Origin of the sequence: Streptomyces sp. 4F14 (assembly GCF_048159485.1) — a bacterium.
Classification (GTDB): Bacteria; Actinomycetota; Actinomycetes; order Streptomycetales; family Streptomycetaceae; genus Streptomyces.
In genome coordinates this window covers 115,162-171,360 of record NZ_JBLRVY010000003.1, presented here as the reverse complement: position 1 = coordinate 171,360, position 56,199 = coordinate 115,162, and the positions used below count along the sequence as shown (strand labels likewise).

49 protein-coding genes, 1 pseudogene and 1 riboswitch (2 of these 51 cut by a window edge) are annotated in these 56,199 nt (G+C 71.9%); of the genes and pseudogenes, 19 read left to right on the top strand and 31 right to left on the bottom strand.

What is annotated here, in order from left to right; genetic code table 11:
* Positions 1–694 carry the 5' portion of a cytochrome P450 gene (locus tag ACLZOT_RS05480; RefSeq protein ID WP_416967563.1) on the bottom strand. Its footprint begins 512 nt before the window's first position, so the window shows 694 of its 1,206 coding nt (coding positions 1–694); the start codon lies at positions 692–694; its stop codon lies off the left edge, out of view.
* A gap of 146 nt (positions 695–840) precedes the next feature.
* On the opposite strand from ACLZOT_RS05480, the gene ACLZOT_RS05475 reads away from it, so the two are divergent.
* Both ACLZOT_RS05475 and ACLZOT_RS05470 read left to right on the top strand, forming a co-directional pair.
* The gene (locus ACLZOT_RS05475; protein ID WP_416967562.1) at positions 841–1,626 is read left to right on the top strand and encodes an SDR family oxidoreductase; all 786 of its coding nucleotides are present in this window, start codon (positions 841–843) and stop codon (positions 1,624–1,626) included.
* Positions 1,627–1,665: 39 nt separating this feature from the next.
* Positions 1,666–3,594: an asparagine synthase-related protein gene (locus tag ACLZOT_RS05470; protein ID WP_416967561.1), complete on the top strand. Its 1,929-nt coding sequence runs from the start codon at positions 1,666–1,668 to the stop codon at positions 3,592–3,594.
* Positions 3,595–3,614: 20 nt separating this feature from the next.
* On the opposite strand, the gene ACLZOT_RS05465 is transcribed toward ACLZOT_RS05470, so the two are convergent.
* Positions 3,615–3,929 (bottom strand): antibiotic biosynthesis monooxygenase family protein, encoded by a 315-nt coding sequence (locus tag ACLZOT_RS05465; RefSeq protein WP_416967560.1) that lies wholly within the window; start codon positions 3,927–3,929, stop codon positions 3,615–3,617.
* 156 nt (positions 3,930–4,085) lie between these two features.
* Here ACLZOT_RS05465 and ACLZOT_RS05460 point away from each other — a divergent pair, with 156 nt between their 5' ends.
* Positions 4,086–5,576 (top strand): peptide MFS transporter, encoded by a 1,491-nt coding sequence (locus tag ACLZOT_RS05460; protein ID WP_416967559.1) that lies wholly within the window; start codon positions 4,086–4,088, stop codon positions 5,574–5,576.
* A gap of 144 nt (positions 5,577–5,720) precedes the next feature.
* On the opposite strand, the gene ACLZOT_RS05455 is transcribed toward ACLZOT_RS05460, so the two are convergent.
* Positions 5,721–7,082 carry a class I SAM-dependent RNA methyltransferase gene (locus ACLZOT_RS05455; RefSeq protein ID WP_416967558.1) on the bottom strand — a complete coding sequence of 454 codons (1,362 nt, stop codon included), beginning with the start codon at positions 7,080–7,082 and terminating at the stop codon, positions 5,721–5,723.
* A gap of 100 nt (positions 7,083–7,182) precedes the next feature.
* Positions 7,183–9,240, bottom strand: a complete 2,058-nt coding sequence (locus tag ACLZOT_RS05450) for an APC family permease (RefSeq protein ID WP_416967557.1) — start codon at positions 9,238–9,240, stop codon at positions 7,183–7,185.
* Positions 9,241–9,529: 289 nt separating this feature from the next.
* Between ACLZOT_RS05450 and ACLZOT_RS05445 the strand changes: the two genes are divergently transcribed.
* On the top strand, positions 9,530–10,201 hold the full coding sequence (locus tag ACLZOT_RS05445; RefSeq protein WP_416967556.1) for a potassium channel family protein: 672 nt from the start codon (positions 9,530–9,532) through the stop codon (positions 10,199–10,201).
* Complete coding sequence (locus ACLZOT_RS05440) at positions 10,198–10,875, top strand: potassium channel family protein (protein ID WP_416967555.1); 678 nt, start codon at positions 10,198–10,200, stop codon at positions 10,873–10,875. Before ACLZOT_RS05445 ends, ACLZOT_RS05440 begins: the two co-directional genes overlap by 4 nt.
* 174 nt (positions 10,876–11,049) lie before the next feature.
* Here the strand turns inward: ACLZOT_RS05440 and ACLZOT_RS05435 are convergent, their stop codons facing one another.
* The 7 genes and pseudogenes from ACLZOT_RS05435 to ACLZOT_RS05405 all read right to left on the bottom strand — a co-directional run.
* Complete coding sequence (locus tag ACLZOT_RS05435) at positions 11,050–11,775, bottom strand: DUF3159 domain-containing protein (protein WP_416967554.1); 726 nt, start codon at positions 11,773–11,775, stop codon at positions 11,050–11,052.
* A 3-nt stretch (positions 11,776–11,778) separates the two neighbouring features.
* Positions 11,779–12,177: an OB-fold nucleic acid binding domain-containing protein gene (locus ACLZOT_RS05430; RefSeq protein ID WP_029183759.1), complete on the bottom strand. Its 399-nt coding sequence runs from the start codon at positions 12,175–12,177 to the stop codon at positions 11,779–11,781.
* A 142-nt stretch (positions 12,178–12,319) separates the two neighbouring features.
* Positions 12,320–13,033: a response regulator gene (locus ACLZOT_RS05425; protein ID WP_416967553.1), complete on the bottom strand. Its 714-nt coding sequence runs from the start codon at positions 13,031–13,033 to the stop codon at positions 12,320–12,322.
* On the bottom strand, positions 13,033–15,624 hold the full coding sequence (locus tag ACLZOT_RS05420; RefSeq protein WP_416967552.1) for an ATP-binding protein: 2,592 nt from the start codon (positions 15,622–15,624) through the stop codon (positions 13,033–13,035). Before ACLZOT_RS05420 ends, ACLZOT_RS05425 begins: the two co-directional genes overlap by 1 nt.
* Before the next feature lie 325 nt (positions 15,625–15,949).
* Positions 15,950–16,714, bottom strand: a complete 765-nt coding sequence (locus ACLZOT_RS05415) for a DUF3710 domain-containing protein (RefSeq protein WP_416967551.1) — start codon at positions 16,712–16,714, stop codon at positions 15,950–15,952.
* A gap of 1 nt (position 16,715) precedes the next feature.
* Positions 16,716–17,273: a dUTP diphosphatase gene (gene dut, locus ACLZOT_RS05410; RefSeq protein WP_416967550.1), complete on the bottom strand. Its 558-nt coding sequence runs from the start codon at positions 17,271–17,273 to the stop codon at positions 16,716–16,718.
* A 26-nt stretch (positions 17,274–17,299) separates the two neighbouring features.
* A pseudogene (locus ACLZOT_RS05405) lies at positions 17,300–17,416 on the bottom strand (PaaI family thioesterase); the annotation flags it as partial.
* A gap of 128 nt (positions 17,417–17,544) precedes the next feature.
* On the opposite strand from ACLZOT_RS05405, the gene ACLZOT_RS05400 reads away from it, so the two are divergent.
* Entirely contained in the window at positions 17,545–18,009 is a 465-nt protein-coding gene (locus ACLZOT_RS05400) for a DUF3093 domain-containing protein (RefSeq protein ID WP_416967549.1), read from the top strand.
* Between the two features lie 4 nt (positions 18,010–18,013).
* Here the strand turns inward: ACLZOT_RS05400 and ACLZOT_RS05395 are convergent, their stop codons facing one another.
* The 4 genes from ACLZOT_RS05395 to ACLZOT_RS05380 all read right to left on the bottom strand — a co-directional run bounded on the left by ACLZOT_RS05395 (position 18,014) and on the right by ACLZOT_RS05380 (position 21,564).
* Complete coding sequence (locus ACLZOT_RS05395; protein WP_416967548.1) at positions 18,014–18,940, bottom strand: hypothetical protein; 927 nt, start codon at positions 18,938–18,940, stop codon at positions 18,014–18,016.
* Between the two features lie 13 nt (positions 18,941–18,953).
* Positions 18,954–19,250 carry a DUF4193 domain-containing protein gene (locus ACLZOT_RS05390; RefSeq protein ID WP_003993510.1) on the bottom strand — a complete coding sequence of 99 codons (297 nt, stop codon included), beginning with the start codon at positions 19,248–19,250 and terminating at the stop codon, positions 18,954–18,956.
* A gap of 397 nt (positions 19,251–19,647) precedes the next feature.
* Positions 19,648–20,904 carry a sensor histidine kinase gene (locus tag ACLZOT_RS05385; RefSeq protein ID WP_416967547.1) on the bottom strand — a complete coding sequence of 419 codons (1,257 nt, stop codon included), beginning with the start codon at positions 20,902–20,904 and terminating at the stop codon, positions 19,648–19,650.
* 6 nt (positions 20,905–20,910) lie between these two features.
* A complete protein-coding gene (locus ACLZOT_RS05380) occupies positions 20,911–21,564 on the bottom strand; it encodes a response regulator transcription factor (RefSeq protein ID WP_010353034.1) in 654 nt (217 codons plus the stop codon).
* Between the two features lie 459 nt (positions 21,565–22,023).
* Between ACLZOT_RS05380 and ACLZOT_RS05375 the strand changes: the two genes are divergently transcribed.
* Positions 22,024–22,188, top strand: a complete 165-nt coding sequence (locus ACLZOT_RS05375) for a hypothetical protein (protein ID WP_416967546.1) — start codon at positions 22,024–22,026, stop codon at positions 22,186–22,188.
* A gap of 96 nt (positions 22,189–22,284) precedes the next feature.
* On the opposite strand, the gene ACLZOT_RS05370 is transcribed toward ACLZOT_RS05375, so the two are convergent.
* Together ACLZOT_RS05370 and ACLZOT_RS05365 are read right to left on the bottom strand one after the other, a co-directional pair.
* Positions 22,285–23,115 (bottom strand): inositol monophosphatase family protein, encoded by an 831-nt coding sequence (locus tag ACLZOT_RS05370; RefSeq protein ID WP_416967545.1) that lies wholly within the window; start codon positions 23,113–23,115, stop codon positions 22,285–22,287.
* Positions 23,116–23,123: 8 nt separating this feature from the next.
* Positions 23,124–24,251: a ferrochelatase gene (locus tag ACLZOT_RS05365; protein ID WP_416967544.1), complete on the bottom strand. Its 1,128-nt coding sequence runs from the start codon at positions 24,249–24,251 to the stop codon at positions 23,124–23,126.
* A 215-nt stretch (positions 24,252–24,466) separates the two neighbouring features.
* On the opposite strand from ACLZOT_RS05365, the gene ACLZOT_RS05360 reads away from it, so the two are divergent.
* From ACLZOT_RS05360 to sepH, 3 genes are all read left to right on the top strand, one after another.
* On the top strand, positions 24,467–25,705 hold the full coding sequence (locus ACLZOT_RS05360) for an MFS transporter (RefSeq protein ID WP_416967543.1): 1,239 nt from the start codon (positions 24,467–24,469) through the stop codon (positions 25,703–25,705).
* Complete coding sequence (locus ACLZOT_RS05355; protein ID WP_416967542.1) at positions 25,665–26,984, top strand: D-arabinono-1,4-lactone oxidase; 1,320 nt, start codon at positions 25,665–25,667, stop codon at positions 26,982–26,984. Before ACLZOT_RS05360 ends, ACLZOT_RS05355 begins: the two co-directional genes overlap by 41 nt.
* Positions 26,985–27,630: 646 nt before the next feature.
* Positions 27,631–28,650: a septation protein SepH gene (gene sepH, locus ACLZOT_RS05350; RefSeq protein ID WP_416967541.1), complete on the top strand. Its 1,020-nt coding sequence runs from the start codon at positions 27,631–27,633 to the stop codon at positions 28,648–28,650.
* Between the two features lie 285 nt (positions 28,651–28,935).
* Here sepH and ACLZOT_RS05345 read toward each other — a convergent pair whose 3' ends face one another.
* Positions 28,936–29,784 (bottom strand): sulfurtransferase, encoded by an 849-nt coding sequence (locus ACLZOT_RS05345; protein ID WP_416967540.1) that lies wholly within the window; start codon positions 29,782–29,784, stop codon positions 28,936–28,938.
* Between the two features lie 270 nt (positions 29,785–30,054).
* Here ACLZOT_RS05345 and ACLZOT_RS05340 point away from each other — a divergent pair, with 270 nt between their 5' ends.
* Both ACLZOT_RS05340 and ACLZOT_RS05335 read left to right on the top strand, forming a co-directional pair.
* On the top strand, positions 30,055–30,843 hold the full coding sequence (locus ACLZOT_RS05340; RefSeq protein ID WP_416967539.1) for a VOC family protein: 789 nt from the start codon (positions 30,055–30,057) through the stop codon (positions 30,841–30,843).
* A gap of 73 nt (positions 30,844–30,916) precedes the next feature.
* Positions 30,917–31,456 (top strand): DUF4352 domain-containing protein, encoded by a 540-nt coding sequence (locus ACLZOT_RS05335; protein ID WP_416967538.1) that lies wholly within the window; start codon positions 30,917–30,919, stop codon positions 31,454–31,456.
* On the opposite strand, the gene ACLZOT_RS05330 is transcribed toward ACLZOT_RS05335, so the two are convergent.
* The 4 genes from ACLZOT_RS05330 to ACLZOT_RS05315 form a co-directional block, all read right to left on the bottom strand.
* Positions 31,407–32,054 (bottom strand): thymidine kinase, encoded by a 648-nt coding sequence (locus tag ACLZOT_RS05330; protein WP_416967537.1) that lies wholly within the window; start codon positions 32,052–32,054, stop codon positions 31,407–31,409. The two genes, ACLZOT_RS05335 and ACLZOT_RS05330, sit on opposite strands and share 50 nt — an antisense overlap.
* Before the next feature lie 65 nt (positions 32,055–32,119).
* Positions 32,120–33,298, bottom strand: coding sequence for an alkaline phosphatase family protein (locus ACLZOT_RS05325; RefSeq protein ID WP_416967536.1), 1,179 nt, complete (start codon positions 33,296–33,298; stop codon positions 32,120–32,122).
* On the bottom strand, positions 33,298–33,888 hold the full coding sequence (locus ACLZOT_RS05320) for a DUF5998 family protein (RefSeq protein WP_416967535.1): 591 nt from the start codon (positions 33,886–33,888) through the stop codon (positions 33,298–33,300). The genes ACLZOT_RS05325 and ACLZOT_RS05320 overlap by 1 nt, the downstream gene beginning before the upstream one ends.
* A gap of 53 nt (positions 33,889–33,941) precedes the next feature.
* Positions 33,942–36,926 (bottom strand): GNAT family N-acetyltransferase, encoded by a 2,985-nt coding sequence (locus ACLZOT_RS05315; protein ID WP_416967534.1) that lies wholly within the window; start codon positions 36,924–36,926, stop codon positions 33,942–33,944.
* Between the two features lie 187 nt (positions 36,927–37,113).
* On the opposite strand from ACLZOT_RS05315, the gene ACLZOT_RS05310 reads away from it, so the two are divergent.
* Positions 37,114–37,395, top strand: coding sequence for an HPr family phosphocarrier protein (locus ACLZOT_RS05310; protein ID WP_416967533.1), 282 nt, complete (start codon positions 37,114–37,116; stop codon positions 37,393–37,395).
* A gap of 215 nt (positions 37,396–37,610) precedes the next feature.
* Here the strand turns inward: ACLZOT_RS05310 and ACLZOT_RS05305 are convergent, their stop codons facing one another.
* From ACLZOT_RS05305 to ACLZOT_RS05290, 4 genes are all read right to left on the bottom strand, one after another.
* The gene (locus ACLZOT_RS05305; RefSeq protein WP_416967532.1) at positions 37,611–38,294 is read right to left on the bottom strand and encodes a GntR family transcriptional regulator; all 684 of its coding nucleotides are present in this window, start codon (positions 38,292–38,294) and stop codon (positions 37,611–37,613) included.
* Positions 38,295–38,476: 182 nt separating this feature from the next.
* Complete coding sequence (locus ACLZOT_RS05300) at positions 38,477–39,232, bottom strand: M23 family metallopeptidase (RefSeq protein WP_416967531.1); 756 nt, start codon at positions 39,230–39,232, stop codon at positions 38,477–38,479.
* A gap of 14 nt (positions 39,233–39,246) precedes the next feature.
* A riboswitch (cyclic di-AMP (ydaO/yuaA leader) is annotated at positions 39,247–39,393 on the bottom strand.
* Between the two features lie 269 nt (positions 39,394–39,662).
* Positions 39,663–41,051 carry a M16 family metallopeptidase gene (locus ACLZOT_RS05295; RefSeq protein ID WP_416967530.1) on the bottom strand — a complete coding sequence of 463 codons (1,389 nt, stop codon included), beginning with the start codon at positions 41,049–41,051 and terminating at the stop codon, positions 39,663–39,665.
* A complete protein-coding gene (locus ACLZOT_RS05290) occupies positions 41,048–42,442 on the bottom strand; it encodes a M16 family metallopeptidase (protein ID WP_416967529.1) in 1,395 nt (464 codons plus the stop codon). Before ACLZOT_RS05290 ends, ACLZOT_RS05295 begins: the two co-directional genes overlap by 4 nt.
* Positions 42,443–42,738: 296 nt before the next feature.
* On the opposite strand from ACLZOT_RS05290, the gene ACLZOT_RS05285 reads away from it, so the two are divergent.
* Complete coding sequence (locus ACLZOT_RS05285) at positions 42,739–45,195, top strand: DNA gyrase/topoisomerase IV subunit A (RefSeq protein ID WP_416967528.1); 2,457 nt, start codon at positions 42,739–42,741, stop codon at positions 45,193–45,195.
* On the opposite strand, the gene ACLZOT_RS05280 is transcribed toward ACLZOT_RS05285, so the two are convergent.
* Complete coding sequence (locus tag ACLZOT_RS05280) at positions 45,192–46,319, bottom strand: CobW family GTP-binding protein (RefSeq protein WP_416967527.1); 1,128 nt, start codon at positions 46,317–46,319, stop codon at positions 45,192–45,194. The two genes, ACLZOT_RS05285 and ACLZOT_RS05280, sit on opposite strands and share 4 nt — an antisense overlap.
* A 319-nt stretch (positions 46,320–46,638) precedes the next feature.
* On the opposite strand from ACLZOT_RS05280, the gene ACLZOT_RS05275 reads away from it, so the two are divergent.
* On the top strand, positions 46,639–47,148 hold the full coding sequence (locus ACLZOT_RS05275) for a DUF6082 family protein (protein WP_416967526.1): 510 nt from the start codon (positions 46,639–46,641) through the stop codon (positions 47,146–47,148).
* A 74-nt stretch (positions 47,149–47,222) separates the two neighbouring features.
* Here the strand turns inward: ACLZOT_RS05275 and ACLZOT_RS05270 are convergent, their stop codons facing one another.
* Together ACLZOT_RS05270 and ACLZOT_RS05265 are read right to left on the bottom strand one after the other, a co-directional pair.
* Positions 47,223–47,459, bottom strand: a complete 237-nt coding sequence (locus ACLZOT_RS05270; protein ID WP_416967525.1) for a hypothetical protein — start codon at positions 47,457–47,459, stop codon at positions 47,223–47,225.
* A gap of 257 nt (positions 47,460–47,716) precedes the next feature.
* Positions 47,717–48,886, bottom strand: a complete 1,170-nt coding sequence (locus tag ACLZOT_RS05265) for a citrate synthase/methylcitrate synthase (protein WP_416967524.1) — start codon at positions 48,884–48,886, stop codon at positions 47,717–47,719.
* Positions 48,887–48,985: 99 nt separating this feature from the next.
* Between ACLZOT_RS05265 and ACLZOT_RS05260 the strand changes: the two genes are divergently transcribed.
* The 4 genes from ACLZOT_RS05260 to ACLZOT_RS05245 all read left to right on the top strand — a co-directional run bounded on the left by ACLZOT_RS05260 (position 48,986) and on the right by ACLZOT_RS05245 (position 53,834).
* Positions 48,986–50,275 carry a citrate/2-methylcitrate synthase gene (locus ACLZOT_RS05260; protein WP_416967523.1) on the top strand — a complete coding sequence of 430 codons (1,290 nt, stop codon included), beginning with the start codon at positions 48,986–48,988 and terminating at the stop codon, positions 50,273–50,275.
* Positions 50,276–50,370: 95 nt separating this feature from the next.
* On the top strand, positions 50,371–51,318 hold the full coding sequence (locus ACLZOT_RS05255) for a sucrase ferredoxin (protein WP_416967522.1): 948 nt from the start codon (positions 50,371–50,373) through the stop codon (positions 51,316–51,318).
* A gap of 129 nt (positions 51,319–51,447) precedes the next feature.
* Positions 51,448–53,157, top strand: a complete 1,710-nt coding sequence (locus ACLZOT_RS05250) for an ATP-binding protein (protein ID WP_416967521.1) — start codon at positions 51,448–51,450, stop codon at positions 53,155–53,157.
* Complete coding sequence (locus tag ACLZOT_RS05245; RefSeq protein ID WP_416967520.1) at positions 53,154–53,834, top strand: response regulator; 681 nt, start codon at positions 53,154–53,156, stop codon at positions 53,832–53,834. Before ACLZOT_RS05250 ends, ACLZOT_RS05245 begins: the two co-directional genes overlap by 4 nt.
* A gap of 227 nt (positions 53,835–54,061) precedes the next feature.
* On the opposite strand, the gene ACLZOT_RS05240 is transcribed toward ACLZOT_RS05245, so the two are convergent.
* Together ACLZOT_RS05240 and ACLZOT_RS05235 are read right to left on the bottom strand one after the other, a co-directional pair.
* Positions 54,062–55,654, bottom strand: coding sequence for a cation acetate symporter (locus ACLZOT_RS05240; protein WP_416967519.1), 1,593 nt, complete (start codon positions 55,652–55,654; stop codon positions 54,062–54,064).
* A protein-coding gene (locus ACLZOT_RS05235) for a DUF485 domain-containing protein (protein WP_416967518.1) crosses the window boundary here: on the bottom strand, positions 55,651–56,199 show its 3' portion. The gene runs 3 nt beyond the window's last position; 549 of the gene's 552 nt are visible here — the last part of the coding sequence; its start codon lies beyond the right edge, outside the window; it ends in the stop codon at positions 55,651–55,653. Before ACLZOT_RS05235 ends, ACLZOT_RS05240 begins: the two co-directional genes overlap by 4 nt.

The following is a 56,199-nucleotide window of genomic DNA, read 5'->3' as shown; positions in this document are numbered from 1 at the left end:
CGAACCCGACGAGCTCCTTCTCGGTGAGCCGCCCGCCCTCGTCGCGCTCGGCGACCAGCGCGCCCAGCAGATCGTCGCCGGGCCGCTCGCGGCGCAGCGCGATCATGCCGGAGACGTACTCCTCCAGGTGGCCTCTCGCCGCCACGATCTCGGCGTGGGAGTGGCGGGTCATGCTGAACGCCGTGTCCGTCCAGGCGCACAGGCGCGGGCTGTCCTCGCGGGGCACGCCGAGCAGTTCGAGGACCAGCATCAGCGGCACGGGCAGCGCGAGCCCCGGCACCAGGTCGCCGGGCGGGCCCGTCTCGACGAGCGTGTCGAGGAGCGAGTCGGCCAGGCGCTGCGTCCAGGGGCGCAGCCGCTCCACCCGGCGGTTCGTGAAGTGCTTGACCGCGAGGCGCCGCAGCCGGGCGTGGTCGGGGCCGTCCATGCCGAGCAGGACGTCGGGTCCCGGGTTGGAGGCGCCCATCCGCGGGGCTCCGGGCGCCTCGGCGGCGGCCCGGCTGAACCGGGCGTCGTTCAGGACGAGTTGCACATCGGCGTACCGGGTGACCAGCCAGGCTTCGTCGCCGGTCGCCAGCGTCACCCGGGCGACCGGCGCCTCTCCGCGCAGCAGCGCGAGCTGACCGGGCTGGGCCGTACCGGCGGGGAAGGCGAAGGGGAAGTCCAAAGGTCGCTCGTGTTGTTCAGGCACCACGGCCTGCTCTCCTTCGTCGTGGGGGACTTCGGTCGCGCAGTGCACCACGGGTCGCTTCACATCCGCTCAAGAAGGCACCCCCACCGGCCCCCCGCGTTCGAGCGTGCTTCGACCGGCCGTGAGGCGCCGCTCACCACCATGCCCGTATGACAGTCATCGTGATCACCGGCGGCAGCCGGGGCATCGGCCTGGGCCTGGCGCGCGCGTTCCTCCCGCACGGCTGCCGTGTCGTGATCTGCGGCCGGGACGAGAAGACGGTGCGTACGGCGGCGCGGGCCGCCGGTCCCGACGTGCTCGGGGTGCGGGCGGACGTCACCTCGCGGGCGGAGGTGAGACGGCTGTGGGACGAGGCCACGGACCGCTTCGGCCGCGTCGACCACTGGATCAACAACGCCGGGATCGCCCTCGAACCCCGGCTCCTGCACGAGATCCCGGAGGACGACGTACGCCGTCTCGTGGACGTCAACCTGATCGGCTCCATCAACGGCAGCGCCGTCGCCGTGGACCGGATGCTCGCGCAGGGCGGCGGCTTCGTGTGGAACATGGTCGGCTTCGGCAGCAACGGCCGTATCTCCCGGGGCATGGCGCCGTACGGGTCGACGAAGCGGGCCCTGTCCTACCTGCACGACACGCTGACCCTGGAGGCGAGAGGGACGCCCGTCCGCGTCGGCCTCCTCTCCCCCGGCCTGGTCGTCACGGAACTGGTCGCCGGCAACGACCTCCGCTCCGACCTGCGGGGCCGGCGCCAGCAGCTCTACTACCGCGTCCTGTCCGACCCCCTGGACGTCGTCGCCCCCTGGCTCGCCACCCGCATCCTCACGGCCACCCGCAACGGCACCCGGGCGGAACGCCTCACGGGCCCCAAGGCGTGCGGGCGCCTCGCGGCGGCCCTGGTCCGCGGCCGGCTGCACCCGGCGCCACGGGCCTCGTGAACCCCGGCCAACCCCACCCCCCTCTCAAGGAGTTCCCCCATGTCAGAGCTGGCAGGCTGGGTCGATCTCGTCGGCACGCAGCCTTCCCCCGCCGCCCGGAACACGGTCCTCGCGATGGCCCGCGCCCTGCGCGCCGGCACCCCTGAGGACATCCGCCTCTGGGAGGGCCCCGGCGCGGTCATCGCGGTACGCCCGTCACCGGCCGCGACGGGAGCGGGCACGGCCCGGACCGTGACCCTCGCGGCAGCCCGCCCGGCGGAGAACGGCGGTCCCGGCACCGCACCGGCCCTCGCCGGAGCCCCCGCCGACAGTCCCAGGGCCCGCGCCGACACCCCGGCGCTGAAGGGCAACCGCTTCAGCGCCGCCCCAGCGCACAAGCGCGGCCGAGCCGACGCCTCCGGCCCCGCCGTCGAGGCTGACAGCCTCGGCCCCGTAGCCGTCGCCGCCTTCGCCGGGCTCTGTGACAACCGCGCCGGCCTGCCCCCCGCGAGCAGCGCCGGCGAGGCGGTCGCGCGGGCCTGGCTCACCTCCGGGCCCGCGACCCCGGCCCGGCTGCGCGGCTCGTACGCGCTCGCCGTCTGGCAGCCCCGGACCCGTGAACTCACCCTGGCCCGCGACCACTTGGGCACCCGCCCGCTGTACTGGGCGCGCACCCCGACCGGCGTCGCCTTCGCCTCCCGCCCCGACGCCCTCTTCGCCCACCCGGCGCTCCGCGCCCGCCTCGACGGGGACGCCCTGCGCCTGGTCCTGTCCGGCATCAGCGTGCCCGGCCGGACCGTGTTCGCCGACGTGTACGAGGTCCCGGCGGCCCACACCGTCACGTTCACCCCAGCCGGCCGTACCGCGCGCCGCTACTGGCACCCGGAGGCGGCCGGGCACCCCCACGACGCGGACGCCACCGCCGTACACGTCCGGGAACTCCTCGCGGACGCCGTCGCCGAGCAGAGCGGGCATGCGGGGGTGCGGGTGGGCAGTCTGCTGTCCGGGGGGCTCGACTCCAGTGCGCTGGCCGCGCTGCTCGCCGCCCGGGTCGACGGGCCGCTGCCGACCTTCGCCGTCGACTACCAGGGGTACGAGGAGAACTTCCGCCCGCACATCGTGCGGCCGCGCCCGGACAGCCCGTTCGTCCGTGACATGGCCGCGCACCTCGGCTCCGCGCACACCGACGTCGTCCTCACGACCCGTGACCTGACCCGGCCCGCCGTGTGGACGCGGCTGGTCGAGGAGCTGGACCAGCCGCGCCTGTTCGCGGACACCGAGCCGTCGATGTCGCTGCTGTACGGGGCGGTCGCCGGGCGGGCGGACCTGCTGCTCGGCGGCGAGGGCGCGGACGAGCTCTTCGGCGGCTTCCCCTGGTTCCACCATCCGCGCTGGGCGCAGGCCCCCGACTTCCCGTGGACGCCGACGACCGACGAACTCGTCGGCACCCTGTTCGGGCCCGCGCTGAAGGAGCTGGACGTGCGGGCGTTCCGCGCCGACCACTACCGCACGGCCCTCGCCGAACTCCCCGGCCTGCCCGGCGAGGACCCGCAGGAGCGCCGGATGCGGGAGCTGGCGTACCTCTTCACGACCCGTTTCCTGCCCGAACAGCTCGACCGCGCCCACCGCTTCGGCGCCGCCACCGGCATCGACGTACGCCTCCCCTTCTGCGACCCGCGCCTCGTCGAGTACGCCCTCAACATCCCCTGGTCCGTCAAGACCGCCGACGGCCACGAGAAGAGCCCCCTGCGCGCCGCCGTCGCGGACCTCCTCCCCCGGTCGGTCCTCGAACGCCGCAAGTCCGGCTACCCGATGACCCACGACGACGGCTACGACGACACCCTCCGCTCCCGCCTCACGGCCCTGCCCCCCGACGCCCCGGTACGGCCACTGCTGGCGACCGAGGCGCCCCGCTTCAGCCGTACGGAACTGGAGCTGGCGCTGAAGCTGAACGCGTGGCTGGAGCGGTACGGGCTGACGCTGCCCTGAGGCAGGGCCTCGGGGGGGGCTCACTCCCCCGGCAGCAGGCACACCACCCGGCTGAGCCGCATCTCCCCGCCCCGCCGGTACGGCTGGAGCCTGCGCCGGTTCCCGACGTGCTCCGCGCTGTGCTCGAACCGGTGGAAACTCGGCGCGTCCGCCCAGTCGGTGACGACGTAGTACACGTCCTCCTCGTCGGCGGACCGCGCCAGCGCCTGCCCCAGACACCCCGGCCACGCGGCGATCCCGGCCCCCACCTCCGCCCACACCTTCTCGAACTCGGCGCCCTGTCCGGGCACGGTCTCCATCCGCAGCATCACGCGAAAGGGCAGGGAATCCGACATACGACCAACCTCCTGGGCCGGGGTCTCCTCAAGGCGGCGCCCAGTGTCCGTGGCCCGCCTCGACCGCCGCTCGAAGTCCGCCCCTTCGAGCCGTCCTCCACCGCCCTTGGACGGCCCGGCGTCAGCCTCTGCTCCCCCGCGTCCCCTGGAGGAGCCATGACCGCCCCGGCCAAGCCGCCCGCCCTCCGCCCATCCGCGCGCGCCGGCAGACGGGGGCCGCTCGGCTGGCCCCGCTGGTTCACCACCCTGTTCGGCACGGACGTCTGGGAGCGGTTCAGCTTCTACGGCATGACGGCGATCCTCGTCCTGTACGCGACGGAGCCCACCGCCGACGGCGGCCTCGGCCTCTCCGACAGCGACGCGACCCTGCTGTTCGGCCTGTACATGGCGTCCGTGTTCCTGTGCTCGGTCCCGGGCGGCTGGCTCGGCGACCGCCTGTTCGGCTCGTCGAGGGCGGTCCTGTACGGCGGTGTCCTGATCGCCTGCGGCCACGTCTCGATGGCGGTCCCGGGCCATGTCCTGTTCTACCCGGGCCTCCTCCTGATCGCCGCGGGCACGGGCCTGTTGAAGCCGAACATGGCGAACCTGCTGAGCGCCTTCTACGCCCCCGGCGACCGCGCGGCCCGCGACGCCGGGTTCGCGATCTTCTACATGAGCGTCCAGGTCAGCGCGCTGGCCGCCCCGGTGATCGTCGGCGCGGTCGGCGAGACCGTCGACTGGCACCTGGGCTTCGGTCTGGCCGCCGCAGGAATGGCCCTCGGCCTGTTCCAGTACGTACGCGGCACCCGGCACTTCGGCGACACGGGCGCCGCCCCGTCCCGCGCGGCGACCCCGGCCCAGCGCGCCCGCGTCCTGCGGCGCACGCTGGCCGGTGTCGCCGCGGTGACCGTCCTCTACGGCACGGACGCCGCGCTCGGCACCTTCCGGATCGTCCATGTCATGGGCCTGATCGGGCTGTTGACGGTCGTCGTCCCGGCCGTCTTCTTCTGGCGCCTGCTGCGCAACCCCCTCCTCACGCCCGCCGAACGCGTCCGGGTGAAGACGTACATCTGGCTCTTCCTGGCCTCCGCCCTGTTCTGGGCGATGTTCCTCCAGGGCGGCTCGGTCTTCTCCCTGTTCGCGAAGGAGTCCACGGACCGCACGGTCGGCGGTTTCACGATCCCCACGAGCTGGTTCCAGTCGGCGACGCCCTTGTTCGTCCTCCTGACGGCCCCCCTGTTCGCCGCCCTCTGGAGACGCGCCGGCGACCGCTTCAACACGGCCGTCAAATTCGGCATCGGCATGATCTGCACGGCCCTCGCCTACGCGGTGATGTCCCTGGCGGCCTGGCAGTCGGCGTCGGGCCCGGTCTCCCCGTGGTGGCTGGTGGCGGCCTTCCTCCTCCTCGCATCCGGCGAGGTGGCCTTCGCCCCGGTGGGCATGAGCGCCACCACAGCCATAGCCCCCGCGACCTTCGTCAGCCAGATGGTCGGCCTCTTCTGGCTGGCCGGCGCCCTGGGCGGCGGCCTCGGCGGCAACGCCCTCAAAGCCTCCGGCGACGAGACCCCGTCCCCCGCCTACTTCCTCACCCTCGGCCTGATCACCCTGGCCGCCGGCCTGACCCTGATCCTCACCCGCACCCCCTTGGGCCGCCGCCTCACCGTCTGACCCCGGAGCCCCACCATGACCACACCCGCCCCTCCCCCGCCCCAGCCCCTCCTGGCGGGCGAGGACGAGGACACCCGCGAGGACGAACCCCACATCTGGCGGGGGACGGACTGAGGACCCCCCGGCCCCCGCCGGAACCGGAGATCAGGCGCCCTTGCCCGCCGGCTCCAGGATCGCGACGCACTCCAGGTGATGCGTCATCGGGAAGAGGTCGAACGCCCGAAGCGTCCGCACCTTGTACCCCCCGTCCCGGAAGTACCCCAGATCCCGGGCCAGCGCCGCCGGATCGCAGGCGACGTACGCGATCCGCCGGGCCCCCAGCGACGCGAGATGCTGGACGGTCGTGCGGCCCGCGCCCGCGCGGGGCGGGTCGAGGACGATGAGGTCGACCTCGGTGATGCCGGTGCGCGGGAGGACCGACTCGACCTTGCCCTGTTCGATCCGGACGCGGGGGAACTCGGCGAGGTTGTGCCGCGCGTCCTCGACGGCCCGCTTGCCGGACTCGATGCCGAGGACCGCGCCCTTCTCGCCGAGCCGGTCCGCGAGGGCGCCGGCGAAGAGGCCGACACCGCAGTAGAGGTCGAGGGCCATCTCGCCCTTGCGGGGCAGCAGCCCCTGCATGACCGCGAGGACGAGCGTGTCGGCCGCCTTGGGGTGGACCTGCCAGAACCCGCCGCTGCCGACCCGGTGCGTACGCCCGTCGGCGCGCTCGCGGACGAAGGGCCGGCCGTGGACGCGGTGGATGCCGCCGTCCTTCTCCTCGACGCGCATGACGGAGACGGGTTTGTCGAGTTCGACGAGGGGAAGGCGGGCGCCCGGCCGGGGCGTCAGGATGACCTGCCGGTCCTGGGAACCGGTCGCGGCGATCGCCTCGACGGACTCCATCCCGGCCCAGTCCCGCTTCTCGACCCCGAGTTCGGAGACACCCGGCGCCGCGATCATGCAGTGGTCGACGACCTCGACCTCGTGCGAGCGGTGCCGGCGCAGACCGGCGTTGCCGTCCGCGTCGACGGCGTACTGCACCCTCGTACGCCACTGCGGCACCTCGCCGGCGGGCAGCTTGTCACCCTCGGCGGGCATGACCGTGCCGTCCCAGCCGGCCTCCTCGGGGGTGAGCCCGGCGAGGCGCAGGAGCTGCTCGGCGAGGACCTCGCCCTTCATGCGGCGCTGGGCGCCGGGCTTGGCGTGCTGCCAGTCGCAGCCGCCGCACTTCCCGGGCCCGGCGAAGGGGCACGGCGCCTCGACCCGGTCCTTGGACGCGGTGCGCACCTCGACGGCGTCGGCGCGCAGGAACCGCGCGCCCTCCTCGCCCTCGGTGACCCGCGCGAGGACCCGCTCCCCGGGCAGGGCGTGCCGCACGAACAGCACCTGTCCCTCGTCGGTCCGCGCGATGCAGTGCCCGCCGTGCGCGACGGGCCCGACCTCGACCTCGTACTCCCGCCCGACCAGCGACTCCCGTACCTCGCGAGCCTCCCCCGCCTGCTGTTTCCTCGGTTCTGCCTGCATGGCGGGGTGACTCCAGATCGAAAAGGCGACGGGGGTTCCAGGAGCGTCGTACGACGACAGCCGTCCAGTCTAGGCCCTGCGCACCGGGCCGACGACCGGTCTACTCCTCGCGCCCGCTCGGCTCCTTGGCCCGCTCGGGAGACCCCGCCGGCCCCCGCCGTACGGACCCCGGCGCGTTCCACTCCTGCCGGCGCCGGGCGCGCTGCTTGGCGGCCTCGGAGGACTGGAGCTGGTAGGGCACGGAGGTGACCATGATCCCCGGCGTGAACAGCAGGCGTCCCTTGAGCCGCAGGGCGCTCTGGTTGTGCAGCAGATGCTCGTACCAGTGCCCCACCACGTACTCGGGGATGATCACCGACACCGCGTCGCGCGGCGACTCCCGCCGCAGGCTCTTGACGTACTCGATGACGGGCCGCGTGACCTCCCGGTAGGGCGAGTCGAGGACCTTGAGGGGTACGTCGATCCCGCGCCGTTCCCACTCCTCGCGCAGCGCCTTCGTCTCGACGGGGTCGACGTTGACGGTGAGCGCCTCCAGCGTGTCGGACCGCATCAGCTTGGCGAAGGCCAGCGCGCGCAGGGTCGGCCGGTGGATCTTGGAGATCAGCAGCACGGAGTGGACGCGGGAGGGCCGGACGCTGTCGTCGCTGGGGCCCTCGGTGGCGGCGAGTTCCGCCGCGACCCCGTCGTAGTGGCGCCGGATCGCGGTCATCGTCGCGAAGAAGATGACCATCCCGAGCAGCGCGACCCACGCGCCGTGCGTGAACTTGGTGACGAGGACGACGACGAGGACGAGCCCGGTGAAGAAGGCGCCGAACGCGTTGATGGCCCGCGAGCGGACCATGTGCCGCCGCTTCGCCGGGTCGGTCTCGGTGGCGAGGTGGCGGTTCCAGTGCCGGACCATGCCGGTCTGGCTGAGCGTGAAGGAGACGAACACGCCGACGATGTAGAGCTGGATGAGCCGCGTCGAGTCGGCGCCGTAGATCCACACGAGCAGGATCGCCGCGCCCGCGAGGAGCACGATGCCGTTGGAGAAGGCGAGCCGGTCGCCGCGGGTGTGCAGCTGGCGCGGCAGGTAGCGGTCCTGCGCGAGGATCGAGCCGAGCACGGGGAAGCCGTTGTAGGCGGTGTTCGCGGCGAGGAACAGCACGAGCGCGGTGGCCGCGGCGAGCACCACGAACAGGAAGCTGCCCTTGCCGAACACGGCCTCGGCGACCTGCGTGATCACCGGGTTCTGCACATACCCGGACCCGACCTCGACCCCGTTCTTCAGCAGGTCCGTCGCCGGGTTCTCCGCCATCCGTACGTCCGTGACGAGTGCGAGGACGATGATCCCGCAGAACATCGTCACCGCCAGCAGCCCCATCGCGGCGAGGGTGGTGGCCGCGTTCCTCGACTTGGGCTTGCGGAAGGCGGGGACCCCGTTGGAGATCGCCTCGACGCCGGTCAGCGCGGCGCAGCCGGAGGAGAAGGCCCGCAGCAGCAGGAAGACCAGCGCGAACCCGGCGAGCCCCTGGTGCTCGGCCTTGATCTCGTACTGGGCGGTCGGCGCCCGCATCGAGTCGTCCAGGACGAGGCCCCGGTAGGCGCCCCACGCGATCATGATGAAGACGCCCGCGACGAACACGTACGTCGGGATCGCGAAGAGCTTCCCGGACTCCTTCACGCCGCGCAGGTTCATCAGCGTCAGCAGGACGATCACGGCGACCGCGCACGCCGTCTTGTGCTCGACGACGAAGGGGATCGCGGAGCCCAGGTTCTCGATGCCGGAGGCGATGGAGACGGCGACGGTCAGGACGTAGTCGACGAGCAGGGCGCTCGCGACGGTCAGGCCCGCCTTGGGGCCGAGGTTGGTGGTCGCCACCTCGTAGTCGCCGCCGCCGCTCGGGTACGCGTGGACGTTCTGCCGGTAGGAGGCCACCACCGTGAACATCAGGACGACCACCGCGAGGGCGATCCAGGGCGAGAAGTGGTACGCCGACACGCCCGCGATGGACAGGACCAGCAGCACCTCCCCGGGCGCGTAGGCCACGGAGGACAGCGGGTCGGAGGCGAAGACAGGGAGGGCGATGCGCTTCGGCAGGAGCGTTTCCCCAAGCCGATCACTGCGCAGAGCGCGCCCGATCAGGATCCGTTTGGGCACGTCGGTCAGTTTGGACACAACAGAGAATCGTAAGCCTTCGAACAGCCGGTCGCCCCCACCCGGAAACGACCTTCACCGCCCGGTCACACGGAATGAGCCCCTCCGACATCCGCCCGCGAGATCGCCGGGGAGAACCGATACGTTGGAGGTGGGCTGCCCCGGGGCCCTGGACCGGTGGTTCCCCGGGCATGATGTTTGCCTGGCGGTCGCCATCCGGCCGCGATGCTTTGCCCGAAGAGCCGAGAGAGGGACATGAGAACGACAGCGAAGCAGGTCAGCGGACCTGTGGGGAGCGTGGTGTAGGGCCATGCACATCGTCATCATGGGCTGCGGCAGAGTGGGCTCAGCCCTCGCGCAGACCCTGGAGCGACAGGGTCACACGGTCGCGGTGATCGACCAGGACCCGACCGCCTTCCGGCGCCTGGGCTCCTCCTTCGGCGGCCGCCGGGTCACCGGCATCGGCTTCGACCAGGACACCCTGCGCGAGGCCGGCATCGAGGAGGCGGGCGCCTTCGCGGCCGTCTCCAGCGGCGACAACTCGAACATCATCGCGGCCCGGGTGGCCCGCGAGATGTTCGGCGTGGAGAACGTCGCGGCCAGGATCTACGACCCGCGCCGCGCCGAGGTCTACCAGCGCCTGGGCATCCCCACCGTGGCGACGGTCCGCTGGACGGCCGACCAGATGCTGCGCCGGCTCCTGCCGTCCGGCGCCGAGCCGCTGTGGCGCGACCCCACCGGGGGCGTCCAGCTCGCCGAGGTGCACGCGTCGCCGTCGTGGATCGGCCACAAGATCAGCACGCTCCAGGAGGAGACGGGGGTCCGTGTGGCCTTCCTCACCCGGCTGGGCGAGGCGATCCTCCCGACCTCGCAGACGGTCCTCCAGGAAGGCGACCTCGTGCACGTGATGATGCGTACCGACGAGGTCGAGAAGGTCGAGGCGGTCTTCGCGGAAGGCCCCCAGGAAGGCGGTCACCGATGAGGGTCGCCATCGCCGGAGCCGGCGCCGTCGGCCGCTCGATCGCGGGCGAGCTCCTGGAGAACGGCCACGAGGTCCTCCTCGTCGACAAGGCCCCCACGGCCATCTCGGTCGAGCGGGTCCCCCAGGCGGAGTGGCTCCTCGCCGACGCCTGCGAGATCACGTCCCTCGACGAGGCCGCGCTCCAGCGCTGCAACGTCGTCATCGCCGCGACCGGCGACGACAAGGTCAACCTCGTCGTCTCCCTCCTGGCGAAGACGGAGTACGGCGTCCCCAGGGTCGTGGCCCGCGTCAACAACCCCAAGAACGAGTGGCTCTTCAACGAGTCCTGGGGCGTCGACGTGGCGGTCTCCACCCCCCGCCTCATGTCGGCCCTGGTCGAGGAAGCCGTCTCGGTGGGCGACCTCGTCCGCCTCCTCCGCTTCAGCCACGGCGACGCGAACCTCGTCGAGTTGACCCTCCCCGAGGAGTCAGCCCTGGCCGGCACCCAGGTCGGCGACGTCGAATGGCCGGAGGACACGTCCCTGGTCACCATCATCCGCGGCACCCGAGTCCTCACCCCCACCCCGGAAGACTCCCTGGAAGCGGGCGACGAACTCCTGTTCGTGGCAGCCCAGGCGAGGGAGGAACAGCTGGAGGACCTGCTGTCGGTGCGGAGGGAAGAGACGGAAGCGTAAGGGGACAAAAATGGGGGGGTATCGCCGCTCTTGCGGCGATACCCCCCATTTTTTAGGGGCGCGGGGAACTGCGCGATCAACCACAACGAACCCGCACCCGACAACGAACCCCGGGGTCGAAGGGGCGGAGCCCCTTCAAAGGATGGGACGGGTAGGGGCGGCGGGGGCGAAACCCTACTCGGCACCCCGAGCGGCCGCAGCCTTCCGCTCCTCCTCAGCCTTCTCCTCCGCCTCCATCTCGGCGAACACATCGATAGGCGCCGGAGCCTTCGCCAGGAACACCCACGTCAGCCACACGGCCAACAGGAACGGCGGAATCTTCAACGCGATGAGCACCCACCCGAGCTGAGTGGTATCGGCCCACCAGTACAACGGAAACAGAATCGCGCACTTGGCGAGCAGAATGAGCCCCCAGGCCCAACTGGCCTTGGAGTACGCCTTCTTCCGCCCAGGATTCCGGGTCCGCCAGGACAGGTTCTCCTTGAACACGGGCCCGAGCATGAGCCCGATCAGAGGAACCCCGCACAGAGTGGTGACGATGTACGCCAGGGCCAGCCCCAGCGTGTACAGCATCCCCGGCAGATAGAAGTCCTTCGCATTGCCGGTCATCATCGCGAAGACGACCCCGAAGGCGACCCCGAACACCCCACTGAACGCGTGCTTGACGGTCCCCTTCATCACGAGCCGCACCACGACCAGCACGATCGACACGGCAAGCGCGGCGATGGCCGACATGTGCAGGTCTTGATTGATCGTGTAGATCGTGACGAACAGCAGCCCGGGCATCACCGTCTCGACCATGCCCCGCACGCCACCGAACGCCTCGAACAACGCGGCCTCGGTCACCGCCCGTGCATCCCGCGCCTGCTCTTCTCCGGTCGGCTTGTCGAGCGACGTCACCGGCTACTCCCTACCGAGGGGTCTCAGTTCGTACTTAGGATTGAACAGCACACGCCGACCTCTGCTCATCGAGATCCGCCCCGAGGCGATCAACCGCCGCCCCGGCTCTATGCCGACGATGGAGCGCCGCCCCAGCCACACCACGTCCAACGCGGCGGACCCGTCGAACAGCTCCGCCTCCAGCGCCGGCACCCCGGCCCTCGGCCGCAGAGTGACCGTGCGCAACGTACCAGTAACGGTCACGATCTGCCGATCCCGGCAGTCCTCTATCCGCGTGCACCCGGCGGTCTCGGCGTCCTCCCGCAGCTCCTCGGACTCCAGGTCCTCCTGCGAGGAGGAAAGCCGGTCGAGCATACGCCGGAACCGGCCCACCGGTTTCTCGGAATGCGGCACAGCACTCATACCTGAAAGCGTACCGGCCCCACCGAGACCCCCCACGTCTCCCCTCGCCTCCCCTCACTTCTCGAACCGGTACCCCATCCCCGGCTCCGTGATGCCGCATCCCCCGGGGGCCGCCCCCCGGACCCCCGGCCACTTCCCCGGCTCACTTCTCGAACCGGTACCCCATCCCCGGCTCCGTGATGAAGTGCCGAGGATGCGCCGGGTCCCCCTCCAGCTTGCGGCGCAGCTGCGCCATGTACACCCGCAGGTAGTTCGTCTCCGTCCCGTACGACGGCCCCCACACCTCCTGGAGCAGCTGCCGCTGGCTGACCAGCCGCCCGGTGTTGCGCACGAGCACCTCCAGGAGATGCCACTCGGTCGGTGTGAGGCGTACGTCCCGCCCGCCCCGGTTGACCTTCTTCGCCGCGAGGTCGACGGTGAACCCCTCGGTCTCGACCAGCACCTCCCCCTCCCCGGGCCCCACCGGCTCGGCCCTGCGCACAGCAGCCCGCAGCCGCGCCAGCAGCTCGTCCATCCCGAACGGCTTGGTGACGTAGTCGTCGGCCCCCGCGTCCAGCGCCTGCACCTTCTCGTCCGAGGAGTGCCGCGCGGACAGCACGAGGATCGGCACCCTCGTCCACCCCCGCAGCCCCTTGATCACCTCGACCCCGTCCATGTCGGGCAGCCCCAGGTCGAGCACGACGACGTCGGGGTGCCGAGCCGCCGCCAGCTGCAACGCGCTCGCCCCGTCGTGCGCCGCGTCCACCTCGTACTTGCGCGCCTTGAGGTTGATCACGAGCGCCCGCACGATCTGCGGCTCGTCGTCGACCACGAGCACTCTCGTAGGACCCTGGGGGTTCCCCCCGCCGGCGCTCATCATGTGCCCTGCCTCTCGGACGTTCCCAACGGTTCTGCCACACCGACCCCACCAGCACCAAACGGCTCCGCCGCCGCCTCCCCCGCTGCACACACCCCCTCCGCCGCCCGCAGTGTCAGCACCATCGTGAGTCCACCCCCCGGCGTGTCCTCCGCGGCCAGTGTCCCGCTCATCGCCTCCACGAACCCCCGTGCCACGGCGAGCCCGAGTCCGACCCCGGCGCCGCGCGGAGCGTCACCGTACCGCTGGAAGGGCGCGAAGATGCGCTCCTTCGCGTCGTCGGGCACCCCGGGCCCCCGGTCCACGACCCGCACCTCGACCCGCTGGGAGAGCGCGCTCGCGGCGACCAGCACCGTCTGCCCCGGCGGGCTGTACTTGACGGCGTTCTCCACGAGGTTGGCGACGGCCCGCTCCAGCAGCCCGGCGTCGACGGACACCATGGGCAGCGTCTCCGGGATGTCCAGCTCGACGCTGTCCTCGGGCACCCCGCCGAGCGCCATCGGCACGACTTCGTCGAGGTCGATCTCCCGCACGATCGGCGTGACCGTCCCGGTCTGGAGCCGTGACATGTCCAGCAGGTTCCCGACGAGGTGGTCGAGCCGGTCCGCGCCCTCCTCGATCCCTTCGAGCAGTTCCGCCTGGTCCTCCTCGGACCAGGCCACGTCGTCGGACCGCAGGCTGGAGACCGCGGCCTTGATCCCGGCCAGCGGCGTGCGCAGGTCGTGGCTGACGGCGGCGAGCAGTGCCGTCCGGATCCGGTTGCCCTCGGCGAGCGCGCGGGCCTGGTCGGCCTCCTCCTGGAGCCGGCGCCGGTCGAGGACGACGGCGGCCTGGGCCCCGAACGCGGCGAGCACCCGCCGGTCCTCGGCCGGCAGCACCCGCCCGGTCAGCGCGAGCGCCATGTGGTCGCCGACGGGCACGTCCACATCGGCGTCCTCGGGCCGCCCGACCTCCCGCCCGAACCCGACGCGCCCGGCGCAGGTCCACGGCGCGACGTCGCTCTCCCGCTCCAGCAGCGCCGCCGACTCCATCCCGAAGGTCTCCCGCACCCGCTCCAGGAGCGCTTCGAGGCTGGTCTCCCCGCGCAGCACGTTCCCCGAGAGGAACGACAGGATCTCCGACTCGGCCCGCAGCCGGGCGGCCTGGTGGGTGCGCCGGGCGGCGAGGTCGACGACGGAGGCGACGGATATCGCCACCCCGACGAAGATCACGATGGCGACGATGTTCTTCGGGTCGGCGATCGTGAACCGGTGCAGCGGGGGTGTGTAGAAGTAGTTCAGCAGCAGGGAGCCGAGCGCCGCCGAGGCCAGCGCCGGCAGCAGCCCGCCGAGCAGCGCGGCGGCGACGGTCAGCGCCAGGAACAGCAGCATGTCGTTGGCGAGGCCGAGGTGGACGGTGTTCAGCAGCAGCGCGAGCCCCACCGGTCCGCCGACGCCGACGAGCCAGCCCCACAGGATGCGGGCCCGCCCGAGCCGGGCACCCCGGGCCACGGGCAGTCCGCGCCCCTTGGCGACCTCCTCGTGGGTGACGATGTGGACGTCCAGGTCGGGCCCCGACTCCCGGGCGACGGTCGCCCCGACGCCGGGCCCGAACATGTACTGCCACGCCTTGCGCCGCGAGGACCCGAGCACGATCTGTGTCGCGTTCGCGCCCCGCGCGAAGTCCAGCAGGGCGGCGGGGATGTCGTCCCCGACGACGTGGTGGAAGGTGCCGCCGAGGTCCTCGACCAGCGTCCGCTGGACGGCGAGTTCCTTCGGGGAGGCGGAGGTGAGCCCGTCGCTGCGGGAGATGTACACGGCGAGCACCTCGCCGCCGGCGCCCTTCTCCGCGAGCCGGGACGCCCGCCGGATCAGGGTGCGTCCTTCGGGGCCGCCGGTCAGTCCGACGACGATCCGCTCGCGGGAGCCCCAGATCGCGGAGACCCGGTGCTCGCTGCGGTACTGGTTCAGGTACTCGTCGACCCGGTCGGCCACCCACAGCAGCGCGAGTTCCCTGAGCGCGGTGAGGTTCCCGGGCCGGAAGTAGTTCGAGAGCGCGGCGTCGACCTTGTCGGGCCGGTAGATGTTGCCGTGGGCCATCCGGCGGCGCAGGGCCTGGGGCGACATGTCCACCAGTTCGACCTGGTCGGCCCGCCGCACGACCTCGTCGGGCACGGTCTCGCGCTGGCGTACGCCGGTGATGGACTCGACGACGTCCCCGAGGGACTCCAGGTGCTGGATGTTCACCGTGGACACGACGTCGATGCCGGCGGCGAGCAGGTCCTCGACGTCCTGCCAGCGTTTGGCGTTGCGCGAGCCCGGTACGTTCGTGTGCGCCAGTTCGTCCACCAGGGCGACCGCGGGGGCGCGGCGCAGTACCGCGTCCACGTCCATCTCGGTGAAGACGCCGCCCCGGTAGTCGATCTCCCGGCGCTCGACCTCCTCCAGGCCGTGCAGCATCACCTCGGTGCGCGGCCGGCCGTGGTGTTCCACGAACGCCACGACACAGTCCGTACCCCGCTCGACCCTGCGGTGCGCCTCCGACAGCATCGCGTACGTCTTGCCGACGCCCGGCGCCGCACCGAGATAGATCCGAAGCTTCCCGCGCGCCATGCCCTCATTGTCTTCCGCCGGCCACCATGTGTGCAGCGAAGACGTTACGACCCTTTCGTCAGACAAATCAGACACTCTCTCCACCACCACCCCACCTTTGACGCAACCCTGACACCCCACCGGTTCCCCGGCCGCTCCGGTCAGGTCCGGTCCGGTCCGATCAGGTCCTTCTGCCCCTTCATCGGAAGATCCCGGCCGATCGGTTCACACCCCGCGAGATTTTCTCGGCCCCGCGAAACCGGCCCGGCTCGGCCCCCGGAAGAACCGCATGCGAAAAGGCCGAGCCCTCCAGGACCCGGCCCTTCCACGATCTCGCCAGAAAACCTCAGCGCACCTCGGTGATCTCCGGTCCGCGCTGCAACTGCCCCATGCCGCCGGAGAACCGGGAGCCCTCCTCCTGCTGCTGGACCCCTTCGGGAACCATCTGCGCGTCGTTCGGCAGCTTGAGGACGATCGGGTCGCGGGGCGCCATCGGGCCCTCGCCGCGCACGACGACCGTGTCCCGGAAGATCTCCTCCAGCACCCCGGCGGCCTGCGGCTGCACGGCCCCCTGTCCGGAGATGACCCCGCGCAGGAACCACCGCGGCCCGTCCACGCCGACGAAGCGCACGACGTGGAACCCGCTCTGTCCGTCCGGCAGCTGCACCGGCACCTGCGCGCGCAGCTCCCAGCCCAGCGGTCCTTCGACCTCGTCGATGATGCCGCCCTGCTGGGTGATGCCGGAGGCGATCTCCTCGCGCACCTCGCCCCAGATGCCCTCGCGCTTGGGCGCGGCGAACGCCTGGAGCTGGACGGCGCTGTCGCGCAGCACGACGGTCGCCGCGACGATCGCGTCGCCCGCGACCTCGACCCGCAGTTCCATGCCGTCGACGCCGGGCACGAAGAGCCCGCCGAGGTCGACGCGGCCCTCGGCGGGGTCGCTCACCTCGGTGCTGTCCCAGGGGCCGTCGGGCCGGGGCTCGGGTTCGAGCCGTACGCGCTCGCGCGGGCCGCCCGTCTCGTCCGCCTCAGTGTCGACGCTGTCGACGACCTGCTCGGCCTCGCCGGCCGCGCCCTCGGCGGCATCCTTCTTCTTGCGACGTCCGAACACGTCACTGTCCTTCCCGGTCGGATACGACCGAAGCGTATCGATTCCCACCCGTTGTGCCGCCTGTGGCGACGTCACCGCTCGTGCTGTCCGTTCCCACCGCGGCGTGGCCGCCGGTGGATCCGAAGCCCCCCTCGCCCCGAGCCGAGCCGGGAAGTTCCGCGACCTCCTGGAAGCGGACCCTCTCGACCTGCTGGACGACCAGTTGGGCAATCCGGTCGAAGCGTTCGAACCGCACCGCCTCGCGCGGATCGAGGTTCACCACGATCACCTTGATCTCCCCACGGTACCCGGCATCAACCGTCCCCGGGGCATTCACGAGAGCCACTCCGCACCGGGCCGCCAGCCCGGACCGGGGGTGCACGAAGGCCGCGTACCCCTCGGGGAGGGCGATGGCGACCCCGGTGGGCAGGACGGCCCGCTCGCCGGGTTTCAGCTCGCACTCCTCGGTGGTGCGCAGATCGGCTCCCGCGTCACCGGGCTGCTCGTACGCCGGCAGCGGTACGTCGGGGTCGACGCGCCGGATCCGGACGGCGAGTTCTGGACGGGGCTCACGGCTCACGGGGTCACCTCGGGGGCGAGGGCGGTTCCGAAACACTGTTCGTAGTGGGCACCCGCGAGCGCGCCGGGCGCGGTCGCGTCGGGGTGACGCACCGGTGCCGGGACGTCGGCCGGAGGCTGAGGAGCTGCGGAAGGACCACTCACAGGCGCAGACCTTACCCGCCCGTCCCTCACCCTCGGCCACCCTGTGCTCACCGCTCTTACCCACCGGTCACCTCCACGCGCCCCGCCCCGGCCCCGGCGCCGCCGTGTCCCCGTGCCAAGCTTGGCCCATGCAGCTCTCCACCACCCCGTACGAAGAACGCCTCACCGCCCCCCGCTCGTGGTGGTTCCTGTCGTTCCTCGTGGGCGTCTCGCTGGCCCTGGTCATGCTGCCGTTCGGCACGCTGCCGCTGCTGGGGGGCCTGGTCGGGGGGACGGCGGCGGCGGCCGTCGTGGCCAGTGCGTACGGTTCGCCGCGCATCCGCGTGGTGGGCGGTTTCCTGATCGCGGGGGACGCGAAGATCCCGGTCACGGCGCTCGGCGAGGCGGAGGTCCTGGACCCTGAGGAGGCGCGCGCCTGGCGTACGTACAAGGCGGACACGCGCGCGTACCTGCTGCTGCGGGCGTACATCCCGGGCGCGCTGCGCGTCCTGGTGACGGACCCCGAGGACCCGACGCCGTACCTGTACCTGTCGACGCGGGCGCCCGAGCGGCTGGCGCAGGCCCTCAAGGAGGCCCGGGAGGCCACCGTCTAGGGCGTCAGCGTCCGAGTTCCCCACGGCTGCCTGGCGCGCGGATGTCGAGCGGTTCGGCGGGCTTCTCCAGGGGTGGGAGCGCGAGGAGCGCGTCCCACGGAATCTGGCGCTTTCTGAGGTCCTCGCGGAGTTTCGCCGCGAGTTTTCTGGTGTCCCTGCGGTTCATGACGGCCCCGACGGCGGCGCCGACCAGGAAGGGGACCAGGTTCGGCAGGTTGCGCACCATCCGCTTCATGATCTGCTGGCGCAGTTCGCGCTTCATCTGGCCGCCGAGCGCGGAGTTCACGGAGGACGGCTTGAGGACGTCCACGCCGCGTTCGCCGGACCAGGAGCGCAGGTAGGCCGTACTGCGGTCCTTGAGGTTGCCGGGCGGGCGCAGGCCGTACACCTCGTGGAGTTCGGCGATCAGTTTCAGTTCGATCGCGGCGACGCCGGTGATCTCCGCCGCCAGTTCCGCGGGCATCGCGGGCGGGACGGGCAGCATCGCCGCGGCGCCGACGCCCGCGCCGACGGTCGCGGACGCGTTCGCGGCGCCCGCCACGAGCTTGTCCGCGAGCTCCTCGGGCCCGAGGCCGGGGAACTGGCCGCGGAGCGTCGGGAGGTCGCGTACGGGGATTCTGGGGGCGTTCTCGATGATCCGGTCCGCGAGGTACCCGAGGCCCGCCTTGGCCCGGCTGCGGCCCTTGTGGACGCCTTCCCGGGCCAGGCCCCGGGCCCGGTCCCTGATCACCGCGGCCGACCGCCTGGCGACGGCCGCGGTGCTGTGCTGCGGCGCCGGGAGGTCAGCCCCGTCCGCCGCCGGTTCGAGCGAGGTCGATCCTGCGTCGGATGAACCTCGCCCGTCGTCACGCACGCCGAGAGGGTCGTACGACCCTTGGTCCGCTCTCCTCAGGGGGAAGCGGCGCTTCCGGGGAGGGGTCGAGCCAGTCACGGCCGACCCGCCCTCAGTCGCAGTCGCGGCAGATCGGCTGACCGTTCTTCTCGCGGGCCAGCTGGCTGCGGTGGTGCACCAGGAAGCAGCTCATGCAGGTGAACTCGTCCTGCTGCTTGGGCAGCACCCGGACAGCCAACTCCTCGTTGGAGAGGTCGGCGCCGGGCAGTTCCAGGCCCTCGGCGGCCTCGAACTCGTCGACGTCTACTGCGGATGCCGACTTGTCGTTCCGCCTGGCCTTCAGCTCTTCCAGACTGTCGGAATCGACGTCGTCGTCGGTCTTGCGTGGGGTGTCGTAATCGGTTGCCATGGTCGCTCTCCCCCTCTGGGTGAATGCGGTGTCTCCAGCGCACGTAACGCGTGAGAGGCCGGACTTGTGCCCGCCTTGAGGCGGAGATTTTGCCTCACATCAAGGTCTGTTACTCAATCGACACCCAACCGGAGCCCTCACGGGTGATCGGGTTGGATGGCGATCGGGACCGTACACGGTCCGAATGTCGCACTTCAAAGGCGTCCCACCGTGTACTTCCCGTCATCCGGACCCTCGAAAACCCGGATTTTCCGGGCCTTATGGCGGCCTTCATGATCACAGTGAGTAGATGGCCGGAAATTCGCCCTTGTGATCGATCACACACATGAGCACGGGGTCGAAGCCCCGAAAATTCCGCGCAAAGCGAACGCTCCCGCGTGTGTCGGGCCCCATGATCTCAGAGCGGCAGGGTGACACGCATCACCAGCCCCCCTCCCTCCCTCGGCTGGGCCGCGATGTGCCCGCCGTGCGCCCGCGCGACCGACCTCGCGATCGACAGCCCGAGCCCCACCCCCTTGTCGCTGCCGGTGCGCTCCGTACGCAGCCGCCGGAACGGCTCGAAGAGGTTGTCGATCTCGTACGCCGGGACCACAGGACCGGTGTTCGACACCACCAGCACCGCCTGTCCGTGCTGCACCTCGGTGCTGACCTCGACCCAGCCGTCCTCGGGCACGTTGTAGCGCACCGCGTTCTGCAGCAGGTTCAGCGCGATCCGCTCCAGCAGGACGCCGTTGCCCTGGACCACGGCGCGCTGCCGCTCGCCCCGGACCTCGACGCCCTTGGCCTCGGCCTCGCCGTGCACCTGGTCGATCGCCTGCCCGGCCACCTCCGCGAGGTCCACGGGCTTGCGCTCGACGATCTGGTTGTCGCTGCGGGCGAGCAGCAGCAGGCCCTCCACGAGCTGCTCGCTGCGCTCGTTGGTCGCCAGCAGCGTCTTGCCGAGCTGCTGGAGCTCCACGGGCGCACCAGGGTCCGACAGATGGACCTCCAGCAGCGTCCGGTTGATCGCCAGCGGCGTACGCAGCTCGTGGGACGCGTTCCCGACGAACCGCTGCTGCGCCGTGAACGCCCGCTGCAAGCGCGCCAGCATGTCGTCCAGCGTGTCCGCCAGCTCCTTCAGCTCGTCGTCCGGGCCGTCCAGCTCGATACGGCGGGACAGGTCCGAACCGGCGACCGCGCGCGCGGTGCGCGTGATGCGGCCCAGCGGGGTGAGCACCCGGCCGGCCATCGCGTACCCGAAGGCGAAGGCGATGACCGCGAGCCCCAGGAGGGCCAGCAGGGAGCGGCTGAGGAGGTTGTCCAGGGCGTCCTGGCGGCGGTGGTCGACGCAGGCGCTGATCGCCGCGTTGAACTCCGACAGCGACAGCCCGTCGCTGTTGGAGATGTTGTTGACGGCCGGGCAGTAGAGGCTCTCCACCTTGGTCTGGCCGCTCACGATCTTGAACGGCTGCTGGTTGCCCGTGTTGATCGCCTGTGCGGCCAGGAGGTAGATGATCGACAGCAGCAGGATGCCGGCGATCAGGAACATGCCGCCGTACAGCAGCGTGAGCCTTATGCGGATCGTCGGGCGCAGCCACGGGAAGGGCAGCTCGGGACGGCGGGGGTCCCAGGTGGGTTTCGGGGGCGCCTGGGGAGGCGCGGGTGTCGCGGCCATGGTGGATCAGATCCGGTAACCGGAGCCGGGCACGGTGACGATCACGGGCGGCTCACCGAGCTTGCGGCGCAGTGTCATGACCGTGACACGGACGACGTTGGTGAACGGGTCCGTGTTCTCGTCCCACGCCTTCTCCAGGAGCTGTTCCGCCGACACGACGGCTCCTTCGGAGCGCATCAGCACCTCAAGGACCGCGAACTCCTTCGGCGCGAGCTGCACCTCGCGGCCGTCCCGGAACACCTCGCGGCGGTTGGGGTCGAGCTTGATGCCCGCGCGCTCCAGGACCGGCGGCAGCGGCACGCTCGTACGCCGTCCCAGGGCGCGCACGCGCGCGATCAGCTCGCTGAACGCGAAGGGCTTCGGCAGGTAGTCGTCGGCGCCGATCTCCAGGCCCTCGACACGGTCGCTGACGTCGCCGGACGCCGTGAGCATCAGCACGCGCGTGGGCATGCCGAGTTCGACGATCTTGCGGCAGACGTCGTCGCCGTGGACGAGGGGGAGGTCCCGGTCGAGGACGACCACGTCGTAGTCGTTGACGCCGATGCGTTCCAGGGCGGCCGCACCGTCGTACACGACGTCGACGGCCATGGCCTCCCGGCGCAGTCCGGTGGCCACCGCATCGGCGAGCAGTTGCTCGTCCTCGACGACGAGTACGCGCACGTCGCTTGTCCTTCCTGTGTCCACCCGCGGGGCGCTTCGAACGGGCCCGCGCGGGCAGGGGGCTGCATGGTGTGTGTGAACCCATCCTGCCCTTTTCGGCCATAAGTCGGCTGTAAGGCGGGCGAGGGCCCGAAGCGGAGGTCCGGTGAGCGCCGGATGAAATGAAGGTGTGAAGCCCGGGAATGCCAGATTTTCTCGTCGGGTTGAGGTTTCCGTGGAAGGGAGCGGGGGGAGGAAGCGTTACACCCCGCGATCACACTCTGCTCGTTCCGCATCCCCGTGCGGTACGGCCGCTTTCGTCTCGTCGTTCGATGCGTCTCGCAGAGCGGACGTGGGTGCCCGGCACCGTCGCCGCCCAGCGCGTCCGGTGTGCTGGGCATCTGCCGCAGACGTGATCGCCCCTTCCGACTGGCACACCCCCGTGCCATCGACCCACGACCCAGGACGAGGGGGCGCAGCATGGACGCTTTCACCGCAGGACTCCTCCAGCGCATAAGGGCGACCGAGACAGACCTGAGCCGTGCTCAGGACGAGGGGGACGACTTCCTCGTCGAGGTGGAACAGGCGGAACTCGACGATCTGCGGCGGCTGGCCGCGGAGCACGGCGTCGAGGTCGGTGCCTGAGCAGTTGCAGGGGCTGATGTTCTCGGCCTGACGTGAGGAACCCCCGGTGAATCCAGCGCCGGGGGTTCTTCGCGTTCGCTCGGGGTCTGCGGCCCGTCAGCCCTGCCAGGCTCCCAGGTCCTCCAGGAGCTCCTGGAGGGGCTCGAAGACGCCGGGCGGGGCCGCGATGGTCAGGGCCGTCGAGAGGGCGTCTCCGGGGCGTCCTCCGGTCAGGGCGCCCGCTTCCCTGGCGATCAGGTCGCCCGCCGCGTAGTCCCAGGGGTTCAGGCCGCGTTCGTAGTAGCCGTCCAGGCGGCCCGCGGCGACGTCGCAGAGGTCGATGGCGGCCGAGCCGCCCCGGCGGATGTCCCGGACCCGGGGGATCAGCGCGGCGGCCACGGCGGCCTGGGAGGTGCGGCGTTCGGTGGTGTAGCCGAAGCCGGTGGAGATCAGGGCCCGCTCCAGGGGCGGCGCCTCGCGGGCCTTCAGGGGGCGGTCCTCCCCGGCGGCCGTGACCCAGGCGCCCCGGCCCCGTACGGCCTGGTAGGTCTCGCCCCGCAGGGGGGCGTGGACGACGCCCACGACCGTCTCGCCGTTGTGCTCGGCGGCGATGGAGACGGCCCAACTGGGCAGGCCGTAGAGGTAGTTGACCGTGCCGTCGAGCGGGTCGATGATCCAGCGGACGCCCGAGGTGCCCTCCTCGGAGGCGCCCTCCTCACCGAGGAAGCCGTCGTCGGGGCGGTGCCCGCCTATCAGGCCGGTGATGAGCTTCTCGGCCGCGATGTCCATCTCGGTGACGACGTCGATGGGGCTCGACTTGGTGTGCGCGACCGCGAGATCGGTGGGGCGGCCGTCGCGCAGGAGGGCGCCCGCCTTGTCGGCCGCTTCCTGGGCGAGGCCGAGGAGTTCGTCGTACAGCGTCTCGGCAGGCAGCGTCTCGTTGGGCATGGGGCTCCTCACGCGTAGGGGCTGTCGGCGCCCGCGGCGGCGGGCTTGGGGGCGCGGGTGGGGCAGCAGCCGACCGGGCACAGGTCGGCGGTCGGGCCGAGGGCGCCCAGGGCGCAGGGGGTGACCTCGCGGCCGGACTCCGTGGCCGCGCGCTCCAGGACGAGGTCGCGGACGGCGGCGGCGAAGCGCGGGTCCGCGCCGACCGTGGCCGAACGGCGCATCGGCAGGCCCAGTTCCCCGGCCTTGGCCTTGGCCTCGGTGTCGAGGTCGTAGAGGACCTCCATGTGGTCGGAGACGAAGCCGATGGGGGCGATGACCACCGCGGGGGCGCCCGCCTCGTGCAGCTCTTCGAGGTGGTCGCAGATGTCGGGTTCCAGCCACGGGATGTGCGGGGCGCCGGAGCGGGACTGGTAGACGAGCTGCCAGGGGTGGTCGGCGCCGGTGCGCTCGCGCACGGCGTCGGCGATCAGCCGGGCCGTCTCCAGGTGCTGTTCGACGTACGCGCCGCCGTCGCCGTGGTCCTCCACGGGGCCCGAGGTGTCGGCGGAGGCGGTGGGGATGGAGTGCGTCGAGAAGGCGATGCGGGCGCCGCCCCGGACGTCCTCGGGGAGGTCGGCGAGGGACTCCACGATCCCGTCGACCATGGGGTCCAGGAAGCCCGGGTGGTTGAAGTAGTGGCGCAGCTTGTCGACCTTCGGCAGGTCGAGGCCCTCGGCCGCGAGGGCCGCGAGCGAGTCGGCGAGGTTCTCGCGGTACTGGCGGCAGCCCGAGTACGAGGCGTACGCGCTGGTGGCGAGGACGAGGACGCGGCGGCGCCCGTCGGCGATCATCTCGCGCAGGGTGTCCGTCAGGTACGGGGCCCAGTTGCGGTTGCCCCAGTAGACCGGCAGGTCCAGGCCGTGTTCGGCGAAGTCCTTGCGCAGGGCGTCGAGCAGGGCGCGGTTCTGGTCGTTGATCGGGCTGACCCCGCCGAAGAGGAAGTAGTGCTGCCCGACTTCCTTCAGGCGTTCGGTGGGGATGCCTCGCCCACGCGTCACGTTCTCCAGGAACGGGACCACGTCGTCCGGACCTTCGGGACCGCCGAAGGACAGCAGGAGCAGGGCGTCGTAGGGGGTGGCATCGAGCGCGTCTGACATGGGTCGATCCTCCCACCCGGCACTGACAACGGGGAAACGGCGGGGTGTCCTGCCGGAGTTCCCGCGGCCGGCAAGCGTGGTGCGTACGGGTGACCCGGCCCGTAAGCTGTATGGGCCGAGTTGGCGCCTTACGAGCCGTACCGCGAAGCCGCCACCACCCGCACCCCGCCGAGCCGCCGGCCTGGTGCGGCCGCCCCGTACGACCGGAGACCGCCTTGGCCAGCCCTTATCGCGCACTGTTCGCCGCTCCCGGCACGAAGAGTTTCGCGACCGCCGGGTTCGTCGGGCGGATGCCGCTGTCGATGATGGGCATCGGCGTGGTCACGATGATCTCGCAGCTCACCGGCCGCTACGGCCTCGCGGGCGCACTGTCGGCGACCATCGCGCTGTCCGCCGCGCTGGTCGGACCGCAGATCTCCCGGCTGGTGGACCGGCACGGCCAGCGCCGGGTGCTGCGCCCGGCGACGCTGGTCGCGCTGTCCGCCGCGGCCGGGATGCTGGTGGCGGCGCACTGGTCGTGGCCGGACTGGTCGCTGTTCGTGTTCGCGGCGGGCATCGGGGCGGTGCCGAGCCTCGGGGCGATGGTCCGCGCGCGGTGGGCCGCCCTGTACCGGGGGACGCCGCAGCTGCACACGGCGTACTCGTTCGAGTCGGTCGTCGACGAGGTGTGCTTCATCTTCGGGCCGATCATCTCCATCGGGCTGTCCACGGCCTGGTTCCCGGAGGCGGGGCCGCTGCTGGCGGCGTGCTTCCTCGCGGTGGGCGTCTTCTGGCTGACCTCGCTGCGGGCCACCGAGCCGAAACCGCACCCCCGCGCGCGCAGGGGCGGCGGTTCCGCGCTGCGCTCGCCGGGGCTCCAGGTGCTGGTGGCCACGTTCGTGGCGACGGGGGCGATCTTCGGGGCGGTGGACGTGGTGACCGTCGCGTTCGCCGACGAGCGGGGCCACAAGGCCGCCGCGAGCCTCGTCCTGGCGGTCTACGCGGCCGGTTCCTGCGCGGCGGGGATCGTGTTCGGGCTGCTGCGCCTCTCGGGGCCGCCGGGGCGGCGCTGGCTGCTGGGCGTCCTGGCGATGGCCGTGAGTATGATCCCCCTCCTACTGGTCGGAAACTTGCCGTTTCTGGCTGTGGCGCTCTTCGTCGCGGGCCTGTCCATCGCTCCCACGATGATCACGACGATGTCCCTCATCGAAGAGCACGTACCACGCGCGCAACTCACCGAGGGCATGACCTGGATCAGCACCGGCCTCGCCGTCGGGGTCGCGCTCGGCTCCTCGGTGGCCGGCTGGGTGATCGACGCGGCCGGTGCGCGCGCGGGGTACGGGGTTCCGGCGGTGTCCGGGGCCGTCGCGGTCGTGGTCGGTTTCCTGGGGTACCGCCGGCTCAGCAAGCCGGCTACGGGTCGGGGAGGCACCGTTGAGCAGCACAGCGAGCGGGAAGAGCGGCACGTGGCGTAACTGGGGAGGGAACGTCGTCGCCCGTCCCGCGCGGGAGGTCGAGCCCGCCTCCGTGGAGGAGTTGTCCGCCGCCGTACGGCAGGCCGCCGAGGACGGCCTGAAGGTGAAGGCCGTCGGTACGGGGCACTCGTTCACGTCGATCGCAGCGACCGACGGTGTGTTGATCCGCCCTCAACTATTGACCGGCATCCGCAACATTGATCGCGATGCCATGACCGTCACGGTCGAGGCGGGGACCCCGCTCAAGAGGCTCAACATGGCCCTCGCGCGCGAGGGCCTGTCGCTCACCAACATGGGCGACATCATGGAGCAGACCGTCTCCGGCGCCGCCTCCACCGGCACGCACGGCACGGGCCGCGAGTCCGCGTCGATCGCCGCGCAGATCAAGGGACTTGAGCTGGTGACGGCGGACGGTTCCGTTCTCACCTGCTCCGAGAAGGAGAACCCCGAGGTCTTCGCGGCCGCGCGGATCGGCCTGGGCGCCCTGGGGATCGTCACCGCGATCACGTTCGCCGTGGAGCCGCTCTTCCTGCTCACCGCGCGCGAGGAGCCGATGCCGTTCGAGCGGGTGCTCGCCGAGTTCGACGCTCTGTGGGCCGAGAACGAGCACTTCGAGTTCTACTGGTTCCCGCACACCGGCAGCACCAACACCAAGCGCAACAACCGCAGCGCCGGCCCGCGCCGGCCGGTGAGCCAGGTCAGGGGCTGGGTCGAGGACGAGCTGCTGTCCAACGGCGTCTTCCAGGTGGCCCAGTGGGTCGGCCGGGCGGCTCCCGCGACGATCCCCGCGATAGCCCAGGTCTCCAGCAAGGCGCTCTCCGCGCGCACGTACACCGACATCCCGTTCAAGGTGTTCACCTCGCCGCGCCGGGTGCGGTTCGTGGAGATGGAGTACGCCGTCCCGCGCGAGGCGGTGACCGAGGTCCTGCGCGAGCTGCGGACGGCCGTGGAGCGCTCGGACCTGCGGGTCAGCTTCCCGGTGGAGGTGCGCACCGCTCCGGCCGACGACATCACGCTGTCCACGGCGTCCGGCCGCGACAGCGCGTACGTCGCCGTCCACATGGTCCGGGGCACCGCCTACCAGGCGTACTTCACGATCGCCGAGCGCATCTTCACGGCGCACGAGGGGCGCCCGCACTGGGGCAAGGTGCACACCCGGGACGCCGAGTACTTCGCGCGCGTGTACCCGCGCTTCGGCGAGTTCACGGCGCTGCGGGACCGGCTGGATCCGGATCGGCTGTTCCAGAACGACTATCTGCGGAGGGTGCTGGGGCAGTAGCGGGCGGGCTCGGGGCGGGGCTCTCGTCCCGGGGCGCCTCCGAGGGGGACGGTTCGTCGCCGGAGCCGGAGGGAGCCGTGGAGTCGGTGAGGGCGTGCCCTCGGGGGTCCGCGAGGAGTCCGTGGAGTTCCCGGACGACGAACCGCGCCCCGGGACCGCGTCACTGACGGCCGAACCTCCCTTTCCCCTAGTTGATCAACAATTGATCAACTATCCATGCAAGAAGGTGACGTCAGGACGTAACCGAAAGTTCCGATTCCGGATGATCCGTGAAGTAAGCCACGTTCAAGATCCCGAAAACAGGGGAATGCACGGCCAAGTCGCACCTCTTGCGAGAAGTTGAGGGGCGCGGCAATCCACGCACGTGGCCCAAATGGAGTACTGTTGCGAGCCCTGGGCCCGGCCTCCCTACAGGGTGTCCGGGGCCTTGCTGGACCGCCAGGAGGGGAACCAGTTGCACAGGGTGACGGGGTCAGTCACTTAGCGTGGCGAATCGGTAACCGTGCCATAACGGCGATCCAGGGCCCGTGCCCGACACGCCGGGCAACTCGGCAAGGTTGTGGCAGGCTGCACCCGGGCAGGCCACACTCGACTAGCGGAAGCAGCGACGCACGTGACGTCGGCAGGCACCACCCGGGAGGTCCCCATGCCCGAACTGCGGGTCGTGGCCGTCTCGAATGACGGAACACGGCTGGTGCTCAAAGCTGCCGACGCGACGGAGTACACACTCCCCATCGACGAGCGCCTGCGCGCGGCCGTGCGCGGCGACCGGCCCCGGCTCGGCCAGATCGAGATCGAGGTGGAGAGCCACCTCCGCCCTCGCGACATCCAGGCACGCATACGCGCGGGCGCCACCGCGGAAGAGGTCGCACAGCTCGCCGGCATCCCCGTCGACCGCGTCCGCCGCTTCGAGGGCCCCGTCCTCGCCGAGCGCGCCTTCATGGCCGAACGCGCCCGCAAGACGCCCGTACGCCGCCCCGGTGAGAACGCCGGCCCCCAGCTCGGCGAGGCCGTCCAGGAGCGGCTGCTGCTGCGCGGCGCCGAGAAGGACACCGTCCAGTGGGACTCCTGGCGCCGCGACGACGGCACCTGGGAAGTCATGCTGGTCTACCGGGTCGCCGGGGAGCACCACTCCGCGAGCTGGACGTACGACCCGCCCCGCAGGCTCGTGCAGGCCGTCGACAACGAGGCGCGGTCCCTGATCGGCGAGTCCGACGACCTCGCCGCGCCGGAGCCCAGCTTTCCGTTCGTGCCGCGGATCGCGCGGCTGCCCAGGGACCGTCCGCTGGACCGCGAGCGCCCCGCCCTGCCCGCACCGGCGCCCGAACCGGCCGAGGAGGCGGTGGCCGAACGGGACTCGCTGACCAGCCTCCTGGAGGCCGTCCCGAGCTTCCGGGGCGACCTGGTCGTCCCCGAGCGCCCCTCCGAGGACGTCGAGGAGACCGAGCAGGAGGCCGAGGTCGAGGAGCCCCCGGCACCCGCCGCGTCCGCCGGCTCCGCCTACGCGGACGTTCTCATGCCGCGCTCCGTGGGCAGCCACCGCGACCGCCTCATCGGCGCCACCGACCGCCAGGCCGAAGCCGACGGCGTCCGCCCCGGCCGCCGCGCGGCTGTCCCGAGCTGGGACGAGATCGTCTTCGGGACACGACGGAAGAAGCAGGAGTAGCGCTCGCGCGCGGGAGCGCCGAGTGAGTGAGCGTTCGCGCGCGGGGGCCGTTCCGTATCGGGCGGGCTCCGCGAACGTGCGCGTCGATGTCCGGTGCGCGCGGTACGTCTCGGTGGTAGACGGCGCCCGCGCGCGGGTGCGCAGAGAAGCGCCACCGTCCCGGTTTCTGCCCTGCGCGCGCGTGCGGTGCCACCCACAGGTCGAGCGGCCGACTCGCCTCCCCCCGCATGCCGGCCGGCTCTCCGGGGCCGCGCCCCGCCCTGCGCGCGGCCCCCTGCCGTCGCCCTACTGCGGGTCCGCCCCCACCGCGACCGGGCGGGACGGGTCGGAGGACCACTCGGACCAGGAGCCGACGTACAGCGCCGCCGGGATGCCCGCCACCGCGAGGGCGAGGACCTCGTGCGCCCCGGAGACGCCCGAGCCGCAGTACACGCCGACCTCGGTGCCGTCGGTGGCGCCCAGGGCCTGGAAGCGGTCCTTGAGCTCCTGCGCGGGCAGGAAGCGGCCGTCGGGGCCGACCGTCTCGGTCGTGGGCGCCGAGACCGCGCCCGGGATGTGGCCGCCGACCCGGTCGATGGGCTCGACCTCACCCCGGTAGCGTTCCCCCGCGCGGGCGTCGAAGAGGACTCCGGAGCGGGCGAGGCCGGCCGCGCCGTCCGCGTCCAGCAGGCCCCGCGCGCCGGGGACCGGCGTGAAGTCGCCTTCCGCGGGCGCGGGCAGGTCGGCCGAGATCTCCCCCTCCCAGGCCGGCAACCCTCCGTCGAGGACCCGCACGTCCGGGTGACCCGTCCAGCTCAGCAGCCACCACGCGCGCGCGGCGGCCCAGCCCTGCCCGCCGTCGTACACGACCACCGGCGTCTTCGCCGAGACACCCGCGCGGCGCATTGCGGCGCCGAAGCCGTCGAGGTCGGGCAGCGGGTGGCGGCCCGAGGCGCCCGCGGTGCCCGCCAGTTCGCGGTCCAGGTCGACGAAGACGGCGCCGGGGACATGCCCCGTGGCGTACGCGGCGTGGCCGTCGAAGGGAGGCTGACCCGCCGTCGGGACGCTGAGCTGCCAGCGGACGTCGAGGACCACGGGCGGGTGGTTTCCGGCCAGTTCGGCCGCCAGCTCGGGTGCGGAAATGATGGCGTTCATGGCGTCCATCCTTGCGCACGGGGTGGCCCCGCCGCCCGCGTCCGGCTACTCTGCCCGCCGGACAGGCTCGATCACCAGGTGTACGGGAACGGGCACACCGAGTACAGCCGATCAATACTTGACGGCAATCAATGTGAAACGGGCGCGTCATCACCGCCCCGCGTGGCGGCGTGCTCCGGGACGCGAGGCCGCGCGGGTGGTGCGAGCATCGGCACGGGGGTTCAGGGCGCAGCGACACGGCCACCGCGAGGGGCCGAGGAGAGAGTGACGATGACCGAGGCACGGGGTTCGGACCGGCACGGCGAGACGCACGGCCGGTACGTACCCGGTACGCCCTGCTGGGTCAGCCTGATGGTGCACGGGCTGACGACGACCCAGGAGTTCTACGGCGAGCTGTTCGGCTGGGAGTTCCAGCCAGGCCCGCGCCAACTGGGCGCGTACGCGCGCGCCTTGCTCGACGGCCGTGACGTCGCCGGTATCGGCCTGCTTCCCGCGGGCCGTCATCTGCCGGTCGCCTGGACGCCCTACCTCGCCTCCGACGACGTCGACCGGGACGCCGAGCGGGTGCGGCTGTGCGGCGGGACGGTCGGCGTCGGCCCCCTCGACGCGGGCGACGCCGGCCGCCTCGCCATCTGCTCCGACCCGGCCGGCGCGGTCTTCGGCCTCTGGCAGGCGGCGGCACACCTGGGCACGAGCGTGACGGACACCCACGGCACCCCCGCCTGGAACGAACTCCTCACGTACGACACGGAGACCGTCGCCAAGTTCTACGAGACCCTCTTCGGCTACGACTCCACGCCCTCCCCCGACACCGTGACCCTCCGCCTCGACGGCCACCCGGTGGGCGCCCTGCACGCCCTCGGCCCCGCCCTCCCCCGCGAGCGGGGTCCCCACTGGCTGACGTACTTCGAGGTCGCCGACACGGACGCGGCCCTGTCCCGTGCCGTATCCCTGGGCGGCCACGTCGTCTCCCCCGCCGAGACCACCCCCCTGGGCCGCGTCGCCACGCTCTCCGACCCCGAGGGCGCCCGTTTCGCCCTCCTCCAGCGCCCCGCCTGACCTCCGGCTCGCCGTCCTCGCAGTGCGGGCGGACGATGGTGTCATCTGCCGCTCCGCTGCACCGGGAGGAGCGATGCGACGTCGTACCGCACCTTTGCTGATCTGCCTGCCGGCGCTGTTCTCACTGGCGCTGGCCCCTGCGTCGTCCGACGGGAAGATCGGGGACACACTGAGCCTCACGGGCAGCTCCGGGGACGAGAAGCTCGACGTGACGCTGGTCAAGGTGGTGGACCCCGCGCGCGCGAAGGACTCGTACTCGCAGCCCGACTCCGGGAACCGTCTCGTCGCCGTGCAGTTCCGACTCAAGAACACGGGGTCGGATGTGTACAGCGACGCACCCTCGAACGGAGCGTCCATCATTGATCAGGACAATCAACGTTTCGACACGACCAGCACCCTGACCACTGCGGGTGCGGACTTCCCGGCCCATGTCATCATCCGCCCCGGCAACACAGCTCTCGGCTACCTGTCCTTCGAGGTACCGGACAACTCCCGCGTGGGCACCGTCCAGTTCTCCATGAACAGCGGCTACTCCGACGACATCGGCGAGTGGACTGTCTCCCCTACACCGCCTGGACCGGCAGTACATCAGGAGACAGCGCGGCTGCCTTAGCCGAAGCCGCCGTCATCCTCCGCCGATGATGTCGCCGGCACAGCACCTCGTACCCGATCGTGTCCGCCTGGTTGACGTCGCCGACGACGACCTGCGCGCCCTCGACGACCATGACACCCCCGGCCGTGCGGGCGTTGTGCGTGGCGCGGGCGCCGCACCAGCAGAGGGCCTCGACCTGGAGGACCTCGACGCGGTCGGCGAGTTCGACGAGGCGCTGGGAGCCGGGGAAGAGCTTGGAGCGGAAGTCGGTGGTGATGCCGAACGCGTAGACGTCGAGCCCGAGATCGTCGACCACGCGTGCGAGCTGGTCGATCTGCTCCTCCGCGAGGAACTGTGCCTCGTCGGCGATGACGTAGTCCGCGCGGCCCCCGTGGGAGAGGTGGTCGACGAGGTAGGCGTACAGGTCCTGCCCGTCGTGGATCTCCACCGCGTCGGTGACGAGTCCAAGGCGGGAGGAGAGCTTGCCGTGGCCCGCACGGTCGTCACGGCTGAAGATCATCCCTTTGAGCCCGCGAGCCGATCGGTTGTGCTCTATCTGGAGCGCCAGGGTCGACTTCCCGCAGTCCATGGTTCCGGAGAAGAACACCAACTCGGGCATGGCGAGGTGAGCACCTTTCGGCAAGAACGCCAACCCCTGAGGGCCGGAGAAACGGTCGGAATCGATCAGGAGCGTACTTCGAGGAGGGGCACGAACTGCTCAGCAGGAGTCATCGACCCGTGGTTGCCGACCATCGCGGACTCCTTCGGCTCCCGCTCGGACGCGATGATCAGAACGTCGTCCCGCGCGGCGGCGATCACGTCGCCGAGCCGGTCGTACACGCGCTCGTCGACATGCGGACCGAACCACCCGGCGGCGATGGCCTCCTCGCGCGAGGCGACCCAGAACTGTTCGCCGAGGACTTCGCGCCAGCAGGTCAGGACGTCGCTGGCGGCACCGGGCACGGCGTACACGTGCCGGGCGCGTCCCTCGCCGCCGAGGAGGGCGACACCGGCGCGCAGTTCCCAGTCGGTGTCGAAGTCGATGCGGTGCTCTTCGTCGAAGGCGATGTCGACCATGCCGTGGTCGGCGGTGACGTACAGCGCGCTGCGCGGGGGGAGCTGTTCGGCGAGCCGCTGGACGAGCCGGTCGACGTACATGAGCTGGCCGCGCCAGGTGTCGGAGGCGATGCCGTAGCGGTGCCCGGCGCCGTCGAGTTCGGCGTAGTACGTGTAGACCAGGGCCCGGTCACCCGCGGCCAGTTGAGCGGCGGCGAGGTCCATCCGCTCCTCGCCGGTGAGGCGCCCGTGGAACGTTCCTCCACTGAGCGCGATCTTGGTCAGCGGGGTGTTCTGGAAGGCGGGCGAGGAGACCTGGGCGGTGTGCACGCCGGCGGCGTCGGCGAGCTGGAAGACCGTCGGATACGGCTGCCAGACCCGCGGCGGGGTCCAGGGGTGCCAGCGGAGCTGGTTCATCAGCGCGCCGGTCGCGGGGTCGCGGACGGTGTAGCCCGGGAGGCCGTGGGCGCCCGGCGGGAGGCCGGTGCCGACGGAGGCGAGGGAGGTCGCGGTGGTGGCCGGGAAGCCGGCCGTCAGGTGCCCTCCGGAGGGCTTCAGGAGGCTGTTGAGGTACGGCGCCTCGTCCGGGTGGGCGGTGATCTGTTCCAGGCCGAGACCGTCGACGAGGAAGACGCACACGCGGTCGGCGGGCTCCAGCGAGGGGATCGCGGCGGTGAGGCCGGGGACGCCGAGTCCGGCGGCCACGGTGGGCAGCAGGTCGGCGAGGGAGCCGGTGCCGTAGCGCGGGACGGGCGCGGAGTCGACGCGGAGGGGTTCGGGGTGGTCCCAGGGGGCGAGCTGGGACATCAGAGGGCCGCGGTCGCCTCGGAGAGCGCCTGCGCGAAGACGAGCGCCTGACGCACCGTCTCCGGGCCGTCGCCCGCCTCGCTGACGCGCAGGCTGAGGTCGTCCGCCGTCGAGTTGCCCGTGTAGCCGTGGTCCGCGTCGCAGTTGGGGTCGCCGCAGGCGGCGGGCTCCAGGTCGATGCGGGAGACGGCGCCCCAGCCGATCGTGAGCATCACCTCGCGCGGGAGCGTGCCCGGCGCGTACGACTCCGGGTTGGCGACGACGCGGCTGACGACGACGGAGGAGATCCGGCCGAGCTTCACGGACTCCGTGGAGGTGGTGGCGTACGGCGTCGGCGACGTCGTGTCGGCGGCCTGCTCGTCGGTGTGGCTGACGATGAAGCGGTTGCCGGTGAGCACGAGGACGGTGACGTGCCTGCGGACCTCGTTCTGGTCGAACGTGGTCTCCTGGTGCACCAGGTACGACCGGATCGGCTCGCCGCCCACGGCGGCCTCCACCGCCTCGGCCACGAGGGCCGGGTAGTAGCCGCTGCGCTCGATCGCCGCGCGTAGCCCCTGGGTCGTCGTACTGGTCTTGGCCATGCCCTCCATCCTACGGGGACCCACTGACTGCGAGGGACCCCGCGCAGAGCGTCCCGGGGCGGTCAGTACGCGGGCAGGGTGCGCGGGCCGAGGTCGTCGCGCGCGGGCGGTGGGGCGAGGCGTACGGAGGCACCGAGGACGCTCACGCCGTGCGGGGCGACCACGACGGGTTCCAGGGTGACGGCGACGACCTCGGGGTGGTCGTCGACCAGGCGCGAGACGCGCAGGAGGAGTTCCTCCAGGGCCGGGGTGTCGACGGGGGTGGAGCCGCGCCAGCCGAACAGCAGGGGTGCCGTGCGGATCGAGCGCACCAGGGAGGTGGCGTCCCGGTCGGTGACCGGCACCAGGCGGTGCGCCATGTCGCCGAGCAACTGCGAGGCGGCGCCCGCGAGTCCGAACGACAGCACCGCACCGGCGGCCGGGTCGATCACCGCGCGCACGACGGTGTCGACCCCGCGCGGGGCCATCGCCTGGACGACGGGCCGCAGTTCCCGGGGCGTCCCGAACAGGTCGGTCAGCTCTCCGTACGAGCGCCGCAGTTGCTCCTCGTCCGCGAGATCGAGGCGGACGCCGCCGAGGTCCGCGCGGTGGCGCAGGTGCGGGGCGGTGGCCTTGAGGGCGACGGGGTAGCCCAGGGCGCGCGCGGCGTCGACGGCGTCCTCGGGGGTCGGTGCGGGGATGGCCCGGCGTACGCCGATGCCGTACCGGCCGAGGAGTTCGCACGTCTCCTCGGTGCCGAGGGTGAGTCCTTGCCCGCGCGCGAGGAGGCCGTCGATCTGCCGCGCGGCGCCCTTCTCGTCGATGTCGTCGTACTCGGGCACCTTGCCGGGGTCGGCCGCCTCGCGCCGCCACTGCGCGTACTTCACGGCCTCCGCGAGCGCGCGTACGGCCCGTTCGGCGGCCGGGTAGGCGGGGATGAGGCGGGGGCCCTGCGGGGGTGCCGGAGGGGCGGTCCTGTCGGGGGATGCGACGGAGGTGGGGTGCACGGTCCAGGCGGCGGCGAAGGCGTTGCCCGCGCGCGGGGCGGGCGCTTGTCCGGGCGCGGGGACCGCTGCGGGCGCCCGGCTCACGTCCGCCCCGGGGGTCACACCGCGCGCGGGCGTGCCGGTCGAGGTGCCGTGCGCTTCCGGCGTTCCAGCCGTCGCCGTGCCCGTCGTCCCGGAGGCGCCCGCGCCCGCCTGGGGCCCGGTGCTCATCGCCGCCGACAACGCCTCGGCCAGTCCGCCGAGTTCGACGTGGACGACGAGCACCGGCTTGGCCGGCACCCGTGCGGCGGCCGAGCGCAGCGCCTCCGCGAGGTCGGCGTCGTCGGTGGAACCCTCGCCGATCGCGGGGATGGCCGTGACGACGACGGCGTCGCACGTGTCGTCGGCCAGCGCGTGCGTGAGGGCGTCGCGGAAGTCCTCGGCGGAGGCGCCGGTCGTGAGGTCGAGGGGCGGCAGGGGGCGCAGTCCCTCGGAGAGGCAGGCGTCGTAGGTGAGCAGTCCGAGGGACTCGGAGTTGCCGAGGATCGCCACGCGCGGGCCCGCGGGGAGGGGCTGGCGGGCGAGCAGGAGCCCGGTGTCGACGAGTTCGGTGATGGTGGCGACGCGGATCACGCCGGCCTGGCGCAGGAGCGCGGAGACCGTCGCGTGGGGCAGCCGTGTCGCGCGGACCGCGTGCCCCTGGGGGGCCGATCCGGCGCCCTGGACGACGACGAGGGGCTTGGCGGCCGCCGTGCGCCGGGCGAGGCGGGTGAACTTGCGGGGGTTGCCTATGGACTCCAGGTACATGAGCACGACGTCGGTCTCGGGGTCGTCGTACCAGTACTGGAGGACGTCGTTGCCGGAGACGTCCGCGCGGTTGCCGGAGGAGACGAACGTGGAAACGCCCGTCACGCCGGTGACGCCGCCGCCCCGGCGGTGCAGCCGGGACAGCAGGGCGACGCCGATCGCGCCGGACTGGGCGAACAGGCCGATGCGTCCGGGGCGGGGCGTCTCGGGGGCGAGGGAGGCGTTGAGCCGTACGTCCGGGGCGGTGTTGATGATGCCGAAGGCGTTGGGGCCGACGATGCGCATGCCGTACGCGCGCGCGAGGCGCACGAGTTCGCGCTGACGCTCGCGTCCGTCGGGGCCGCTCTCGGCGTACCCGGCGGAGACGACGACCAGCCCCTGGACGCCGTGTTCCCCGCAGTCGGCGACGACCTCGGGGACCTCGTCGGCGGGGACGGCGACGACCACGAGGTCGACGGGCCCTTCGATGTCGCGCACGAAGCGGTGGGCGGGGACGCCGTCGAGCTCCTCGACGCCCTCCGGGAGGGCCTTGTTGACGGCGTGCAGGGTGCCGGTGAAGCCCGCCGCGCGGAGGTTGGCGAGGACGGCGCGGCCGACGCCTCCGGGGGCACGTCCGGCGCCGACGACGGCCACGGAGCCGGGGGCGAGCAGCCGGCGTACGGAGCGGGCCTCGGCGCGCTGTTCGCGGGCGCGCTGGACGGCGAGGGAGCGTTCGGTGGGTTCGAGGCCGAACTCCAGGCGGACGACGCCGTCCTCGAAGCTGCGCTTCTGGGTGTAGCCGGCGTCGGTGAAGACCTTGATCATCTTGGAGTTGGCGGGGAGGACCTCGGCGGCGAAGCGGCGGATCCCGCGCTCGCGCGCGACGGCGCCGATGTGCTCCAGGAGGGCGGAGGCGACGCCGCGGCCCTGGTGGGCGTCCTGGACGAGGAAGGCGACCTCCGCCTCGTCGGCGGGACCGGTGGCGGGCAGGCCGTCGGGGCCGATGCGGTCATAGCGTACGGTGGCGATGAACTCGCCTCCGACGGTGGCGGCGAGTCCCACCCGGTCCACGAAGTCGTGGTGCGTGAAGCGGTGGACGTCCTTCGCGGACAGGCGCGGGTAGGGCGCGAAGAAGCGGTAGTACTTCGACTCGTCCGACACCTGCTCGTAGAAGCTGACCAGGCGCTCGGCGTCGTCGGCGGTGATGGGCCGCACTCGCGCGGTGCCGCCGTCGCGCAGCACCACGTCGGCTTCCCAGTGGGCGGGGTACTCGTGCCGCTCCTGCGCGCTCTGCATGGGGCCCAGCGTACGGCTCGCGTCCGACAACGGCGCGAGGCAGTCTGGGGGACGGAAGACGGCACCGACCGGACCGAGGCCGCGGTCCGGACAGCCGTCCCGGGGAGGCCGTCGCGCCTCCTCCGGGAACGCTTCACGTGTGGAAAAATGGTCTAGACAACCCTGAACACCGAAGGGCAGCATCATCATGGCTGAGCGCCGCGTCACCATCGGCTGGGCGGAGGGCCTTCACGCCCGCCCCGCCTCCCTCTTCGTCCGAGCCGCCACGGCCACCGGCGTCCCGGTCACGATCGCCAAGGCGGACGGCAACCCCGTCAACGCGGCCTCCATGCTGGCCGTACTCGGCCTCGGCGCCCAGGGCGGCGAGGAAGTCGTCCTGGCCTCCGCGGCCGAGGGCGCGGACGCCGCTCTCGACCGGCTGGCCAAGCTGGTCGCCGAGGGCCTGGACGAGCTCCCCGAGACCGTCTGACGCCACCCACGCGCGTGTACGGAGCCGCGCCGTCCCTTTCCGGGCGGTGCGGCTCCGTCATTTCCGGGGCGTCCCGGAATGAATTGCCCCGCAAAGACCCACGGGCGCACGAGCGCACACGAAAGGCGCGCGCCGAGAAATTCACGGCGCGCTCACAAAAGGGCAGCGAAAATACACTTCCGCCGAATATCTCTTCTTTGTATACGGCGCCCGTGTTAATGCCGCAGGCCGGACATGTTTACGACGTGTTGCGAAGTCCTCACACGGTCCGCGCCCGCGAAGCGCAGCCGGTGGGCGCCGAGGGAGCGCTCGGTGTGCAGGGCGGTGACCGCCCGCGCGCGCTCGGCGTCCCCGCGCGCGACGGCGTCGACGATCGCGCCGTGCTCGGCCCAGGAGTCGACGGGGCCGGCCGACGGCTCGACCGCGTACATCCAGGCGATCTTGTGGCGCAGCTGGGTCAGCGTCGAGGTCAAGGCGTGGCTTCCGGACGCCTGGGCGAGCGTCTCGTGGAACCAGCCGCCCAGGGAGCGCAGATCCTCGCTGTTGCCCCGCCTGGCGCGCTCCTGGCCCAGCCTGACGAGGCCGCGCAGCACCTTCAGGTGGGCCTCGGTGCGCCGCTGGGCGGCCCGGGCTGCGCCGAGCGGCTCCAGCAGCAGGCGCATCTCCAGCAGGTCGGCGGCCTCCTGCTCGGTCGGCTCGGCCACGCACGCGCCCGCGTGACGCCGCGTCACCACGAAGCCCTCGGCCTCCAGCGTGCGCAGCGCCTCGCGGACGGGGACGCGGCTGACGCCGTACCGGCGCGCGAGGAGTTCCTCGGTGAGGCGGCTGCCGCGCTCGTAGACACCCGCGACGATGTCGTCCCGGACGGCCGTGCACACCGAGTGCGCCGGAATACGCATGACGGACCTCCGCCTTAATCCCCGTGAAACGTCGACGGTTGACGTGTGTTCCGTGACTCTATTGCAATGAGCGGGAATTTCCGATGGCGAGCCGGAATCCATGGATATTTTTTGGACAGGGCGGCGTCCGAAACGTCGAAAGCCCCGGCCGAGGGGGCCGGGGCTGGACGATCTCGCGCGGGTCAGACGTCGACGCCGTGCGCGCGCAGGTAGGCGACCGGGTCGATGTCGGAGCCGTATTCCGGTGTCGTACGGGCCTCGAAGTGCAGGTGCGGGCCGGTGACGTTGCCCGTCGCGCCCGAGTAGCCGATGCGCTCCCCCGGGGTGACCGTCTGGCCCACCGCGACGGAGATCGACGACAGGTGGCCGTACTGGGTGTACGTCCCGTCGTTCATCCGGACGACGATCTGGTTGCCGTAGGCGCCGCCCCAGCCGGCCTCCACGACCGTGCCGAGGCCGACGGCGTGCACCGGGGTGCCGGTGGCGGCGTGGAAGTCGATGCCCGTGTGGCTGCCGGAGGACCACAGGGAGCCGCCGCTGCGGTAGCCGGTGGAGACGTACGAGCCGGTGATCGGGGCGACGAAGGCGTTCAGGCGGGCGCGCTCGGCCTCCCGGGCGGCGCGGGCCTCCGCCGCGCGCGCGGCCTTCGCCTCCTCGGCGGCCTGGACGCGCAGCGCCTCGGTGCGCGCGCGTACGGCGGCGTGCTCGACGGCCTGCCGCTGGTCGGCGGCCCGGGCCTCGAGGTGCTCGGCGACCAGGTCGAGGCGCAGGGTGACGGTGTCGTCGGCGGCCATGACCGTGTTCGCGGCGGTCGGTTCGGGGGGTGATCCGGCGGCCAGCGCCGAGGTCGTCAGCGCCGCTATGCCCGCCGCGCGGGCGGTCGTACGCTGCATCCGGGTCGCCTTGCGGCGCTTGCCGGTGGCGCAGGTGAACGCCATGGGGTCGAGTTCGTCCTTTCCTTCCCTCTCGCCTACCGGGTTAGCTGACGGGTTCGGAGCAGGAAGGTCTCCTACGGGCGCGGGCGCCCGATTCACCCCAGGGACTGTGGGTCCCCGGCTCCCCTGGCTCGCGCCGTACGGGGACTCGGCGATGGCTGTCCGGTGCCGCGGTGTGCGGCGTACTGCCCGACGAACAGCCCGGACGACGCTAGAGGGCGTGCCCCCGATTCCCAAACGCACAGCGGTTTTTGTAGCGCACACCACAGGGCAGAGGCATACCCTCCGGGCGAAAACGGTCACCCTCGGAGGGATGCGTTTCGGGTGGGGTGTGGCCCTGCGAACAGCGAACTCACGGGGGCTTGCGGTTGCTCGGTGGCACGCGCGCGTAGGGCTCGTCCCCGTCGCCCTACGCGCGCGTGCACCGGTGTCCCTACTCCGCCGTCACCACCCGCACCGGCCCGATCCCGAGCGCCTCGACCGGCTCCCGGATCTCCTTCGCGTCGCCGACGAGGACGGTGACGAGACGGTCGACGGGGAAGGCGTTGACGACCGCGGCGGTGGCCTCGACGGTGCCGGTGGCCGCGAGCCGCCGGTACAGGGTCGCCTGGAAGTCGTCGGGGAGGTGCTGCTCGACCTGGTCGGCGTGGGTCCCTGCGACGGCCGCGGCGGTCTCGTACTTGAGTGGCGCCACGCCGACGAGGTTCTGCACGGCGAAGTCGCGCTCGGCGTCCGTGAGTCCCTCGGCGGCGAGGGTGCGCAGGACGGTCCACAGGTCCGCGAGGGCGGGCCCGGTGTTGGGCGTGTCGACGGAGCCGCTGATGGCGAGCATCGAGGCGCCCGAGCCGTCCGGGGCGGAGCGCAGGACCTGCCCGAAGGCGCGCACGCCGTAGGTGTAGCCCTTCTCCTCGCGCAGGACGGCGTCCAGACGGGACGTCAGGGTGCCGCCGAGACAGTACGTGCCGAGGACCTGGGCGGCCCACACGCGGTCGTGCCGGTCGGCGCCCACGCGCCCGATCAGCAGCTGCGTCTGGACGGCGCCGGGCCGGTCGACGATGACGACGCGCCCGGCGTCGTCGGCGGTGACCGGCGGAACCGGCCGGGGCTGGCCGGCGGACCCCGTCCAGGCGCCCAGGGTCTCGCCGAGCAGCGCGTCGAGGTCGATGCCGTTCAGGTCGCCGACGACGACCGCGGTGGCCGTGGCGGGGCGCACGTGCCGGTCGTAGAAGGCGCGGACGGCGGCGGCGTCGATCTTCTCGACGGTGTCCTCGGTGCCCTGGCGCGGGCGCGACATGCGCGAGGTCGCCGGGAACAGCTCCTTGTACAGCTCCTTGGCGGCCCGCCGGGAGGGGTTGGCCAGCTCGTGCGGGATCTCGTCGAGCCGGTTGCGCACCAGCCGTTCGACCTCGCCCTCGGCGAACGCGGGCGCGCGCAGGGCGTCGGCGAGCAGCCCGAGCCCCTTGGCGAGCCGGGAGGCGGGGACCTCCAGGCTGAGCCGGACGCCGGAGTGGTCGGCGTGCGCGTCGAGCGTGGCGCCCGCGCGCTCCAGCTCGGCGGCGAACTCCTCGGCGGTGTGCCGGTCGGTGCCCTCGGAGAAGGCGCGCGCCATGATCGTGGAGACGCCGTCCAGGCCGGTCGGCTCGGCCTCCAGGGGCGCGTCGAGGAGGATCTCGACGGCGACGACCTGCTGGCCGGGGCGGTGGCAGCGCAGGACGGTCAGGCCGTTGCCGAGGGCGGCGCGCTCGGGCGCCGGGAACGCCCAGGGCTTGGCCTCGCCCGCCTGGGGCTGCGGGTGGAAGTCCATGGTGGCGAGCTCGGTCACTTGGCCGTCTCCTCGTTGTCGTCGCCGGCCTCTACGGTCGCTTCACGCGCGGGGTCGTCGGGAACGTCCCCGTCCTCGGCGCTGTCCGGGTGCTTGGGCTCGTAGACGAGCACCGCGCGGTTGTCGGGCCGCAGCCGGGCCTTGGCGATCTCCTGGACTTCCTGCGGGGTGATCTCCAGCACGCGCTGTACGGCGGTGAGGGCGAGCTGCGCGTCGCCGAACAGGACGGCGAAGCGGCACAGTTCGTCCGCGCGCCCGGCGACCGTGCCGAGCCGGTCCAGCCACTCGCGCTCCAGCTGCGCCTGCGCGCGCTCCATCTCCTCGGCCGTCGGGCCCTCCTCGGCGAACCGGGCGAGCTCCTCGTCGATGGCGGCCTCGATGACGGGCACCTCGACGTCCCCGGACGTCTTGACGTCCAGCCAGCCCAGGGAGGGCGCCCCGGCCAGCCGCAGCAGGCCGAAGCCGGCCGCGACGGCGGTCCGGTCGCGCCGTACGAGCCGGTTGTACAGGCGGGAGGACTCGCCGCCGCCGAGGACGGTCAGGGCCAGGTCGGCGGCGTCCCCCGCGCGCGTGCCGTCCTCGGGGAGGCGGTAGGCGGCCATCAACGCGCGCGCGGGGACCTCCTCGACGACGACCTCGCGCAACTGCTCGCCGATGACGTCCGGGAGGGAGCCGTCGCGCGGTTCGGGCTTGCCGTCGTGCGCGGGGATGGAGCCGAAGTACTTCTCGACCCAGGCGAGCGTCTGCTCCGGGTCGATGTCGCCGACGACGGACAGGACCGCGTTGTTGGGCGCGTAGTACGTGCGGAAGAACGCGCGCGCGTCCTCCAGGGTCGCCGCGTCCAGGTCGGCCATCGACCCGATGGGCGTGTGGTGGTAGGGGTGGCCGTCCGGGTAGACGAGGGCGGTCAGCTTCTCGAACGAGGTCCCGTAGGGGACGTTGTCGTAGCGCTGGCGGCGCTCGTTCTTGACGACGTCGCGCTGGTTCTCCATCGACTCGTCGTCCAGGGCGGTCAGCAGGGAGCCCATGCGGTCGGCCTCCAGCCAGAGCGCGAGCTCCAGCTGGTGCGCGGGCATGGTCTCGAAGTAGTTGGTGCGCTCGAAGCTGGTGGTGCCGTTGAGGGAACCACCCGCGCCCTGCACCAGTTCGAAGTGGCCGTTGCCCTTGACCTGGGCGGAGCCCTGGAACATCAGGTGCTCGAAGAGGTGGGCGAGGCCGGTGAGGCCCTTGACCTCGTGGCGCGAGCCGACGTCGTACCAGAGACACACCGCCGCGACGGGGGTCAGATGGTCCTCGGAGAGCACCACGCGCAGGCCGTTGGCCAGGCGGTGCTCGGTCGCTGTCAGGCCCCCGGAGCCTGCCTGGGCTGTGGCCGTGTGACCCATGGGCATGTACGTCCCTTCGATGGCGGACGCGGTCGAACGAACCGCGGACTTTCCTGCCGGTCCTGTCACTGTATGCAAGCGTGCGGACGGTCGGCGAAGTTCCCGGCGGACGTACGCCGAGAGCGGATCGGTTAGCCTGCGGACGGCCGTGACGGAACCGGCCGTGCTCGCCCGGCCGGGCCCATGACACCGGGTCCTGGGCCGGGTTGTCAGCGCCACGGTCCACAATGGGCCGTCAGACCGCAGTTTTGTCGGCGTCCTGGACGCCACGGCAAGCGACCAGAAATGAGGAGCCGGCAGCGATGGCCCGCCGCAGCACGAAGACCCCACCGCCCGACGACTCGTTCGAGGAGCGGATCCTCGACATCGACGTCGTCGACGAGATGCAGGGCTCCTTCCTCGAGTACGCCTACTCGGTCATCTACTCCCGCGCTCTGCCCGACGCCCGCGACGGCCTGAAGCCGGTGCACCGCCGGATCGTCTACCAGATGAACGAGATGGGCCTGCGCCCCGACCGCGGCTACGTCAAGTGCGCGCGCGTGGTCGGCGAGGTCATGGGCAAGCTGCACCCGCACGGCGACGCGTCGATCTACGACGCCCTGGTGCGCATGGCGCAGCCGTTCTCCATGCGCGTGCCGCTCGTCGACGGCCACGGCAACTTCGGCTCCCTCGGCAACGACGACCCGCCCGCCGCCATGCGGTACACGGAGTGCCGGCAGGCCGAGGCGACGAGCCTGATGACGGAGTCGATCGACGAGGACACGGTCGACTTCACGCCCAACTACGACGGCCAGGAGCAGGAGCCGGTGGCGCTGCCCGCCGCCTTCCCGAACCTCCTGGTGAACGGCTCCTCCGGGATCGCCGTCGGCATGGCGACGAACATGCCGCCGCACAACCTGGGCGAGGTCGTGGCCGCCGCCCGCCACCTGATCCGCTACCCGAACGCGGACCTGGACGCCCTGATGAAGTTCGTCCCGGGCCCCGACCTGCCGACGGGCGGGCGGGTCGTCGGCCTGGACGGCATCCGGGACGCGTACGAATCGGGCCGGGGCACGTTCAAGATCCGGGCGACGGTCGCGGTGGAGACGGTGACGGCCCGCCGCAAGGGCCTGGTCATCACCGAACTGCCCTTCACCGTCGGCCCCGAGAAGGTCATCGCCAAGATCAAGGACCTGGTCGGCTCGAAGAAGATCCAGGGCATCGCCGACGTCAAGGACCTCACCGACCGCGCGCACGGGCTGCGGCTGGTCATCGAGATCAAGAACGGCTTCGTCCCGGAGGCCGTCCTGGAGCAGCTCTACAAGCTGACGCCGATGGAGGAGTCCTTCGGCATCAACAACGTCGCCCTGGTCGACGGCCAGCCGCTGACGCTGGGCCTCAAGGAGCTCCTGGAGGTCTACCTCGACCACCGCTTCACCGTCGTACGCCGCCGCAGCGAGTACCGGCGCGGCAAGCGCCGCGACCGGCTGCACCTGGTGGAGGGCCTGCTGACGGCGCTCGTCGACATCGACGAGGTCATCCGGCTGATCCGCTCCAGCGACAACAGCGCGCAGGCGAAGGAGCGCCTGATGGAGCGCTTCTCGCTGTCGGAGATCCAGACGCAGTACATCCTGGACACGCCGCTGCGCCGCCTCACCCGCTTCGACCGGATCGAGCTGGAGTCCGAGAAGGACCGGCTCACCGCGGAGATCGCCGAGCTGACCCGGATCCTGGAGTCGGACACCGAGCTGCGCAAGCTGGTCTCGACCGAACTGGCCGCCGTGGCCAAGAAGTTCGGCACGGAGCGGCGTACGGTCCTGCTGGAGTCGTCCGGCGCGGCCGCGTCCGCCGTGCCGCTCCAGGTGGCGGACGACCCGTGCCGGGTGCTGCTGTCGTCGACGGGGCTGCTGGCGCGTACGGCGAACGGCGGGCCGTTCGCCGCCGAGGAGGCCGGCGCGCGCGTGAAGCACGACGTGATCGTCTCCGCGGTGCCCGCGACGGCCCGTGGTGAGATCGGCGCGGTCACCTCCGAGGGCCGGCTGCTGCGGATCAACGTCGTCGACCTGCCGCAGCTCCCGGACACGGCCGCCGCGCCCAACCTGTCGGGCGGCGCCCCGGTGTCGGAGTTCGTGTCGCTGACGGACGGCGAGACGCTGGTGTGCCTGATCACGCTGGACGAGTCGTCGCCGGGCCTCGCGCTCGGCACGGAACAGGGCGTCGTCAAGCGCGTGGTGCCGGACTATCCGACCAACAAGGAGGAGCTGGAGGTCATCACCCTCAAGGAGGGTGACCGGATCGTCGGCGCGGTCGAGCTGCGCACGGGCGAGGAGGACCTCGTCTTCATCACCGACGACGCCCAGTTGCTGCGCTACCAGGCGTCCCAGGTGCGCCCCCAGGGCCGGCCGGCGGGCGGGATGGCGGGCATCAAGCTGACGGACGGCGCGAAGGTCATCTCGTTCACCGCGATCGACCCCGCGGTGGACGCCATGGTGTTCACCGTCGCGGGCTCGCGCGGCACGCTGGACGACTCCGTCCAGACGACGGCCAAGCTGACCCCGTTCGACCAGTACCCGCGCAAGGGGCGCGCGACCGGCGGCGTGCGCTGCCAGCGGTTCCTGAAGGGCGAGGACTGCCTCTCGGTCGCCTGGGCGGGCGCCGTTCCCGCGCGGGCCGCGCAGAAGAACGGCATGCCCGCGGAGCTGCCGGAGATCGATCCGCGCCGGGACGGTTCGGGCGTGTCGCTGCCGAAGACGGTGGCGGTGGTCGCGGGGCCGTTCTAGCCCTCGCCGGGCAGGTCCTCGGGGATGTCTCCGGTGACGTCCTCGGGGGCGTCAAGCCCCTCCTGGGCCTCTTCCTCGGCCTCCGGGTCCCGTACGTACCTCAGGACGCCCCACATGCCACGCTCGTCGGCCTGTGGGGCGTCCTGCACGCACGCGTGCAGCTCTTTGGCGAGCGCCTCCCGGTCGATCCCCATCCCGATCAGGACGAGCTGCGTACGGCGCTCCTCGCGCTCGCGCCAGGGCTCCGGGACGAACCTGAGGAACCGTCCGACCGCGTGCACGGCATAGCGGTTGAGGGGGTCGCTCGGTCCGAAGTCGACGTACCCCTTGATCCGGTACAGCCCCTCGGAGCGGCCGTCCAGGAACGCCATCAGCCGCCGCGGGTCCAGCGGGGCGTCCGCGGTGAAGGAGAGGCTGTCGTACGCCGCGTGCAGGTGCTCGGCGTGGTCGTGGCCGTCCCCGTGGTCCTCGTGCCGGTGCACGTCGTCGAAGGAGAGCTGCCCGATCCGCTCCTCGCTGGGCCGGCAGTCGAAGAGGAACTCCGGGTCGACGCGGCCGTGGCGGGCGGGTACGACGGCCGCGCTCCCGGCCAGGGAACGAACGAGCCCGAGCACGCGTTCCCCGTCGTCCGCGCGGTCCAGCTTGTTGACGACGACGAGGTCGGCGAGGCCGATGTGCCGGTCGATCTCGGGGTGCTTCACGCGCGTGCCGTCGAACTCGGCGGCGTCGACGACCTCGACGAGCCCGCCGTACTCGATCGCGGGGTGCTCGCTCGCGAGGATCATCCGGACGAGTTCACCCGGTTCGGCGAGGCCGCTCGCCTCGATGACGATGACGTCGACACCGACGGCGGGCGCGGCCAGGCGCTCCAGGTAGGAGTCCAGTTCGCTCGCGTCGACCGCGCAGCACAGGCAGCCGTTGCCGAGGGAGACGGTGGAGTCGCCCAGCGCGCCCGCGACGGCCATGGCGTCGATCTCGATCGCCCCGAAGTCGTTGACGATCGCGCCGATCCGGCTGCCCTTGCTGCGGTGCAGCAGGTGGTTGAGCAGCGTCGTCTTGCCGGAGCCGAGGAATCCGGCGAGGACGACGACCGGGATCTGCTGCGGGGTGCGGCCCTGCGCCACGTACGACCTCTTTCGCGCCTGTGCGTGCGCCGGTTCACACTCCGGAGCACGGTCGGGGAATGACTGCGGCATCAGGATACGAGCCGGAAGAATCGCCGCGAAGTGAACGATTGTTAGCTCCCTGTCCGGGGCAGACGTGAGGCAAGGCGCCGGGGTGTGCGACCCTCGCTTCCTTCCGTGCACCTCCTCTCCGCCTCCCCGCCGATCAGAGCCGCTCGGCACTCTGGGAGACGGCACGCGCCGCCCACCGCTCGCCGGTCCCCGTCACCACACCCGCACCCCGACGACCGGCGCACGGCCGCCTGGACCGGGGGTTGACATGGCCACACAGAGCGCAGGGATACGCAGGATCGTTTCGGCCACGAAGCAGAAGTTCTCGGCCACCCTCGACTCCCTCGGTGTGCCGGGTACCGGCCATCGCAGGCGAGCCGCCCTCACCGAACAGCACCGGCTCTCTTTCGACCTACTCTGCAAGGCCATGGACGATCCCGCTCTCGCCGCGGTCCTGGACACCTACGAGTCCGACGTACCGCTCGACAAGCAGCGCCAGTTCCTCTTCGCCAACGCCTTGTACGTCAACAATCTGCACTTCTACCGTATCGGCGCACTCACCCGCGCGGAGTTGTACGGGCACCTGCGCGTGATGTGCCGGAACAAGGTCTTCCGCGAGTACTGGGAGGCCACCCGCCATCACCGCAAGAGCCTCCCGGACTCCTCGGAGGAGTACGTCCTCGGGCGGATGATGGACGACCTGATCCACGATCTCGACGACGCCGACACGGACGAGTGGTGGGTCGTGGGCGAGCCGCCCTCGGAGGAGTCGGCATGAGGCCGTCAGGGGGCCGGTACGGCCGCTACGAGGCCCGGGGTGATCCCTCCGGGCCTCGGGCGAGGGACGGACTGTCAGGCGTCGGGGATGTCGTGCTTGGCGCGGACGAGTGTCTCGCGCGTGATGACGACGATCCGCTCATAGTCGGCCCGTGCGGCGTCCGAGGGCAGCTCATGATCGAGTTCCCCGGTGGCTTCGCGCCCGATCACGGCGAAGTCGCCGTTGCTGAGCTCGAAGATGTCGGGGCAGGTCTGCCCTGTGGTACTGCCGCGCTCCCTGGGGGACGCCCCGACACGTCGCACGATCTTCACGAAAACGTACCGCCTTCTCAGTAACGCCGGAGGAATGACTGCACCCTCCGAAGCCGGTCGTTGTGGTCGTCCGACATACGCTCTGTACGCTCTCGCGCAGGGATGGTGGCGGGAGCGCTCGGAGCGGCCCAGGACAAGATACCCACCTCCTCTCACCCTCGTCGCACAGGCACCGGTCGACCCATGAGATCGCCGCCCCCGCCCGGCAGGCGCCGCAATCGCGAAGCGCCTTGATCCACCGGGGATTTGTCGTTCGGTCAGCTTGCGAGAGGCACCGCCACCGGCGCCGCAGGCCCCACGTACCGTGCCGCCGGACGGATGATCTTCGAGTCCTGGGACTGTTCCAGGATGTTGGCGCTCCAGCCGATGACGCGGGCGGCGGTGAAGGTCGGGGTGAACATCTCGCGGGGGAGGCCGCAGAGTTCCATGACGACGCCCGCGTAGAACTCGACGTTGGTGTGGAGTTCGCGGCCGGGCTTCAGTTCCGCGAGGATCGCCTCGACCTGGCGTTCGACCTCGACCGCGAAGGCGACGCGCGGGCCGCCGAAGCGCTGGGCGATCTCGCGGAGCATCCGGGAGCGGGGGTCCTCGGTGCGGTAGACGGCGTGACCGAATCCCATGATCCGGTCGCCAGCCAGTACATGTTCGCGGATCCAGGGATCAATGCGTTCGGGGGTGCCGATCGCGTCCAGGGTGTCCAGGGCCCGGCTGGGCGCCCCGCCGTGCAGGGGGCCGGAGAGCGCGCCGACAGCTCCGACGAGACAGGAGGCGACGTCCGCACCTGTTGATGCAATGACGCGCGCAGTGAATGTTGACGCGTTGAAGCCGTGATCAATGGTGGAGATCAAGTACTGCTCGACGGCCCGCGCTTTATATTGATCGGGCTCAACACCGGTCAACATGTACAGGTAGTTCGCCGCGTACGACAGGTCCTGCCGCGGCTCGACCGGTTCGAGCCCCTTCCCGAGCCGGTACAGCGCGGTGAGCAGCGTGGGCACGGCGGCGGCCGCCACGAGCGTGTCCGTACGCCGCTGCCCGGCATCGGTGTCGTACACCGGCCGGAACCCCTTGACCGCCCCCAGCAGCGACAGCGCCGTCCGCATCCCGGCGAGCGGCCCGACGCCGTCCGCGCCCGACGCGGCGACGGCGGGCAGGGCCGCGCTCACCTCGGCCGGCAGCGCGCGCAGTGCGGCCGTCTCGGCGGCGAAGGCGGACGCATGCGCGGGGTCGGGGAGTTCGCCGTGGACCAGGAGGTGCCAGACGTCCTCGAAGGAGCGGGTCTGCGCGAGGTCGACGGCGGAGTACTGGCGGTAGTGGTAGAAGCCCTCGATGCCGCGCACGTCCCCGACCCGGGTGTCGGTGACCACGACGCCGGCGAGTCCGCGCGGGACGTCGATGAAAGATGCGGTGGACCTGTTGACAGACATGATGTCCCTCCTTGAACTTGATTCGACTGTCCATCATTGACTAAACGACTGTCAATATTGATTCAATCAACATAACCTCATCCGGATACGGTGACCCCCATGCGCGATCAGGAACCCGCCCCCGGCCACCCCGAACGCCGTCTGAGCACGAAGGAGGCATCCGAACTGCTGGGCGTGAAGCCCGAGACGGTGTACGCGTACGTCAGCCGCGGCCAGCTCAGCAGCCGGCGCGTCCCCGGCAGCCGGAGCAGCACCTTCGACGCCGCCGAGGTCGAGGCCCTCGCGCGCCGCAACAGACGGGAGAGCACCGGCACCCCGGGCGCCGGGAGCGAACCGGCCGTCCGCACCCGCCTCACGTACATCGACGCCGACCGGTACTACTTCCGCGGCGTCGACGCGGTCGACCTGGCCACCACGCACTCCTACGAGGAGGTCGCGGAGTGGCTGTGGACCGGCGAGCTGCACGCGGGCGCGACGTTCACCGCGCCGGAGGAGTCCCTGAGGGCGGCCCGCCGGGCGGCCCGCGCGCTGCCCGAACACACCGGCCCCGCCGACCGGCTGCGGGCCGCGGCCGTCGCGGCGGCCGTCGCGGACCCGCTGCGCTTCGACCTGTCCGAGAAGGCCGTCATCGGCACCGGCCGGACCCTGATCCCGACCCTGGTGGCCGCCCTGCCCCCGCGCCACCCCGGCCACCGGGACGAAGGCCCGCTGGCGCGGCGCCTGTGGTCACGGCTGAGCCCGCACGCGCCCGACGAGCCGTCACTGAACGCCCTGAACACGGCGCTCGGCCTCCTCGCCGACCACGACCTGGCCGCCTCGACACTCGCCGTCCGGGTCGCCGCATCGGCCCGCGCGCACGCGTACGCGGCCGTCTCCGCGGGCCTGGGCGTCGTCGAGGGACCGTTGCACGGCGCGGCCAGCGGACTCGCCCACCGGCTGCTGGAGGAGGTCATCGACCAGGGCGACGCGGCACCGGTGATCGCCGAGGAGCTGCGGGCGGGCCGGCGCATCCCGGGCCTGGGCCACCGCCTCTACCCGGGCGAGGACCCGCGCGCGCGTGCACTGTTCACCCTGCTGGCGGACATCCCGCGCGCGTACCCCGCCCTGGCGGCGGCCCGGGACGTCGTGGCGACCGCCGCCCGCCACACTCCCCTGCACGCCAACGTCGACCTCGCCCTGGCCGTCCTGACCCAGTCCTGCGGCATGGCCCCCGCGGCAGGCGAGACGATCTTCGCCGTGGCCCGTACGGCGGGCTGGATCGCGCACGCCCTGGAGGAGTACGGCGAACGCCCCCTGCGGATGCGCCCCAGCGGCCTCTACGTGGGCCCGAAGCCGCCCCGCCCGCTCCCCGTGGACCACGGACACGCACCGAACGGCCACTCTGCGTAGAACGCCGGACAGAGGCGCCCCGAAAAACCCGCACGGACCAGGACACACCGCCGTCGACAAGTCACCCTGCGCCAAGTCAGGTTAGGCTCACCTCTGTGAGTACGTGCACGACTGTCGCGCGGGATCTCGACGAGCCCTTCTCCGGGACCGCGGCCACGGCGACGACCTGGCTCCTGCTGGAACAGCCGGGCCCCTGGGGCGCCAAGGCGCTCACCGAGAGCCACCTGGACCGGCGACTCGGCCGCGCCCTGGAGAAGGCCGCCCAGGGCACCGGCGTCCGTGTCGCGCTCATCCGGCGCCCCGGACGCCACGCCGACTTCGGCACCCCGCCCCCGCGCCAGGTCTTCGCGGCCCACACCGTGCCCGGCGGGGTGTGGCTGCGCAGCGCCGCCACCCAGGATCCCCGGCAGCTCCTGGACCTCGACCTCGCGACCCTCGGCCGGGGCGACCACCGCACGTTCGACTCCGTCCTCGGCGGCCGCCCTCACACGGGCGACCCGCTCGCCCTGGTGTGCACGAACGGCAAGCGCGACCGCTGCTGCGCCCTCCTCGGCCGCCCTCTCGCCGCCGAACTGACCGCCTCCGGCGTACCGGGCGTCTGGGAGGTCACCCATCTGGGTGGACATCGCTTCTCCCCGACGGTGCTCGTCCTGCCCTACGGCTACGCGTACGGGCGCGCGGCGGCCCACACCGTCAAGAACGTCCTGCACGCCGCCCAGGAGGGCCGGATCGTGGTCGAGGGGTGCCGCGGCCGCTCGGCCTGGGAGCGCCCCGGCCAGGCGGCCGAGCTGGCCGTACGGACGGCGGTCCACGAGTACGCGGCCGACGCGCTGAGCGTTGTCCGTACGGCGGGCGAGGCTCCCCACTGGGAGGTCACCGTCGCCCACACCGACGGCCGGCGCTGGCGGGTCGCCGTCGCCCAGAGCAATCCGCTGCCGCCCCGCCCGGAGAGCTGCGGGGCGTCCGTCCTGGGGACGCCGGCGCGGATGGACGTCGTGGAGGTACGGGAGCTGGCGACGCCGGGAACGGCGCTGGCCAGCTGACGTCAATAGTTGATCGCCTGGTGCACGTGATCAACCCGTCCATGGTCTGATCCACCCCACCCGTCTCCGATCAAGAGATCCCCGCCACACCCCTACGGCACCCCCACCCCGTCCACGTACCGTCAATGCATGAGCCCCGCTCCCCCGTCCCGCCGCCTGCGCCTCGGCCTCCCCCGGCGTGCCTTCTCGCAGATCCTGCTGATGCAGCTGTCGATCGCGGCGGGCGTGGTGGTGCTGGCGACGGGCCTGTTCCTCGCGCCGCTCAGCGACCAGCTCGACGACCAGGCGATGCGCCGCGCGCTGGCTATCGCGCAGACCACGGCGGCGATGCCGCAGCTCGCGGAGGACCTGAAGGGCAGCGCGCCGTCGGTGGACGGCCCGGTGCAGCGGGAGGCGGAGCGGATCCGCCGGGCGAGCGGCGCCGAGTACGTCGTCGTGATGAACAGGGCCGGCGTCCGCTGGTCGCACCGCGATCCGGACCAGATCGGCGGCGTCGTCTCCACGGACCCGCACAAGGCGCTGGCGGGCCGCGCGGTGATGGAGATCGACGAAGGCACGCTGGGCCGCTCCGCACGCGGGAAGGTGCCTCTGCGGGACGCCGAGGGGCACATCGTCGGGGCGGTGTCGGTCGGCATCGAGTACGACAGCGTCCGCGCGCGCCTGATCCACGCGATCCCGGGGCTGTTCGCGTACGCGGGCGGCGCCCTGGCGGTCGGCGCGCTGGCGGCCTGGCTGATCTCGCGCCGGGTCCACCGCCAGACCCGTGACCTGGCCTTCTCGGACATCTCGGCGCTGCTCGCGGAGCGTGAGGCGATGCTGCACGGCATCCGGGAGGGCGTCGTGGCGCTGGACCGCGCGGGCCGCGTCCGGCTCCTCAACGACGAGGCGCAGCGCCTGCTGGGCATCGGCGACGAGGCCGTGGGCCGCTCCCCCGACGAGGCGCTCGGCACGGGCCGTACGGCGGACGTCCTGGCCGGCCGGGTGACCGGCACGGACCTGCTCACCGTGCGCGGCCCGCGCGTGCTGGTCACCAACCGGATGCCCACGGACGACGGCGGCGCGGTCGCCACCCTGCGCGACCGCACCGAGCTGGAGCAGCTGGGCCGGGAACTCGACTCCACGCGCGGGCTGATCGACGCCCTGCGCGCGCTGGACCACGAGCACGCCAACCGGATGCACACCCTCCTGGGGCTGCTGGAGCTGGAGATGTACGAGGAGGCGGTGGAGTTCGTCGGCGAGGTGGTCGGCGACCACCGGGCCACCGCCGAGGAGGTCGCCGAGCGGATCCGGGACCCCCTGCTGGCGGCGCTGCTGGTCGGCAAGGCTACGGTCGCGGCGGAGCGGGGCGTCGCCCTGAAGGTGTCGGACACGACCCGGCTCCCGGACCGGCTGGTCGACCCCAGGGGGCTGGTGACGATCGTGGGCAACCTGGTCGACAACGCGCTGGACGCCGTCGCGGGCACCACACACACGCGCGTGGAGGTCGAGTTGCGCGCCGAGGGACGTACGGCCGTGCTGCGGGTGCGGGACACCGGTCCCGGGATCCCGGCGGACAAACGGGAGCTGGTGTTCACGGAGGGGTGGTCCACCAAAGAGCCTCCCGCGCACGGGCGCCGCGGTATCGGGCTCTCCCTGGTGCGCAGGCTCGCCGAGCGGCAGGGCGGCAGGGCCGCTGTGGGCGAGGCCGAGGGCGGTGGCGCGGAGTTCACCGTGGTCCTGCCCGACGCGCTCTCCGAGGGCGCCCCGAAGGCCGTACCGGCCGCCGCCACGCCTCGCACCGAGGCCGCGGCAGAAGCAGAAGCAGAAGCAGAAGCCAGAGTCGACGAGGATGCACGATGATCGAGGTCCTGGTCGTGGACGACGACACCCGGGTCGCCCGGGTCAACGCCGCCTACGTCGAGAAGGTGCCGGGCTTCCGGGTCGCCGGGCAGGCCCACAACGCGGCCGAGGCGCTGCGCCTGCTGGAGCTGCTGCCCCGCGTGGACCTCGTCCTGATGGACCACTACCTGCCCGACCGCACAGGCATCGAAGCCGTCCAGGAGATGCGCCGCCGCGGCCACCAAGCAGACGTCATCATGGTCACGGCCGCCCGGGATGTCGCGACGGTCCAGTCGGCGATGCGGCACGGCGCGCTCCAGTACCTGGTCAAGCCGTTCGCCTTCGCGGGCCTGCGCGCGAAGCTGGAGGCGTACGGCGAACTGCGCCGCACCCTGGACGTCGGCGGCGAGGCCGAACAGGCCGACGTGGACCGCATGTTCGGCGCGCTGTCCGCACCTTCGGAGCCCGGCCTGCCCAAAGGGCACTCCCCCACCACCGCCGAACTGGTGCGCCAGTGTCTGATGCACGCCGACGGCCCGCTGTCCGCGCAGGAGATCGCCGACCGCACAGGGGTGAGCCGGCAGACCGCCCAGCGCTACCTGAAGCTTCTGGAGCGCACCGGCCGCGCGCGCCTGACCCTCAAGTACGGCGACGCGGGCCGCCCGGAACACCGTTACGTGTGGGCGACCCGCGCCTGAGAGCACGGTTTCGTTGAGCGTCTTGACGAGTACCGCATGTCTTGATGAGTACCGCGCACCCTTAATGGATGCATGGACCAACTTCCCGGCGGGCCATCAACGTCGTCCATCTGTACAGACGATCCACCCACCAGTGCCACCGCCGTGCCTGGGCCGCGCCATGACCCAAGCCCAGCGGCCCGCCGTACGACCGGTCCCGGCGCCGTACGACGGTGAAGGCGCCGCCCCTACACGGCTCCGGCTCCCGTCAGTGAACGCACCTCCGTCTCCGCGTGCCGGGCCTCGTCGGCCTTCTCGGACGAGGTGACCGTGCCGATCCAGCCCGCGAGGAAGCCCAGCGGGATCGAGATGATGCCGGGGTTCTGGAGCGGGAAGAACTGGAAGTCGACGCCGGGAATGAGCGACTCGGGGCTGCCCGAGACGACCGGCGACAGGACGACGAGCACGAGCGCGGGGATCAGCCCGCCGTAGACCGCCCACACGGCGCCGCGCGTGGTGAAGTTGCGCCAGAACAGCGAGTAGAGCAGCACCGGCAGGTTCGCGGACGCGGCGACGGCGAAGGCGAGGCCGACCAGGAACGCGACGTTGAGCTCACGCGCCAGGATGCCGAGCGCGATCGCGACGATGCCGATGCCGACCGCCGCGACCCGGGCGACCGCGACCTCGCTGCGCTGCTTGGCGTGCTTGCGGCGCAGGGAGGCGTACAGGTCGTGGGCCACGGACGCCGAGGAGGCGAGCGTGATGCCGGCGACCACCGCGAGGATCGTCGCGAAGGCGACCGCGCCGACGATCGCGAACAGCACCGCGCCGCCCATGGACTCCTCCCCGCCACCGAGGTCGAGGGCGAGCAGCGGGACGGCCGTGTTGCCGGCCGCGTTGGACTGGCGCACGGTGTCGGGGCCGACGATCGCCGCCGCGCCGAAGCCCAGCACGATCGTCATCAGGTAGAAGCTGCCGATCAGGCCGATCGACCAGACCACCGAGCGGCGGGCCGCCCGCGCGGTCGGCACAGTGTAGAAGCGGGACAGGATGTGCGGCAGGCCGGCGGTGCCCAGGACGAGGGCGAGGCCGAGGCTGATGAAGTCGAAGCGTGACGTCCAGTTCGCGCCGTACTTCAGGCCGGGGGCCAGGAAGTCGATGCCGTGCCCGCTGCGTTCGGCCGCGGTGAGCAGCAGCCGGTCGAAGTCGCCGTGGAAACGGACGAGGACCAGCACGGTCAGCGCGATCGTGCCGCCCAGCAGCAGGACCGCCTTGACGATCTGGATCCAGGTGGTGGCCCGCATACCGCCCAGCGACACGTAGATGATCATGAGCGCGCCGACCCCGATGACGGTCCACACCTGGGTCGCGGCGCCACTGCGGCCCAGCAACAGGGCGACGAGGCTGCCCGCGCCGACCATCTGTGCCACCAGGTAGAAGATCGACACGATGACCGAGGAGGCGCCCGCCGCGATCCGCACCGGCCGTTCGCTCATCCGCGCCGCGACGACGTCCGCGAGCGTGAACCGCCCGCAGTTGCGCACGAGTTCGGCGACGAGGAGCAGGACGACCAGCCAGGCGACGAGGAAGCCGACCGAGTAGAGCAGGCCGTCGTAGCCGAACAGCGCGATCAGGCCGGAGATGCCGAGGAAGGAGGCGGCCGACATGTAGTCGCCCGCGATGGCGAAGCCGTTCTCCATCGGGGAGAAGAGCCGTCCGCCCGCGTAGAACTCCTCGGCCGAGCCGTGGCGGTTGCGGCTGACCCAGGTCGTGATGCCCAGCGTGACCGCGATGAACACGCTGAACAGCACGAGGGCCAGGGTCTGATGAGTACCGCTCACGGCTTGCCGCCCTTCACACCGCGCGTCAGTTCCTGGGTGTCCCAGCGCAGGTCGAGGGCTGCCCGGTCCCTGCGCAGCCGGGCGTGTCTGGCGTAGGCCCAGGCCAGCAGGAAGGTGGTGAGGAACTGGCCGAGACCTGCGACCAGTGCCACATTGACGGCGCCCACGACGGGCCGGGCCATGAACCCGGGCGCCGTGGTGGCCGCGATGACGTACGCCACGTACCAGAGGAAGAAGCCGATGCCCGCCGGGACCACGAACCGCCGGTAGCGGCTGCGGACCTCCTGGAAGGCGGCGCTGCGCTGGACGGCGAGGTAGACCTCCGCCATCGCGTCGCGGCCGGTCTCCTCACGGGGGGCCGGGACCGCCGGCACGGGGGCGCTCGTCGGCTGCGCTCCGGGCCAGTCGGGAGCCAGGGCGTCGTACCAGGGATCGTCGTACCGCACGCCTGCCGGCTCTTCGGGGACCGGGGACCGCACCTCTCGGTGCTCGCGTGCTCTCTCGGGACCGCCCCCGCCACTGCGGGCTCGGTCGTTGCTCAACTG

Bases quoted from the DNA above. Each gene is read 5' to 3' on its own strand.
- ACLZOT_RS05310 (WP_416967533.1), top strand. From the start codon at position 37,114: ATGGCTGAGCGCCGCGTCACCATCGGCTGGGCGGAGGGCCTTCACGCC.
- ACLZOT_RS05390 (WP_003993510.1), bottom strand. From the start codon at position 19,250: ATGGCAACCGATTACGACACCCCACGCAAGACCGACGACGACGTCGAT.
- ACLZOT_RS05385 (WP_416967547.1), bottom strand. From the start codon at position 20,904: ATGGCCGCGACACCCGCGCCTCCCCAGGCGCCCCCGAAACCCACCTGG.
- ACLZOT_RS05445 (WP_416967556.1), top strand. From the start codon at position 9,530: ATGCACATCGTCATCATGGGCTGCGGCAGAGTGGGCTCAGCCCTCGCG.
- ACLZOT_RS05430 (WP_029183759.1), bottom strand. From the start codon at position 12,177: ATGAGTGCTGTGCCGCATTCCGAGAAACCGGTGGGCCGGTTCCGGCGT.
- ACLZOT_RS05375 (WP_416967546.1), top strand. From the start codon at position 22,024: ATGGACGCTTTCACCGCAGGACTCCTCCAGCGCATAAGGGCGACCGAG.
- ACLZOT_RS05285 (WP_416967528.1), top strand. From the start codon at position 42,739: ATGGCCCGCCGCAGCACGAAGACCCCACCGCCCGACGACTCGTTCGAG.
- sepH (WP_416967541.1), top strand. From the start codon at position 27,631: ATGCCCGAACTGCGGGTCGTGGCCGTCTCGAATGACGGAACACGGCTG.
- ACLZOT_RS05425 (WP_416967553.1), bottom strand. From the start codon at position 13,033: ATGAGCGCCGGCGGGGGGAACCCCCAGGGTCCTACGAGAGTGCTCGTG.
- ACLZOT_RS05305 (WP_416967532.1), bottom strand. From the start codon at position 38,294: ATGCGTATTCCGGCGCACTCGGTGTGCACGGCCGTCCGGGACGACATC.
- ACLZOT_RS05340 (WP_416967539.1), top strand. From the start codon at position 30,055: ATGACCGAGGCACGGGGTTCGGACCGGCACGGCGAGACGCACGGCCGG.
- ACLZOT_RS05400 (WP_416967549.1), top strand. From the start codon at position 17,545: ATGCAGCTCTCCACCACCCCGTACGAAGAACGCCTCACCGCCCCCCGC.
- ACLZOT_RS05300 (WP_416967531.1), bottom strand. From the start codon at position 39,232: ATGGCGTTCACCTGCGCCACCGGCAAGCGCCGCAAGGCGACCCGGATG.
- ACLZOT_RS05460 (WP_416967559.1), top strand. From the start codon at position 4,086: ATGACCGCCCCGGCCAAGCCGCCCGCCCTCCGCCCATCCGCGCGCGCC.
- ACLZOT_RS05325 (WP_416967536.1), bottom strand. From the start codon at position 33,298: ATGTCCCAGCTCGCCCCCTGGGACCACCCCGAACCCCTCCGCGTCGAC.
- ACLZOT_RS05290 (WP_416967529.1), bottom strand. From the start codon at position 42,442: ATGCCCATGGGTCACACGGCCACAGCCCAGGCAGGCTCCGGGGGCCTG.
- ACLZOT_RS05330 (WP_416967537.1), bottom strand. From the start codon at position 32,054: ATGCCCGAGTTGGTGTTCTTCTCCGGAACCATGGACTGCGGGAAGTCG.
- ACLZOT_RS05370 (WP_416967545.1), bottom strand. From the start codon at position 23,115: ATGCCCAACGAGACGCTGCCTGCCGAGACGCTGTACGACGAACTCCTC.
- ACLZOT_RS05440 (WP_416967555.1), top strand. From the start codon at position 10,198: ATGAGGGTCGCCATCGCCGGAGCCGGCGCCGTCGGCCGCTCGATCGCG.
- ACLZOT_RS05465 (WP_416967560.1), bottom strand. From the start codon at position 3,929: ATGTCGGATTCCCTGCCCTTTCGCGTGATGCTGCGGATGGAGACCGTG.
- ACLZOT_RS05245 (WP_416967520.1), top strand. From the start codon at position 53,154: ATGATCGAGGTCCTGGTCGTGGACGACGACACCCGGGTCGCCCGGGTC.
- ACLZOT_RS05275 (WP_416967526.1), top strand. From the start codon at position 46,639: ATGGCCACACAGAGCGCAGGGATACGCAGGATCGTTTCGGCCACGAAG.
- ACLZOT_RS05475 (WP_416967562.1), top strand. From the start codon at position 841: ATGACAGTCATCGTGATCACCGGCGGCAGCCGGGGCATCGGCCTGGGC.
- ACLZOT_RS05455 (WP_416967558.1), bottom strand. From the start codon at position 7,082: ATGCAGGCAGAACCGAGGAAACAGCAGGCGGGGGAGGCTCGCGAGGTA.
- ACLZOT_RS05365 (WP_416967544.1), bottom strand. From the start codon at position 24,251: ATGTCAGACGCGCTCGATGCCACCCCCTACGACGCCCTGCTCCTGCTG.
- ACLZOT_RS05470 (WP_416967561.1), top strand. From the start codon at position 1,666: ATGTCAGAGCTGGCAGGCTGGGTCGATCTCGTCGGCACGCAGCCTTCC.
- ACLZOT_RS05250 (WP_416967521.1), top strand. From the start codon at position 51,448: ATGAGCCCCGCTCCCCCGTCCCGCCGCCTGCGCCTCGGCCTCCCCCGG.
- ACLZOT_RS05260 (WP_416967523.1), top strand. From the start codon at position 48,986: ATGCGCGATCAGGAACCCGCCCCCGGCCACCCCGAACGCCGTCTGAGC.
- ACLZOT_RS05320 (WP_416967535.1), bottom strand. From the start codon at position 33,888: ATGGAGGGCATGGCCAAGACCAGTACGACGACCCAGGGGCTACGCGCG.
- ACLZOT_RS05345 (WP_416967540.1), bottom strand. From the start codon at position 29,784: ATGAACGCCATCATTTCCGCACCCGAGCTGGCGGCCGAACTGGCCGGA.
- ACLZOT_RS05420 (WP_416967552.1), bottom strand. From the start codon at position 15,624: ATGGCGCGCGGGAAGCTTCGGATCTATCTCGGTGCGGCGCCGGGCGTC.
- ACLZOT_RS05335 (WP_416967538.1), top strand. From the start codon at position 30,917: ATGCGACGTCGTACCGCACCTTTGCTGATCTGCCTGCCGGCGCTGTTC.
- ACLZOT_RS05315 (WP_416967534.1), bottom strand. From the start codon at position 36,926: ATGCAGAGCGCGCAGGAGCGGCACGAGTACCCCGCCCACTGGGAAGCC.
- ACLZOT_RS05265 (WP_416967524.1), bottom strand. From the start codon at position 48,886: ATGTCTGTCAACAGGTCCACCGCATCTTTCATCGACGTCCCGCGCGGA.